The following is a 57671-nucleotide window of genomic DNA, read 5'->3' as shown; positions in this document are numbered from 1 at the left end:
CAGCGCGCGCAATCACGGAGCATAGCCATGACAACCCACGTCATCAGTTTTTTCGCCGACGATGCCGCTCGCGCGTCGTTCGAGAATCATCGCCGCTATTGCGCGCGCCATTCCTACGCGCACGACTATGTCGACGCCAGCGCGGTCAACTGGCCGCATCTGCGCACGCTGCTGAAATACCAGGTGCTGTTGCGAACGCTGCGCGACCGCGCCGATGGCGATCTCGTGCTGCTGCTGACCGAAGATTGCCTGCTCCTGCGCGACGTACCCTGCGAGACGCTCATGCTCGACGAGACGCGCGACTGGATCGTCCAGTGGGACGGAGCCGGCGAGTCGCGCTATGTCATGGCGGCTTTCCAACTGTGGCGCAACACGCCGGCCGCGCGCGAGCGCGTGCAGCGCATTTGCAGCGGCACGAAGTTCGGCGGCGCGCTCGCCAGCGAATCGGACCTGCTGCAAGCGCTCGAGCCGCTCGAGTTCAACGCGATGATCGAAGGCTATTTTCCTGTCGTGCTCGCCGCCGTGCACGTGGACCCGGTGTGGGCGCAATGGCCCGCGTTCGCGCTCGCGCTCGCCGATATTCCGGCGGCCCCGAAGAATCACCCGGTTTTCGCGGATCTGCGCGATCTGTTCGCGGAGCACGTCAACGAATGCCAAGCGAGAGGGCGGCCCTATGTCACGCTGCCGTCACCGGGTGACGACACGGCCGCGCCGGATTACGAAGCGTCGAACCGGATTTCGCCCATCGCGCTCGCCATGCTCTACACGCCGAACATCCGCGAGTACGGTGAAGTCGCCGCGCGCAATTTGCGACGCTATTGCGATCGGCACGGCTACGCGCTCCATCTGTATCGCGACGTGCCATCCGAAGCGGGTAAGGGCGCGAGCGGCAACTGGCTGAAACCGTGGGTGCTGCGCCGTCATCTGGCAGACCACGAATGGGTCTTCTGGATCGATGCGGACGTGCTCGTCGTCGATCAGGGGCGGCCGCTCGAACCGCTGCTCGAGGATCGTCAGCGCGTGATCGCAAGCGACATCAGCTGGCAGTTCAACTCGGGCATCATGGGCTTTCGCAACACGCAGGAGAACTTCGACCTTCTCGCGGAAATCGAGCAGACGATCGGAGGCGTCGCGGACAAGTCGTCCACCTACGCGAGCGGCGGCGATCAGGACGTGTTCATCAAGGTGCTGCAGCGCCACGGCATGGCCGACGATCGCGATCTGCTCGACTGCACGACGCTCAACACGCCGTACCAGCTTCAGACGCGCGACAGCTTCATGGTGCATTACATGCACATGTGGCCTTCGCTGCGCGCGCTCGTCATGCACCATGGCGACGCCGCGAGCCAGATGCGAGGCGCACGCCGCCCCTGATCCGCGTGCTCCGGCGCACGGCTCGCCACACTTCTTGACTTTCTAATCCATTACGCGCGAGCATGAGTTCTTCGCGCGTTTGCCGCGCGGCCATCGTTTTGTACGTAGTCCATACATACACTTGTCATCGATGGTGACGCGTCCGTTCACACCTCGGCAGCACATTCGTCTCTGCACGGCGAGCGATGGCGTACGCATTGCCTCGGCGACATGCGGATCGGGGCCGCCCGTCATCAAGGTGGCGAACTGGCTCAGTCATCTGGATCTGGATTTCACGAGCCCGGTCTGGAGTCATCTGATGATCGAGCTGTGCAGCCGGCACACGCTGATCCGCTACGATCAGCGCGGCTGCGGCCTCTCCGACCGCGAAGTCGCGGATATTTCGTTCGACGCCTGGCTGCGCGATCTCGAAACGGTAGTCGACGCCAGCGGCCTCGAACGCTTCCCGCTGCTCGGCATCTCGCAGGGCGCATCGATCGCCATTGCCTACGCGGTCGCCCATCCGGAGCGCGTCACGCATCTCGTCCTGCACGGCGGCTATGCGCGCGGACGGCTCAAGCGCTCCTGCGATCCCGCGCTGCGCGAGGAGGCCGAAATGCTCGTGAAGCTCGCGGAGCTCGGCTGGGGCCAGCATAATCCGGCGTTCCGGCAGTTTTTCACGACGCAGTTCATTCCCGGCGGCACGCCCGCGCAGCATCACTGGTTCAACGAGCTGGAACGCCTGACGACCACGCCGGGCAACGCCGCGCGCATCATGCGCGTGTTTAACGAAATCGACGTAGTGGAGCTGCTGCCGCGCGTGCAATGCCCGACGCTGGTGCTGCACGCGAGCGGCGACGCGCGCGTGCCTTTCGACGAAAGTCGCCTGCTCGCCGGACAGATTCCCGGCGCGCGCTTCGTGCCGCTCGAAAGCGAAAACCATCTCGTGCTCGAAACCGACGCCGCGTGGCAGCGCTGGCGCGAGGAAGTGCATGCGTTCCTGCCATCGGCGGCCGTGATCGATCCCGCGTTTTCCGCACTGACGCCGCGCGAGCGCGATATCGTCGAACTACTCGCGGGCGGACGCGACAACGCGCAGATCGCTGCGCGCCTCGCGCTGAGCGAAAAGACCGTGCGCAATCACATCACCAGCATCTTTGCGAAGCTCGAAGTCGAGAGCCGCGCGCAGGCCATTGTGCTCGCGCGCCGCGCGGGCTTCGACGCACCGGCTGCTTAACACAGGCACCAGCCGTCACCGGGACAAGAGTCCCCCTGCTTTGCCGCCAAAACGCCGCGTCCCGGGGCCGATCCGGGACATGCGCCTCATGTGCGCCGGTGCGCGGATCGCGAGAATGGCTCGCAGAACGGTGAAGCGACGCAAGACCCTGTGCTGATCTGTTCGATACGAGAGCGCCATCCTTAAGGCGCTTATTTCATAGCAGTCGTCGATACAGAGTCATCCGGAGTCCGTATATGAATGCCGTTCAAGCCGAAACCCGCCAGTCGGGCACGCAACAACGCTACGCGAAGTGCATCGAAGTGTCGCGCCGCATCCGCTGGGACATCGACCGCGACGTACTGCGCGGCCGCCAGTTCGATCCCGCGCACAAGTTCATGCCCGACGGCCTGAGCGAAGCGCATCGCCTGCCGTTTCTCGATGCGCGCGAACGCCGCCTGATGTCGCAGGTTCAAGGCCGTACCTACGCCAACATGTTCGGCATGATCGAGCGCTTCATCGGCGCGAAGATGCTGGAAGTCGGCCGCGATCACGCGCTCGGCGATCAGATCGCGCTCGAGGCGATCGTCCGCTTCACCGACGAGGAGCTGAAGCATCAGGAGTTGTTTCGCCGCGTCGAGGCGCTCGCGGCCGAGGCGCTGCCGCCCGGCTACCGCTTCGTTCCACAGGCGGATGAAGTCGCGGCGTTCGTGCTCGGCAAGTCGACGTGGTCGATTCTCGCGCTGACGTGCTGCATCGAGATCGTCACTCAGGTGCATTACCGGCAGAGCATGGAAAGCGATGCCAGCCTGTCGCCGCTCTTCAAGGACATCTTCCTGTTTCACTGGAAGGAGGAGTCGCAGCACGCGATTCTCGACGAGCTCGAATGGCTGCGCGAGGACGCGCGTATCGACGACGCGGCGCGCGACGCGGCGATCGGCGACCTGATCGATCTGGTCGCGGCCATCGACGGCATGATGCAGGCGCAGGCCGCCGCCGACGCGCATTACTTCGTCTCGCTGCTCGACCGTGCGCTGTCTATCGACGAGGAGGCGCGCGTACACGCGGGTCTGCTCGATGCGTATCGCTGGCAGTACATCGTGTCGGGAGTCGATGAGCCGCGTTTCATCGATGTCCTGACGAGCATGATCAGCGAGGCGCAAGGTGAACATATCGGTGCGGCGCTGGCGCCGTTGCGTCGCCGCGCGCTGGCGAGCGCCGCGGATACGCTCGTCTGACGATTTGTTTTCGTTCCCCAACGAAGGCCGGACGCTTTGCGCCGGCCTTCTTCATTGTCGAAAGGAAAATGTAATAAATACGCTTTGCTGCTCTGCAAAACGCTGAATTGCCATGGAAATCTAGTTGTTACCGGTGTACTGAAGCCGATTTTTTTCGGGCAACATACGTATCATCAGCTAATAGCATCGATAAAACTTTTCGAACGAGCAGGCATCGACCGAGACAATCGGCCAATCGCCAATGATCGAATCCGGAGTTGCCGCTCGCGCAGTTTGCCGTCCCGAACCAAAAAACCAGACTGGACCACCATGCTTGCCGAACCGTTGCCGCAAACGTCCGACATCGAGAAATTCGCCGAAGATCACGAGCGCTTCGCGCGGCTCATTCCCTCCGAGATTGCCCTTTGCCTGCGCCATCTCGTGCAGCGCCGCGACATGCTGACGGTGACGAGCGCGCGAGGCCAGATCGTCACGCAGTTGCTGGAAGTCGATGTCCGGGAGAAGCGCATTGTGTTCGACTGGGGCGGCGTCGAGTCGGACAATCGCGCGCTGCTCGAAGCGCGGCAACTGTATTTCAAGGGCGCGCCCGATGGCGTGCGTGTGGAGTTCACGACCGCCGCCGCGCATGCGGTGACCTACGAAGGGCGGCAGGCTTTAGAAGTCGGGCTTCCGGAGAAGCTTTACCAGTTCCAGCGCCGCGAGTATTTCCGCGTGCCGACGCCGATCCTCGAACCGTTTTACGCGAAGGGCGCGTTCGCCGATGGCGAAGCGTTCCGCTACGAAGTACACGACCTGTCGCTCGGCGGCATTGCGCTGCGCATGGACTCGCCGCGTCTCGCGGAAACGGAGATCGGCACGGTGTTCAACGATGTCGTCCTGCATCTCGGCGCGGGCGTGAGCTTGCCCGTCGATCTGGAACTCGTCTCGCCGCGCACCGTGCAAACGCCGCGCGGCGACGTGCGTTATGTGGTCGGTTTTCGTTTCCTGCAACTGTCGGGCGCGGCGGAGAACGTGCTTCAGCGGCTCATCACGCGCATGGAAGCGAAGCGGCGCAGCCTCTCGGCGTAACGCGACTCGGACCCTGGCATGCGTGGAGTAGAATGCGTGCCTCCTTCCACTGCACGGCGACGCATGTTTCGCAAGGCCTGGCGCGGAGAAGAACGCTTCTGGAAAGTCTGGTGGCTGCTGGGTGTGCCGATCCACGTCGCATGGTGGATCGTCTATCTCGACCTCTGGACGAGCGGCGTTGCTCCCGAAACTTTCCTGTTGATGACCGTCTGGTTCTGGCCCGGCATGCTGGGCGTATTCGCCCTTTGCTCGGTGGTCTATCTGCTGTGGTGCACCATCGCGTGGCGCTGCTCGGGCAACGTCGAGCATCGCGTCTGGACGCTCGTCGCGCGGGTGCTGATCGGCGTGGGGCTGGGTTCGTTCGTCACCGAATGCGCGCTGATTCTCACGACGCCGTTTGCCTGATTCCTGAGCAGATCACGCGCACGCGCGTCCACTTGGCGTGCACAATGTCCGGGCTTGCTGAAAGGGTGCAATGCGGCCAACGACGAACGGACAACGACGCGCATGCTCAACGAATTCGCCAAGACGGTGCTCCTGATCGTCGCCGGTTTGTTCCCGATCATCAATCCGCCGGCGACGGCGCTCGTCGTCCTGAGCATGCTGCCGCATATCAGCGACGCCGAGCGCGCGGAGCTCGCGCGACGCATCTCCCTCAACAGTTTCGCGATTCTGCTGGCTTCACTTTCCATCGGTGCATACGTGCTGACGTTCTTCGGCATCTCCATTCCGGTGCTGCGCGTGGCGGGCGGCCTGGTCGTCGCGATGGCGGGATGGGCGCTGCTTCAGGCGCCCGACGCTGACGACGGCGCGGAATCCGTGCCCAAGCCGCGCAGCGGCGCATCGCTGAGAGCCAAGGCGTTCTATCCGCTCACCTTGCCGATCACCGTCGGGCCGGGCGCGATCAGCGTGGCGATCGCACTCGGTACGGGCTCGCCGCGTCACGGGTTGCAACCGGTGCATATCGCAGGCGTGAGCGTCGGCCTGGTGATTCTGTGCGTAAGCATTTATCTGTGCGTGCGCTTCGCCGGACATTTCGAACGTCTGCTCGGCACCAGCGGCACGCAGATCGCAATGCGCTTGTTCGCGTTCGTGATTTTTTGCATCGGCGTGCAGATTCTGTGGCTCGGGGTTTCTGATTTGATCGGCTCGGTGCCGCTCAACATCAAATAGTTATATTCCCCGGAAAAACCCCAAGCGACTCTCCCCGATGACAGCGCTACCATCTTACGCTCGAATGGTAACGCTACCATCAAGGAGACGCTGCTTGACCTCGAATCGCAAGAAGCCGGAAGAACTGCGCAGCCATCGCTGGTATGGCGTGAACGACCTGCGCTCGTTCGGGCATCGCTCGCGCACGGCGCAGATGGGCTATCACTCGTCCGATTACATGGGCAAGCCGGTCATCGCCGTGATCAATACGTGGAGCGAGATCAACTCGTGCCACACGCATTTCAAGCAGCGCGTCGAGGAAGTGAAGCGCGGCATCTGGCAGGCGGGCGGCTTTCCCGTGGAAATGCCCGTGATGACGCTCGCCGAGCCGTTTCAGAAGCCGACGACCATGCTCTATCGCAACTTCCTCGCGATGGAAGTCGAGGAAGTGCTGCGCTCGTATCCGTTCGACGGTTGCGTGCTGATGGGCGGCTGCGACAAGACCACGCCCGGCCTGCTGATGGGCGCGATCAGCATGAATCTGCCGTCGATCTATTTGCCCGCCGGTCCGATGCTGCGCGGCGACTGGAACGGCCGCACGCTCGGCAGCGGCTCGGACACCTGGAAATACTGGGCGGAACTGCGCGCGGGCAAGATCACCGAGGACGAGTGGAAGGGCGTGGAAAGCGGCATCGCGCGCTCGCCGGGACATTGCATGACGATGGGCACCGCGTCGACGATGACGAGCGCCGCCGAAGCGCTCGGCCTGACGCTGCCGGGCTTCGCGTCGATTCCGGCGGTGGACTCGCGGCATGCGCAGTACGCATCGCTGACGGGGCAGCGCATCGTCGAGATGGTGTGGACGGACCTCAAGCCGTCCGACATTCTCACGCCGAAATCCTTCGATAACGCCGTGACCACCGTGCTCGCGCTGTCCGGCTCGACCAACGCGATCGTGCATCTGGTCGCGGTGGCGCGGCGCGCCGGCGTGCCGCTGACGACCGCGCGCTTCGACGAGCTCGCGCGCGTGACGCCGGTGATCGGCAACATTCGCCCGGCCGGCAAGTATCTGATGGAGGACTTCTTTTACGCGGGCGGCCTGCGCGCGCTGCTCGCGGAGCTCGGCGATCTGATCGACGGAACTCAACTAACCGTCAATGGCGCGACGCTCGGCGAGAACATCGCGGGCGCCGAGATTTTCAACGACGACGTGATCCGCCGCCGCGACAATCCGCTGGTGCCGAACGACGGCCTCGCCGTGCTGACCGGCAATCTCGCGCCCGACGGCGCCGTGATCAAGCCCGCCGCGATGGAAGCGCATCTGCTGAAGCATCGCGGACCGGCAGTCGTGTTCAGGGATTACGCCGACATGGCCGCGCGCATCGACGACGAAGCGCTCGAGGTCACCGCCGATTCGGTGATCGTGCTGCAGCACGCGGGTCCGGTGGGCGCGCCGGGCATGCCGGAGTGGGGCCAGTTGCCGATTCCGCAAAAGCTCCTGAAGCAGGGCGTGCGCGACATGGTGCGCATCTCGGATGCGCGCATGAGCGGCACGAGCTATGGCGCGTGCGTGCTGCACGTGGCGCCGGAATCGTTCGTCGGCGGGCCGCTGGCGCTGGTGAAGGATGGCGACATCGTCGAACTGGACGTGCCCGCGCGGCGTCTGCATCTCGAAGTCGGCGACGAAGAGCTCGCCGCGCGACGCGCCGCCTGGACGCCACCGAAGCGTCCGTTCGAGCGCGGCTTTGGCGTCATGCATCAACTGCACGTGACACAGGCGAACAAGGGCTGCGATTTCGATTTCCTCGAAGAGAAAACCGCGACCGGCGGCGAGCCGGAAATTCACTGAGAAGCGCAACATCATGACGACCCAAGACATCGCCATTTCCGACGAAACCATCGAACTGCTGCGCCACGTCAGCACCGCGACGCTCACGACGCAACTCTTCAAGCGCGGCCTGCGCAACGTGTTCCTGCAGGGCGTCGCGCCGCTGGTGAAGCCCGTGAAGGGCGCGCCGAACATGGTCGGACCGGCGTTCACGCTGCGCAATATTCCGGCGCGCGAGGATCTCGATCACGTCGGCGTGTTTCAGGACCCGGATCATCCGCAGCGCAAGGCCGTCGAGACCGCGCCGCCGGGCAGCGTGCTGGTGCAGGATTGCCGCGGTGACCGCAGCGTCGCCTCGACCGGCTCGATTCTCACGACGCGTCTGAAGATGCGCGGCGTCGCGGGCATGGTGTCGGATGGCTGCGTGCGCGATTCCGGCACCATCGGCGATATCGGCCTGCCGCTGTTCTGCGCGGGCGCGAGCGCGCCGCTCAATCTCGCGAAGCATCATGCGGTCGACATGAACGTGCCGATCGCGTGCGGCGGCGTGGCGGTGTATCCGGGCGATATCGTCGTCGGCGATGTCGATGGCGTCGTGATCGTGCCGCGCTACATGGCCGAGGAAGTCGCGCGCGATGCGACCGAGCAGGAGATCATGGAGGAGTTTCTGTCGGCGCGCGTGGAGGGCGGCGCGGTGCTGCGCGGCACGTATCCGCCGAACGAGGAGACGCTGACCGCGTACAAGGAGTGGCGCAAGCAGCGCGGCTGATTTTTCATCGTTGATGAAAAAGCCGCGCGCACGACGCGGCGCAAGGAGATGCTTTGAACACTCTGTCGCAGACCCATACGCCAAGCAATGTCGATGAACAGCGTCTCATCAATCGCCTGGCGTGGCGGTTGATGCCGCTCGTCGGGCTGCTGTATCTGGTGGCGTATATCGACCGGTCGAATATCGGCTTCGCGAAGCTGCAGATGCTCGGCAGTCTGGGCATATCGGAAGTCGCGTATGGATTGGGCGCATCGCTGTTTTTCATCGGCTATCTGATCTTCGAGATTCCGAGCAACGTGATGCTGCACAAGTACGGCGCACCGCGCTGGATTGCGCGGATCATGCTGACGTGGGGCGTCGTGACGATTCTGCTTGCGTTCACGAAGAACGCGACGATGTTCTACGTGCTGCGCTTTTTACTGGGCGCGTCGGAGGCGGGGCTTTATCCGGGAGTGATCTATTACCTGACGCTGTGGTTTCCGCAGCGGCATCGCGTGCGCATGCTGGGGTATTTCACGCTGGGCAGCAGCATCGGCAATATGGTCGGCGCGCCGATCTGCGGCTATCTGCTCGACAAGAACTGGTTCGATTTTCAGGGCTGGCAACTCGTTTTCATCGTGACGGGTGTGCCGTCGGTGTTGCTGACGTTCGTCGTTTTGCTGTGGCTGCCGGCGGCGCCTTCGAAAGCCACGTTTCTCTCAGATGACGAGAAGCGCTGGCTCGACGATACGCTGGAGATCGAGCGCCGTGACGCGCAGAAGGTCGAGAAGAGCGGGTCGCATGTCATGCGGGTGCTGACGGAGCCGCGCGTGATCGGCATGGCGTTGTACTACATGATGCTGTCGATGTCGGTATATGGCGTGAGCTATTGGCTGCCGACGCTCGTGAAGGGCTTCGGCGTGACGAACACGGTCAACGGCTTGCTGAACATCGTGCCGTGGCTGGCGGCTACGCTTGTGCTCGCCTGGTTGCCGGGAAAGCTGCGGCGAGGGAATCGGACGATGGGCGCCATGCTGGCGGCGGCTTTGATCGGCGTCGTGTTCTTTCTTGGCAGCGTGTTTTTGCCGACCAATACATTGCGGTTCATCGCATTGTGTCTGGGTGCGCCCTGCATGTATCTGTTGTTGCCTTGCTTCTGGACCATTCCGCCGAAGTTTCTTACGGGTGCGCGGGCGGCGGCGGGGATTGCCGCCATCAATTCGCTGGGGAATATCGGCGGATTCATCGCGCAGAATCTCGTGCCCTGGGTGAGGCAGGCTAGTGGGTCGGTTAAGGCTCCCATGCTGATTCCTGCTGCATGCTTGTTGATTTTTGCTTTTGTGACGGTGGTTTTGATGCGGAAGGCTTCGAGGGATGTTTGATCGGGATTTCATGGAAGCCGAATAAGATGCGCCTCAAACCCACGACTCCTCCGGCGCCCCCCAAACGCCGCCCCCGTACGGCGGCGAAAACCGTGCGCATAACCGACGTCGCCATCTCGGCGGGCGTCTCGCCAATAACCGTATCCCGCGTGATCAACGCCCCCGAGACGGTGGCGCCCGAAACCCGGGCTCGCGTTCGCCAGGCCGTCGCGCAACTCGGCTACGTGCCGAATCGCCTGGCCGGCGGCTTGTCATCGGCGAAATCCCGCCTGATCGCGGCGATCGTCCCCACCGTCGCGCACTCGCTCTTCTCCGAGACCGTGCAAGTGTTCAGCGACACGATGTCCCGCGCCGGCTATCAAGTGCTGCTCGGCCTGTCCGGCTACAGCGACGAAGACGAAGACCAGCTACTCGACGCGATCCTGAGCCGCCGCCCCGAAGGCGTGTTCCTCACCGGCGTGGCGCATACGCCGACACTCCGGGAACGCCTGCGCAAGATCGGCATTCCGATCGTCGAAACCTGGGACATGAGCGACGATCCCATCGACATGCTCGTCGGCTTCTCGCATTACCGGATCGGCGTGGCCGTGGCCGAACGCTTTCTTGCGCGCGGCTCGCGCCGTCCCGCGCTCGTCTCCGCCGACGACCAGCGCGCGCTCGCACGACGCCGCGGCTTCATCGATACCCTCACGCAGCGCGGCATCGCCGACGTCGCCGAATTGCTGATGCCGCCGCCCAGTTCCGTCGCGCTCGGCAAGCAAGGGCTGCAGCGCATTCTCGAAACCCGCCCGGGCGTCGACGCCATCTTCTGCAGCTCCGACCTGCTCGCGCTCGGCGTCGTGTCCGAGGCGCGGCGGCTCGCCATCGATGTTCCCGGGCGCATCGCGGTATGCGGTTTCGGCGCGCTCGAATTCACCGCCGACACGACGCCCGCGCTGACGACCGTGCGCGTCGACGGCAAACGCATCGGCGCGACGGCGGCGCGCTGTCTCATCGACCGGTTCGGCGGGAACACGGAGAAAACGCTCGTCGACGTCGGCTTCGATCTGGTCGAACGCGAAACGCTTTGAAAAACGCCCTCAGGGCAGCAGATTCCACTTGATGATCGCGCGCACGTCGCGCTCGTAGCCGAGCACGCTCATGGCCGCGGTGTCCATCGCCAGATGCGCGCCCAGCGCGGGCGAGCCGGTCGCCCATTGCGCGCCGAACACGCGCGAGAAATGCGCGTGCGAAAACAGTGCGATGTGCGTCGCGTTCGTCGCGAGCAGCCTGTCGATGAGCGCCTGCGCCCGCGCGCCGACATCGGCCATGTTTTCGCCCTCGGGAATCGGCGAAGTCCATACCGACCAGTCCGGCACGTCCTCGCGAATTTCCGGCGTCGTGCGGCCTTCGTAGATGCCGTAGTTCCACTCGTGCAGTTCCGGTTCGACCTTCGCGCGCGCGCCCAGCCCGGCGAGACGGCAGGTTTCGATCGCGCGGCTTCGCGGACTCGTCAGAACCAGATCGAACGGCTGGGAAGCCAGCACCGGTGCGAGCGCGGTCGCCTGCCTGCGGCCTTCGTCGGTGAGCGGAATGTCCGTCGTGCCGGTGTGCTGGCCCGACTTGCTCCATTCGGTTTCGCCATGCCGGATCAGCCAGATATGGACGCCGCCTTTCATGTTCATGTCGTTCACCCGGTGTCTGATGAAAATCGCTCGCGCCGACGCGCATCGGCATTCTGCGCCGATTGGCCAAAGCGCGTCCTATTCGAGCTCGCCCGTCGCGAACGCCTTCAGCAGATGATGCGCGATGGCGAACGGCTTCGGCGCCGACAGCCCGTCCGCGTGCGTGCCGTCGAGCATGCCGGCGACTTCCGCGCGCGAGAACCAGCGCGCGTCCTCCAGTTCTTTCTCGTCGACGACGATCTCGGTCGTGGCCGCGCGCGCAAAGCAGCCGATCATCAGCGACGACGGAAACGGCCAGGGCTGCGACGCGAAATAGCGCACGTCCGTGCAACGGATGCCCGCTTCTTCCAGCACTTCGCGACACACGGCATGCTCGAACGTTTCGCCCGGCTCGATGAAACCCGCGAGCGCCGAATACATGCCCGGCAGGAATTGCGGCTGACGGCCGAGCAGGCAGCGCTCGCCGTCGGTGACCAGCATGATGACCACCGGATCGACGCGCGGAAAATGCTGCGCCTTGCAGTTCGGGCAGATGCGCCGCCAGCCCGCGCCCGCGGCGTCGGTCGGATGGCCGCAGTTGGCGCAGAAACGGTGCCGGCGGTGCCAGTCGAGCATCGAGCGCGCCTCGCCCAGCGCGCTCACCAGCGGCGGCGGCACGAGGCCTTGCATCGCGATCGGGCGCAGCTCGATGGCTTCGATCGCCGCGGCGGACGTGGCGGAATCGGCCGAATCGCCTTCGAGCGTGCTTCTTACGGCTTCATCGAACGAGAGCGCGAAAAGCGCGCGCGCATCGGCGTCCCGGCCGAGAAACACCGACTGCAAGGGCGCGCCGAGCCGCGCCGCCTCGCGCGCGTCGAACAGCGGATCGTGGCCTGTGGCGCGCTTGAACAGCGGCACGTTGTTCACGAACAGGAGAAAGCGCGTCGCGGCATCGTCGCGCAGGCCGGCGATGAAACCTTCGTCGTCGCGCTTCTCCGACAAGCGGTCGAGCGGATCGAGCGTAAAACCTATGGCATGAGGCGGCGTGGGCATAGTATTTTTCGTGTAGGGCGGCGCACGCGAATGACGCGTGCGGCGGCGTGACGGGAAGATGCAAGGCCAGTCGGGAATCGTAGCGAACTTGGCGCGTCCTTGCAGGGCGAGGCCTGGAGACATCGATGATCACACTGTATTCGTACCCGCCGCTGTTCGGCCTCGAAGACAACAATCCGTTCGGGCTCAAGGTGTTCGCGTTCCTGAGGCTGGCGGGCCTTGGGTTCGAGCATCGGCACGTGCTGGATACGAGCGCGGCGCCGCGCGGCCAGTTGCCGTATCTCGTCGACGGCGACGAAACCATCGGCGACAGCGACGCGATCATCGCGCATCTGACGCGCAAATACGCGCTCACGCTCGATCAGGCGCTCACCGCTTGGCAGCGCGATCTCGATCTGCTGATCCGCCGCACGCTCGACGATCTCTACTGGGTCATGTCGTATTCGCGCTGGCGCGACGACCGCTACTGGCCGCAATTCCGCGACGCGCTGCTGGCCGCGCTTCCGGATGTCGGCGCGGACGTGCTCGAAGGCGCGCGCAAGTACAACTTCGAACGCTATCGCTATCAGGGCATCGGACGATACGAGCCGGACGCGGCCTATGCGCGTGGCATCGCGAATCTTCAGGCGATCGCGAATCTGCTGGGCGATGGCCCGTTCATGTTCGGCGCGGCGCCCGCGAGCATCGACGCCGCCGTGTATGGCTTCGTCGCCAATATCTATTTTTACGACATCGATACGCCGCTCAGGCGTTTCGTCGCGGCACAGGTTAATCTCGTGCAGCATTGCGCCGCGTTGCGCGAGCGCATGGGACAGAGCGCGTCGCCGTGATCACCCGGGCGCGGTTTCCACATTCTTTCGCGCCCGGCTTATGCCCGACGCGCCGCGCGTATCCCCACGGTCATCGCATCCGGGTCGACGGGGGCCTTGAGAATCATAGAATAGGCAGCGCGGGCGCATCCGGAGCGCGCCTTCAAATCTGGCATCTCCTGGACAGCCAGACCATGGGATGCAGGCACCGCTATGTAAAGCCTTCGCGGAGCGTCATCGCGCCCGTGCCGCAAGTCGCGCAATCATCCGCTCAGCCATCGGGCGATCGATGACTTCAAATGAGCGGCTCGTGCGTTCATAGGCGTACATGTCACCGGTTGCGATGTCGAACCACCAACCGCTCAATACGAGCGCCCCGGCATTGACCTGCTGGCGGACAATGGGGTAGGTCATCAGATGCTCGATCTGCACGAGCACATTGAGCTGCGACAGTTGATCATGAGGTTTGAATCTGCCGTCGAGTGGTCCTTCGTGTTCGAGCCGAAACGCCGCGTTGCTGGCGTGGTACAGCCATTTGTCGAGGTTCGGCGTCTTCAGCTTGGCGCTGCGCGTATGCACGGCTTTCATTGCGCCGCATTCGGAATGTCCGCAAACGACAATATTCGCCACTTTCAACACGAGCACCGCGTATTCGATCGCGCTTGCCTCGGAGAGATCGCCGGTGGAGATCCCCTCCGCCGTCGAAGGTGGTATCAGATTGCCGACGTTACGCATGATGAATAAATCGCCCGGATGGGTCGAGGCAAGCAAATCCGGCACAACACGGCTGTCCGAGCACGTGATGAAGAGCGCATCAGGTGCCTGTGCGAGCGCCAGTTTGCTGAACTGCTCCGCGTATTGCGGCAGCATCTTCTCCCGGAATTCGACGATGCCCATGATGAGCTTGCGCATGGCTTGCCTCCGAATGCGTTCGTTATGTGTTGTCTGCTTCGACGAAGCTGAACGCCTCGCGTAGCACGAGGTTTCCGGGTTGTAGAACTACTTTCCTCTACGATATTCCTCTCTGAAAACCGCCACGTAGGCAGAGATCATTGAAATGAACACGCCAAAGAACACGTAGCCTGTCAACGCTTCCGTGGCCGCGACCATTCGGCCGTCGAGCGTGGGCCGGTAATCTCCATATCCGAGGGTCGTGAATGTGACGATACTGAAATACAGGCAGCTCTCCCGGTCGTGGACGACGGTCGATGACACATCGAGGATGCCCAGCTTCATGTAGATATCGCTATACGTCCACACAGCGATGCACAACAAGACGCCCAACGCAGTGAGCTGCACGAGCAGGAACATTCGGCGAGCCGTCACCACGAGCAATGCGGCAAGGGCGAACATTGTCACTGCATCGACGATTGCGTCGGAGCGCGGCGACAAGATGGAGTAAGACAAATGGACCAGGTAATAACCTGCGACTAGAGGTACGAATACCGTTGCGAGGCCGCGCATCGCCCCTCGAAGGTCACTTTCTGAGAATCGGAAATTCACGGCACCTCCTGACGCTCAAGCCCAAGGTGCCGACGGGAGCAACCCCTCAAGAAAGCCGCTGTGTCCGGCGATTTGAAAGGAAGCTCGACGTTCGGCGTGACATCTTTAGAGCGTGCGGCCAGCAGCGATCCTCGTATGTGTCCTTCCAGACATTCCGCAACGGGGTGGTCGCGTCGGCGAACTGGCCATTCAGACGCGACCCGGCTTGGTTCCGTGTTCCCAAATACGGCGTGCGCACGGCCTGAAGCAGGGCGAGGCGACTGATTCCAACAGGGTCTGCGGGGATGCGCGGCCCGGCTTCCTTGAATTCGCCACAGCGGTCGCATACTGTGAGCAGAGCAGAGCCTGGTTTTATCGCATTGTCGTTTCAGACATGGTTCGCCCGGAGAGCAGCATCCAGCACATCCCGGATCATCCGTGACGAGGTGGCTAACCGCCAAAGCGAGGAGGCGATAATGAATCGTCCGAAAGGTGTTGTATTGCTGGTTGCGATTGCGATCGCAACAAATGCGTGGGCACAGGCTGCGGCACCGGCCGATCAAGGAGCCGCTCAGCCAGCCCATAGCGACGAGATTGTAAAGATGCGAATGGAAGTCGCGGCGGCCAACAAGAAGTATGACCAGAAAGTCGCGGCGGCCAGGAAAGTATTCGATCACAAAAAAGCGGAAGCCGCCAAAGAGCGCGATGCGGCGATCGCAGCAGCACATCACGGTGCAAGTGCGCAATGACCACTTGACGCCGAAAGCGATCTGCAAGTGGATGCTTCCAGAACTGGGACGGCCCGGCTAGCGTGTGCCACCGGGCTGCGGAACAAGCGCGGTATGGCCAGCGTTGGCGGTGCTAGACATGCGTGAGCGTTTCAGCAGGCTTATCATTGCATTCGCGTTATGCGCAGGCGGGTGCGCGGTCCCTCAATCGCCGCCGGACAGCGCCACACACGCCGCGGCTTCGACACCAGCGCCGCCGGCAAGCGCTGCTCAAACCGTAGCTCAGCCGCCAGCGGCAACCGGTGCGCAATCGTTCGCGATGGATCCGGCTTCGCTGGACAGGCTCGTCGGTCCGATCGCACTGTATCCGGATGATCTCGTCTCGATCATTCTTCCGGCATCGACTTATCCGGTCGAAGTCGTGCAGGCCGACCGCTTTCTCGATCGCAGAAAGACGGAGAAGGATTTGCCGGTCAACGAAGCGTGGCAGGACCCGATCAAGGCGCTGCTGAACTACCCCGAAGTCTTGAAGAAGATGAGCTCCGATCTCGACTGGACAGTCGCGCTCGGCGAAGCGGTGGTTTCGGATCAAAGCGCTGTCCTGCAGGCCGTCCAGCGTTTCCGGCGACAGACGCAGTCGGCGGGCAATCTGAAGACGGACGACAAGCAGACCGTCGTTGTCGAGAAGGAAGTCATCAAGATCGTGCCGTCGAATCCGGAAGTCATTTACGTGCCGCAGTACAACCCGACGACGGTCGTCGTCGCCAGCCCGACGCCGGTCTATACGTACTGGCCGGCGCCTTATCCGGTCTACTACTATCCGTACGCACCGGGCGCGGCCTTCGCCACGGGCCTCATCTGGGGCGCGGCGATCACGGCGGCGTGGAATGGCGGGCACTATGTGTCGCACTACGAGGGCGGCAACAACACGATCAACATCAACCGCGAAGGCAACGTCAACCGCGCCGAGGTCAAGAACGAGCTGAGCAACCGCGCGGCGAACCGATCGGCGAACGGAACATCCGCCTCTCAGCGCTCGACGCAATGGCGCTCGGAAAAGAAGCCGGGCCAAGTGTCGGGGGCCAGCACGCGCGCGGCATCGCAACGCGTCGGCGATGCGCCGTCACGCGCCAGCGCCGGCAATCTCGGCGCGGGCGGCGCACGCGCACCGTCCGCCGCGCAGACGCCGCGCGGGCAGGGCGCGGGCGACTTTCAGGGACGCGGCGGCGACGCGTTCAGCGGCTACGGGTCGGCTCAGGGCGCGCGGGCGGACAGCGCGCGCGGCGCGGCGAGCCGGCAGTCGACGCCGGGCGGCCAAGGCGGGCGCAATTTCCAGGGTGGCGGCTTTTCGGGCGGCGGGCGCGGTGGATTCGGCGGAGGCGGCCGCGTAGGCCGTCGATAGGAGACGTGTCATGAACATATCGTCTCGTTGGCTGATTGCAGGCTTGATCATCGCGATGCTCGTCGTTTCGCCGCGCGTTTTCGCCGTCAATCAGCAGCAGACCTTCGCCACGCCGGACGAGGCCGTCAGCGCGCTGGAACGGGCGCTCAAGTCAAACGACGACGACGCGCTCATCGCGATCTTCGGCAAGGCGCACAAGGATCTCGTCGTGACGCCGGACGAAGCCGAGAACCGCGAGTTGCGCGCCAATGCGCTTGCCGAGTTCAAGGCGTATCACATGCTGGAGGAAACATCGCCGGACCGGCGCGTCCTGCGTATCGGCGACGAAGCGTGGCCCATGCCGATTCCGCTCGTGCGTGAGCAGGGCGCGTGGCGTTTCGCGACGGAAGAGGGTGAGCAGGAAGTGCTGGACAGGCGCATCGGCGCGAACGAACGCGAGGCCATCAAGGTGATGCGCGCGTATATCGATGCACAACGCGAATACGCGACGCGCGATCGCATGAGCGATGGCGTGCTGCAGTACGCCCGCAAGCTCGGCAGCACCACGGGCAAGCGCGACGGGCTCTATTGGCCGGCGGACGAATCGAAGGGCGAAGAGCCGAGCCCGTTCGGTCCGCTGATCGCGGCGAGCGCGAATTACTTCAAGGATCGGAACCCGGGCGACCCTTATCACGGATATTGCTTTCGCATTCTCACGCGACAGGGAAAGCACGCGCCGGGCGGCGCTTTCAACTACATCATCAACGGGCGGATGCTGGCGGGTTTCGCGCTGGCTGCCTACCCTGCACAGTATGGCGCCAGCGGGGTGATGACTTTCATTGTCAACAACAACGGCGTCGTGTATCAAAAGAATCGGGGAGCATCGGCAAAGCCGCTGACCGAGTTCGATCCTGACGCATCCTGGACCCGCTTGCAGGAGCCTTGATCGTCGAACTTGGTGGCGATCCCTCAAAGAAGAATGGGTACGCTGATCAAAAGAAACACGGCGATGAAGACGACGCCGAAGATCGCCCCCAGCCTCCAGTAATCCGCGGCCGGCAGATAGCCACTGCCGAAATAGACCGGGCTCGGCCCGGTGCCATAGGGCGTGAGAATGCCCATGAGGCCGAGCGTCAGAGCCAGCATCAGCGCGAACGCCTCCATCGGCATGCCGGGAATGGTCGAGCCCACCGTCAGCATGACCGGGAGCATCGCCGTCGTATGGGCGGTGACGCTCGCGAACATGTAGTGCGTGAAAAAGAAGATCAGTATCAGGACCACCGCCGCCATGATCGGCGTGACACCGCTCATGTGCGCCGCCATCATGGACGCGAACCATTTCACGAAGCCGGTTCTGCTCAACCCGTCGGCCAACGCCACCAGCGTCGCGAACCACGTGAACGTGTTCCACGCCTGCTTGTTTGCGAGCATGTCGTCCCATGTCACGACCCTGGTGACCAGCATGAGCGCGATCACCATGAGTGCCGCAGTCGTGGGATTGACGAACTTCTCGCCGAAGATCCACAGTCCGAGCGCAACGAGCACCAGTACGCCAAGCGTCAGCTCGCGCCGCGAGAGCGGCCCCATCTCTTTCAACTGCTGCGCGGCCCACGCGGGCACTTCGCTGCCCTGCTTGACTTCGGGCGGATAGATCACGTAGGTGAGCAGCGGCACCGCTAGCAGCAGGATGATGCCCGCCGGCGCGATCGCCAGGAACCATCGCGTCCAGCCCAGATCGACGTGAACGGTCTTTCTGATGAGTTCGGCAGCCAGCAGGTTGGGGGCGAGCGCGGTCAGAAACATCGAGCTCGTCACACAGGTCGTGGCGATGGCCGTCCACATGATGTAGGAGCCAACCCGGCGCGCCGAGGGATCGTTCGGCTTCGAGTCATATAGAGGCGGCAGATTGCGGATCACGGGGAAGATGGTCCCGCCGCTGCGCGCCGTGTTGGAGGGCGTAAATGGCGCGAGCAGCGTGTCCGCGACCATCACCGCATAGCCGAGTGTGAGTGTCTTGCGGCCCATCGCCCTCACGAGCATGAGCGCGATGCGGCGGCCGAGGCCTGTCTTCTCGTAACCGAGCGCGAACATGAAGGCGCCGAAGATCAGCCACACCGTGCCGTTCGAGAACCCGGAGAGCGCCCAGCTCAGGCTTGCAGTCGCCACATTGAAACCCGGTTTCGCGAGCTGCTCCGGGCTGAAGAATACCCACTCGCAGAATACCGACACGAGCGTCACGGCAATAAGACCGATGGCCGCGCCCGGAATGGGCTCGAGCATCAGACCGACGATCACGCCCGCAAAGATCGCGAAGTAATACCAGGCGTGCTGGGCCAGTCCCTCGGGGGCGGGAATGATCGCGATGACGACCACCACGATGAGAGGTGCAAGGGCCTTCCAGAACGTCTTCATGCGTCCTCCGCTTGGAAATAATCACCCGTGTGCTAAGGTTTATATGTCGATTTTTCCGAGTTCGCCAGTGCGGGGGCAGTGCCGCACAAGAACCGAGTGCGAGACGATGGTTTGCCTGAGCATTGAAGGGCGCGAGGTCGAAGCCCCCGCGAACTGCTCGATCCTGCAGGCCATCGTGCATGCGGGGCAGACGCTCGTCGAGGGCGTCGGCTGCATGGGCCAGGGCGTATGCGGCTCATGCCGCGTGATGGTCCGGCGAAGCGGCCAGCAAGAAGTGACGACCGCGCTCGCCTGCGAGACCCTGATCGAAGAAGACATGCAGGTGGCTTTCCTCGACTATTTCGCCATTGCGTCACGCCATGTGTATCGCATGGAAGATTTCGGCGACAGCTGGCAGACGCTGCGCGCAATCTCCGAAGTGTTTCCGGAGGCATCTCATTGCCGTCACTGCAGCGGTTGCGATCGCGCGTGTCCGAAGCATCTCGACGTCCAGCGCGGCGTGAATCTCGCCGTGGAGGGCAAGCTGGCCGCATCCGGCCAGGTGTTCGACGAATGCGTCATGTGCAATCTCTGCACGCTCGCCTGTCCAGAGCATATTCAACCCAATCATCTCGGCCTATTCGTGCGTCGGATGATATCGGCGCTGTCGTTGCGGCCGGCCGACCTCATGCTGCGCTTGCGGCAGATCGAGAGCGGGGCGATGAAGATCGATTTCGACGCGCCGGGCGCGCAGCCGCCGCGCTGACAGGACCGATCGATCATGGCCGCCGGCATACCTTACGAAGACGCACGCAAGCGCTATCGTCCCGGTGCGACGCCGGCGGCACGCAAGGACGACACGTCCATCGATGCGCTTCTCAAGGCCTATCACCCAGACCATGGCGTCCATGCACGGGTGCAACTGAGCGTCGGGGTGAATCGCGGAGAGCCGTGTCAGCCGGATCTCGCCGGCTATCTTCAAGCCAATGCGCTGATCGACGATGTCGACCTCGCCGGCGCGCAGCTCACATCCACCGATGTGCTGGTAGTGGGCGGCGGCGGTGGTGGATGTGCAGCCGCGCTCACCGCTGCGAAACAGGGCGCACGCGTGATTCTCGCGACCAAGCTGCGTCTTGGCGACAGCAATACGGTCATGGCCGAAGGCGGAATCCAGGCGGCCATCGGCGAAGACGACAGTCCCCAATTGCACTTCGAGGACACGTTGCGCGCCGGGCACTTCTGCGGCGAGCGCGAACTCGTTGCGCAGATGGTGATGGACGGCCCCGATGTGATTCGTTGGCTGATCAGGCTGGGCATGACGTTCGACCAGGAAGAGGATCGGCCTATCGGCGGTAACCTGCTGCGCAAGAAACCCGGCGGCGCGTCGGCGGCGCGCATTCTTTCCTATCGCGATTACACCGGGCTGGAGATGATGCGCGTGCTGCGCGAGGCGGTGGAGCTCGATCCGGGCATCGAGGTGTGGAACCGCTGCCCCGTGGTCGAGCTGCTGTCCGACGAGCGCGGGCGTTGCGCCGGAGCGGTGATCTACAACCTTGAATGGCGCACCTTCTCGCTGGTGCGCGCACATGCCGTGATTCTCGCCACCGGCGGCGCGGGACGGCTGCATCTCAACGCCTTTCCGACGTCCAATCACTTCGGCGCCACCGCCGACGGCCTCGTGCTGGCCTATCGCCTGGGCGCGCATCTGCGCGAGCTCGACTCGTTCCAGTATCACCCCACCGGCATCGCGTATCCGCGACATCTCGCGGGCGGGCTCATCTCGGAAGCAGCGCGGTCCGCGGGCGCGAAGCTCATCAACGGCGAAGGTGAGCGCTTCGTCGATGAGCTCCAGCCGCGCGACGTCGTGGCTTCGGCGATCCTGCGCGAATGCGAGGAAGGGCGCGGAATAGTACGCGACGGTCAGGTCGGCGTGTTCCTCGATACGCCGACGCTCGAACGGGAGAACCCCGGCATTCTGGAAAAGCGTCTGGTGACGCTGCGTCATCTTGCGCACAAGTGCGGTCACAATGCAGCCGAGGAGCCGTTCCTCGTCTATCCCACGTTGCATTACCAGAACGGCGGCGTCGCCATCGACAAGGACGGTGCGACGAGCGTGCCCGGCCTCTATTGCGTCGGCGAGGTCACGGGCGGCATACACGGGCGCAACCGGCTGATGGGCAACGCGCTGCTCGACATCCTGAGCATGGGGCGCCGCGCCGGGGCCAGGTCGGCGCAATTGCCCGGACGCTTCGAGGCGAGCCGCGCCGGAATCGGTCACGTCCACGCGTGGCAGCGCGAGCTGACCCTGGCCGGATTGCCCTTGCATGTGAAAGCACCGCAGCTCTTTCCCGGCTACGCCCACTTCGATCTGCGAGCCGACGCCGGCCTGCGCACGAATGCGCGCGGGGGCGTGCCCGAAGGCATCCGGTGATGCGATCCACGGAGCGCGAAGATGGACAAGCTGAATCAGGTTCTTCTGAGGGCCGATTTCCGCGTCGGCGCAGACCTCGATGCATGGCTCGCGCGTGAGGGCGGCGCGGGGCTCGCCAGGGCTTTGGAGAATCCCGAAGCGATCATTGCGGAGATCGCGGAAGCGGACTTGCGCGGGATGGGCGGCGCCGGGTTTGCGACGCATCGCAAATGGACGCCGGTCGCCGCCGCGCCCTTCGGCGACAAATACATCATCTGCAACGGCAACGAAGACGAGCCCGGCACCTTCAAGGATCGCTTTCTTCTGGAGCACACGCCGCATCAGGTGATCGAGGGCGCGCTCATCGCCGCGCTGGCGACGCGCGCGAACCACGTCGTTCTGTACGTCAACCCGCATCAGCAACTGGCTCTCGCGGCGACTCGCCAGGCGGTGCAGCAATGGCAGGCACACACACTCTTTGCCGCGATCGAGCAAACAGTCGGCGGCACTGTCTCGCTTGGCGTCGTACCGAGTTCGGGTCTTTACATCGGCGGAGAGGAAACCGCCGTGATCGCGAGCGTGCAGGGCGGCTTTCCGTTTCCGCGCCGCAAGCCGCCATTCCCGGCTGAAGAGGGCGTGCATGGCGCGCCGACCGTCGTGAACAACGCCGAAACGCTTGCTCACGTGCCGGGGATTCTGCGCCACGGTGCGCAATGGTATCGGGATCTCGGCGTTGGAGACGCGGCCGGAACCAAGCTCTACTCGCTCTCGGGCGATGTCCTGCATCCGGGTCTCTACGAACTGCCGATGGGCACGAGTCTCGAATCGCTCGTCTTCGAGCATGGCGGCGGCATGTTGCAGGGCAAGCAGTTCAAGGCGGTCTTCACGGGCGGTCCCTCGAATACCTTGCTGACGAAGCGCGATCTCGACGTCCCGCTGGACTTCGACTCGGTGCGGCAGCGCCATTCGCGTCTCGGGACAGGCGCGATGATCGTCGTGTCGGAAGGCAGCAGCATCGTGCGCAAGGTCGCCGAGTACGTGAGTTTCTTCGCTCAGGGTTCATGCGGCCAGTGTCCGCCGTGCAAGGGCGGCACCTTTCAGTTGATGCAGCTTCTCAACCGGATCGATACGGGCCGCGGCGTGCGCGCCGACATGGACGCCCTGGAGAATCTGTGCCGCATTCTGCCTGGCAGCGGACGCTGCGGTCTCATCGACGGTGCGGTGACGGTGGTGGAGAGCTCCGTCAACCAGTTCCGCGACGAGTACGAGGCGCTGTTGATGACATAGACCCAATTTTCCATCGGCCGCGCGATACACGGACCGGTTTCCGGGGGCAGACAACATGCCGTACTTGCAACTCGATGTGAACGGCCACGACTCGGCGGAGCAGAAAAAGCGGCTCGCCGCGAAGATGGGCGAGACCTACGCCAGCATGATGTCTGTCGATATCAGGAGAATCAGCGTGGCCATACGGGAGCTCGGCGCCGGCGGCGTATGGCGCATCGCAGAGCCCGACGGGGAGCCGTTGCCCGTGTCCGTGATGATGCTTGACATCAGGAAAGGACGGCCGCCTGAATTGCGCATGGCGTTGGCGAAAGCGCTTTGTGCGCTTTGCGTCGAGATTCTCGGTCTGCGAGAAGATCGGCTCAATGTCGAGTTCACCCAGCACTCGGGAGACGAGATGTATCACCCGTCGCTCGGAGGCTTCAGCCCCGAATGGCAGCCAGGCGAGCGGTAAGTAATCGGAAGCAGGTAGTCGACGCGATTTCGGCGCGTGCCCCGGATTGCAGACAGATTGGTGTCAATGTCCAGAATGCGCTTGATTGCGAATTGAATGCAGCGCGACGGCTGCACGTCGGACTTCAAGGGGTGCGGAAAGCGACCTTTTTAGCGGCGAATCGAAAAACCGTTGCCTATGATTAGCATGAACAGTCAACGCGCGCATGGTTGCTCCGATGGCCCACCATGCGCTCGCGCGACTGCATGGCTGAAGCCGGCTGCGCGGCGGTCAACGATTATTTCGCCGCTGAGCGGAAATGAGGGGGAGTGGTCATGACGATATGGATTGCACGACTGCTGAGCACCGTCCTCGTCTTCGCCTTTTTGGCGGGCTGTAAGAAACAACAGAGTCAGGAACCGCCTGACAAGGGAGCCTCGGCGGCGACGCCGGCATCCGTTGCTTCTCCGGCGGTGCCCGCGGCATTGCCGCCGCTCCCCGCATCGGCCGCGGCGCCCGAGTCAGCGTCGGCCGCCCAGCCGCAGGCTCCGGCCCAGGTCCCGCAATATCCGCCCGAGGAACTCGAAGCGCTGGTCGCGCCGATCGCGCTCTATCCCGATTCGCTGCTGTCGCAGGTGCTGATGGCATCGACCTATCCGCTCGAAGTCGTGCACGCGGCGCGCTGGGTCAAGGAGCACCGTGACGTGAAAGGCGATGCCGCTGTAAAGGCAGTGCAGGACCAGCCGTGGGATGTAAGCGTCAAGTCTCTGGTCGCGTTTCCGCAAGTGCTCCAGCCGATGAACGACAAACTCGACTGGACGCAAAGACTTGGAGACGCGTTCCTCGCCCAGCCGAAGGACGTGCTCGCGGCGGTTCAGCGGCTGAGGGTCCGCGCGCAACAGGCAGGAAACCTGAACTCGAATCCGCAGCAGAAGGTGATCGTCGAAGCGCCTCCCGCTGGTGGCCAGGGCAACCAGCCGGCTCAGGGCGGACAAGCGGTTCAGGCGCCTCAGACCATCGTGCGCATCGAACCGGCCGACCCGCAGGTCATCTATGTTCCGTCCTACAACCCGACTGTCGTCTATGGCGGCTGGAGCGCGCCGGCTTATCCACCGACCTACTGGCCACCATATCCGGCGTACTACCCCGGAGCCGCCCTCGCGAGCGGATTTGCGTGGGGTCTGGGGATCGCTGCGGCTGGAGCGATCTTCGGCGGGTGTAACTGGAACAGTGGCGACGTGAACATCAACGTCAACAAGGCCACCAACATCGACCGCAACTTCAATCGCGCCAACGTGAAAGGTGGGACGTGGCAGCACGACGCGCGGCATCGGCAGGGCGTGGCCTACCGCGATAACGCGACGCGCGACAAGTATTCGCGCGGAGTGCAGGGCGCCGATGCGCGGCGCGAATATCGTGGCCGCACCGGCGGCGCGGGCGAGCGTGCCAACGCGGCCAATCGGGCGGCGGCGGGCAACCCGTCGGCAGCCAACCGCGCGGCGCGCGCGAACAACGCGAATGTAGGCAACCGGGCCGGAGCTGGCAATCGCGCCGCTACGGCCGACCGGGGGGCGGCGGCGGGCAATCGCGCTCAGACGGCGAATCGGAGTGGTGAAGCCGGCAATCGCGCGCAAGCGCCGAATCGAAATGCCGAAGCCGGGAATCGCGCTCAGACGGCGAATCGGAATGCGGAAGCCGGCAATCGCGCACAGACGGCGAATCGCGCACAAGCGGCCAATCGTGGCGCTGGACCGAGCGCCCAACCCGCCTACGGAGGCGGCGGCTATTCGGGCGGCGGCCGTGATACCGCGTTCCAGGGTGTCGGCGGCGGGGGCGCGGCGCAGCGCGACTTCAGCCGTGGGCAGGCGAGCGTCCAGTCATCGAACTTCGGCCGCGCGGGCGGTGGCGGCGGTGGCGCTCGAGGTGGTGGCGGGGGTGCTCGTGGCGGCGGCCGGCGCTAAGGAGAACGACGATGAACCGATTTTCCCGTGTCGATGTTGCGCTGGCGAGTTTCCGGGCTGTGATGACTATCGTGCTCGCGCTCGTGCTTGGCCTCGCACCGCTTTCGGCCATGAGCGCCCAGTCCTTCTTTCAGTCGCCCGAAGCAGCGATGGACGCCTTCGGCGCGGCCGTCGCCAATAATGACGAGACCGAGCTGAAGGTCTTGCTCGGCGACGACTTCCGCGCGCTGATCCCGCCGGTCGGCGCGGAACTCCGCGACAAGTTCCTGGGCGAGTGGCAAGCGTCGCACACGATCCGTTCGACCGGCGGCGACCATGCCGAGATCACGGTGGGCAAGGACGGATGGACGCTTCCGATTCCGCTCTCGAAGACGGCGCAAGGCTGGCACTTCGACATGCACGCGGGGGCCGAGGAAATGCGTTTGCGCCGTATCGGGCGCAACGAGCTTGCCGTGATTCAGACGATGCTCGCGATCTACGATGCCCAGCGCGACTATGCCTCGACCTATCACGATGGCAGCAAGGTCTACGTCTATGCGGAAAGGTTCGCAAGCAGGCCGGGCAAGCATGACGGACTCTATTGGCCGAGTGGACCCGATGAGGTTCAAAGCCCGCTTGGCGCTGCGTTCAAGACCGCGGGTGCAAGCAATGCGACGGAGGCGGGCTATTACGGCTATCACTACAAGCTGCTGCGCGCTCAAGGACGCCATGCACCGGGCGGCGCATACGGTTATACGGTCAACGGGCGCCTTTTCGGCGGCTTCGCGGTGGTCGCGTGGCCAGCCCACTATGGCGATACGGGCATCAAGACTTTCATGGTGAGCCACGATGGTCAGGTCTACGAGCGTGACCTGGGCCCGGACAGCGCGAAGGAGGCGCAGGCGATGACCACGTTCGATCCAGGACCGGGGTGGGAAAAGGTCTCGCCTTGACTGCCAGCCTTCGCAATCGCCTTTGCCGCGCGCGGGGGGCCATACGTCGATACGGACTCGACGTGCCGCACAGGAAATTTCACCTGCGTCAGTCGGCTGTCATTTTCCTGGCGTCGGCGGGGTTGCAGGAGTAATGCGCGGACTGTTTGAAGTATCCCGTTAAGAGCCCTACGTTGCTACAAACGAAGCGATGTCCCCGCGTCTTGAGTAGCACTTTCGCGCCTCGCAGAGCAGCGGAAACTTCGATGCGTTAAGCAAAAACTTCCTTCCAAGTGTTTTTTCGACCCGGTCTTCTGATGCGCGCGATTCAGCGCTACGCCCCGAAGAGTTGCACGACGATATTCGCGGTGTATCATCCGTCGAATCACCACGCCGACCGACCATGCCCGAAGATCTTACACATCGGATCGAGGCGCGAGAGGGCGCCACCGGCTTCCTCTTCGTTGCCGCGTATGCGGCGATTTCGCTGACGGCGATAGCCCTCGTCGGTCCTTATGGCTGGGACGACGGAGCCATCTCGGTCGCCTATGCGCGTTCACTGGGGCAGCACGGGATATTCGCGTTGACACCAGCTTCGGCGTCGGCCGAAGGAACGTCGAGTTTGCTCTTGACTGCGATCCTGGCCCTGGCGCAGTGGGTACTGCATTCAGGCTTTCTGGATGCGATCAGGGCGGCGCAGATACTTTCCTTCGTTGCGCTTAGCGCTACCCTGGTGCTCGTGTGGCGCGCACTTCAACCGTCCCTGCCGAGCCCGACGCATCGCGTCATTGTGGTGTCCTTGCTCGGTCTGCTGCCAACCTTCCAGGCCGAGATTGTCAATGGCATGGAAATGACGCTTTTTGCGTTGCTGCTTTTTGCGTTCGTGCTCTTCTGGCGCACGCGATCGACGCTCGCGTATGCGCTATTGCCGCTATTGCTGCTGACGCGCTTCGAGGCGGTGTTCTACGTGGGCTTCGCGCTTGGCTGGATGATCGTGTGGCACCGGCAGGACAGGCCGCATGCCATTCGCATGTTCGTCTGGCTCATGTTTTGTTTGGTTTTACTGACGATCTGGAGATATTGGGTCTTCGGCGCGCTATTGCCGAATACGATTCTGGCCAAGCTTCAGATTCCCTACAGTAGAAAGGGCTGGGCCGGCGTGGTGGAAAAGCTCCGCGGGCTGAAGGATTTCCTCTTCGTGAACGCTGCGTTGCTGGCTGGCATGTACCTGAGCCGGAAGGGCGATCAGGCGCGCCGTCTGGATCCGATGCCTGTACTTCTGATAGCCGCCTTTGGCGTATTCGCGCTCATATCGGGAAAAAACTGGGGCTATGTCGGGCGCATGTTCATTGCGGTGCTGCCCGTTTTCGTCCTTTCACTCGCAGAACGCTTTGCGAATATGCGTCGGCCGCGTGTATTTCAGGGGCTTTTGCTGTGCCTTTCTGCAAGCTTCCTGTTCAACGTCGCGGTGCTGCGCGAAAACGTCGACACGGTCATCGTCGGTGCGGCGATGCGCGGCGCGCTCCCCGCTGCACTGGATGCCACGGGCGCCACGGCCCGAAAAAGAGTGTGGCCCGATTTCCCCGGAGACTGGCGGGGTATCACGCCTCAGAACTACGCGATGACAGGTGCTTCGGTTGATCGCCTGCGCGAGCGTCTGGGGCAACCGACGCTCAAGTTCATGACGCCGGACGTCGGCGGTACCGCATTGTGCTGCGAACGTCTGGACATCCTGGACTCGGGACTGTTGACCAACCCGACGCTGGCGCGTCGCGGGTATGCAGGGTTCGCGGACTATCTGAGGAAGGAACGCCCGGAGGTCATCGAGACGCATGACTTCTGGAGCAGCGACAGCGGCATATACTCGGTCGCGGAGTTCAAGACGGACTACCTGCCCGCAGTGTACGACGGGACGCTTTTTTGGTTGCGTCATGACGTCCTGGAGCGTTTGGTGGCTCGTGGCCTGGCGGCCGAGCCTGTTCGCCCGGAGAGGCTGCTCGATATCCGTTATCTGAAAGACGGTCCGGACGTTTCGTACCTGATGCGATTTCCCGCCGTAACCGTGCTCGGTCGATGAGGAAAGTCGGTCGTGAAGGGATCTGTCGCGCCGGTTGACGTCGCGTGAGGTAGAGTTTCCAGAGTTTGCGCGTCGATCTTTCGATCTTCAACCGGCATTCACTTGATGAAAACTACCCAACTGAATCGGGCGGCCGCCGTAACGTGCGCCGCCTGCGTGGCGCTTTTGCTGGCCGGATGTGCTTCCCCTTCGATGGATTCGCAGCATTCGTCGCACGATTCGCAAGTGCAAGGGGCGGCCAAGACGTCGCTCGATGCCGCTATCGCCGGACCGCAGCGCAGCGATAAGGCGCGTGCGCGCGACGTTTATCGCCATCCTGGAGAGACGTTGCAGTTTTTCGACGTCGGCCCGTCGCAAGCGGTGCTGGAGATCGCGCCGGGTGGCGGATGGTACACGGACATACTCGCGCCCTACCTGCACGACGCGGGACTTCTCTGCGAGGCGCAGTATCTGAGCACGTCCGCCGATCTCGCCGCCGAGGACAACGAGACCGACGCCGCTTATCGGCGCAAGCTTGCAGACGCGCCGGCGACTTATGGAAAGGTTGTCGTCGGCACGTTGCACGCGGGCCGGTTCATCGGCTTTGACGCAAACAACCGCTTCGACCGCGTATTGACGTTTCGGAATATCCATAACTGGATCAAGGACGGACAAATCGATGCGAACCTGCGTGCGTTCTACGGCGCGCTGAAGCCCGGGGGCGAACTTGGCGTCGAGGAGCATCGAGCGCGGCCGGGGACGACTCTGCAGCAAATGATCGATTCAGGCTATGTGACCGAGGCGTTCGTCATCGAGCATGCGCAAGCGGCCGGCTTCAGGTTCGTCGGCCGCAGCGAGATCAATGCAAATCCGAAGGATACGACGGACCATCCACACGGCGTGTGGTCGCTCCCGCCGACATACGAGGGCGGCGACGTCGATCGGTCACGTTATGCCGCAATCGGAGAATCGGATCGCATGACGCTCAAGTTCCTCAAGCCCTAGAGGCCATGCATTCTCCGGGCTGCGTGAGTGCCAACGCACTTCACTGCGCGAGCCGGTCATCGGCCGGTTTGTCGCTGATCCGCCCCAGCGCGGCATTTATTTCCAGAAGGGCCGACCCTAATCCCGCGGCAAGTACGTCGTCTCTAAGGCGATGAAGTCGAGCGCGGGTCTTGATGACGTCGATGCCCCGCGCCGCGTCGGCAACGAGCCGCGCGCGTCGAACGAGAAGAGATGCCCATGGCAGGGGCTCGGCCTGCATGAACGCTTCGAGCGCCCGGGCATGATGGAGTACGTCATCCCATTCGGCGCATTCGATGGTGGCCTCCATCGCATGGATGTGAAAGCGTAGAACCGACTGAGCGAGGCAAGGCTGCGTAAGCAGTGCCGCGCCTCGGCTCAAGGCCTCGGCCCGTGCCTGAGCGTTCGGTGCAGCGCGGGCCAGCATCGCGAATATCGCGGCGCCGGCGTATCCAAGGCCGGTATCTTGTGCGATCTGTAATGCCGCATGGATCTGGCGCGCGGCATCCTCACGAGAGCCCGCTCTCAGGTGAACCTCGGCCAGCGCCAGAAGGAACGTCGATTCGAAGCGGCGGGCGCCGACCTGCCGGGCCAACGACAGACCTTCGAGACAAACCGGCTCGGCTTCATCGAATCGTCCGGCGTCGACGAGAATCGTCGCAACGCTTGAAAATGCAAACACTTGCGCAGGCACGAGCCCCGTGCGCCGCGCGTCGACCACGGCCCGCTGCACCTCCTTCACGGCTTCGTCAAGCCTGGCCGAGTACTGCAGGCAATATCCGACCATGCATCGGTTTGGAATCTCCATGGCGATCCATTGCCGCGCTTCACACAGCCCGACGCAGCGTTCGAAAGACTGCAGCGACTCGATCAAATGCCCCTGTTCGAGTTGCGCATCTCCGAGGCCGCTTAACGCCCGGACTTCACACTCAGGGCTACCAGCCCGCCGTGCAAAGCTGAGCGCATGACGGTGCTCCATCGCGCAGGCGGGCACGTCGCCGCGCGCGAAGTAGATGCCGCCTCGTAGATAGTGGATTTTGGATCGCTCGAGGTCCAGACTCAGCGCTTCGGCAAGCGATCCCGCATGCGCGAGCGCATTGAGCGCTTCTTCGATGTCGCCGGTCACGCGATATCCGGCGGCGATTTCCAATAGAGCGCGGCAGCGTTGCTCGTCTGTTGCCGCGAGATCGAGTGCCGAACGGCCCACGGCTAACGAATCGGGCAATCGGCCGGACTCGCGCAGCAATTCGCCGTGGAGAAGTGCCAGCTCGCAAGACACCGATGGGTCGCGAGCAAGGGCCGCGCCGCGTTGAGCGAGGGCGACCGCCGCTTCAGGATGAAAATGCTGCATGCCGTCTCTGGCGGCCAGCAAATAGGCATACGCGGCGTCTGGGTCTCCTGCTCGATCCAGGTGTTCCGCACGCAGGACCGGGTCCGCATCACCGATGCGTAGCGCCACCTGCCGGTGCAGCGAGCGCTTCCTGCTGTTGAGCATCGTGCCATAAATGGTTTCATGCACCAGCGCGTGTGTGAACTCGAGTTCGCCGCCATCGGCCCGAATCAGCTCGGACTGCAAGAGCGCTTGGCTATGATCCGTCGCATCGCCCGTGATCGCGCGCAAATCGGCCGACAAGAAGTGCCTTCCGATGACGGACGCGGCTTGGAGAGCCATCCGCTGGCCGGATGTGAGCCGGTCCATTTGCTCGAGAACAAGGCTCTGGACCGTGGGTGGAACGGCTTTCATGTCGTTTCCGCGCGATGCGCGCAGCAAGTGTTCCAGAAACAGCGGATTCCCCTCGGCGCGCTTCGCGCACTGCTGCAAAACATCGTTCCCTTGCGAAGATCGGTCGCGTGCCAGCATGCACGATTCTTCGTAGCTCAATGGACCCAGTTCGATCTGCAATGAAGGGCAGCTCCGAAGCGACTTGCACCAGGCGTCGTTCGACGGTCTGCCTTCGCTGCGCGAGGTCATGGCAAGCACGATCGGCGAACGCGCGGCGGTTTGCGCGATAGCGATCAGTTGTCGAAGTAGTGACACCGGCGCCCAATGGATGTCTTCGATGGTGATCAGCACCGGGTTCCTGCCAGCGGCTCGCTCGAACGTCCTTGCTAATGCCTCATCGGAGCGCTCGCTTCGAGCGTTGCCAGTCATCGATTCCAGGAGCGCCTTGTCGCCTTTCGGAAGATCCAGTTCCAGCAAAGCGGCGATGAACAGCGCGTCCTCTTTCAGCACCATCTCGCGGTCGACGGCGCTCTTGAGCGCCGCTCTGAGGGTCGTTTCATCATCGGACAATGAAACGGCCAGTAGAGATGCGAGCGTTGCCGGCACGGCAGCTCTTCGGCGTGAGGCCCCGAAGTCGAATACCTGTCCGTACGGCACCGCAAATCCGCTTGATCGGGCGCGCTGCCGGACCTCGGCCATCAATCTCGACTTGCCGATTCCGGCGCGGCCGCGTATCAGTACTACCGCGCCGCTTCCCACAAGCCGGGCACGCTCCAGTACGCCGGATATCTGTTCCAACTCCGTCTGTCGGCCTACGAAGGACGAGTGCGAGATTAAAACGCTGCGCAGACTTAGCACGCGCCACGCTGTGATTGGAACCGGGAAGCCCTTGAGGGAATGTTCTCCGCAATCCTCGGCGTCCACGAGTGTCGAGACCGAGCGATACAGTCCTTCCGAGATCAAGGTGTCGCCCGGCTTGGCCTGCACCTGGAGACGAGCAGCGAGGTTGACGATCTCGCCGGTGACGGAGCATTTTGACTGGCCGCCGCTACCCATCCTGGTCACCACGACTTCGCCTCGGGCAATGCCTATGTGAAGTCTGAGTGGCCGACCCTCGCAATCCGCCATGCCCGACGCCTTTTCATGCATCTCGATTGAGGTGCGAACGGCCCGCTCGGGGTCGTTTCCGTGGGCGACGGGCGCGCCGAAAACCGCCATCACGGCGTCGCCCATCCGGTTCAGCACCTGGCCGCCGTGGCGCGCTACGACCGATTCCATCGCCGCGTAGAAGCGGCCGAGCATTGCCTGTACTTCTTCTGCATCACTTCTTGCGCACAGCGTCGTGAAGTCGGAGATATCCGCGAACAACGCCGTTGCTTCGCGGCGCTCCTCGGCCAATTCGACGTCGGCACCGGACGCCATCCCGCATGCGGCGCAGATGGAATCTGAAGGACTGAGCGGAGCTCCGCACGCGCGGCACGCGAGGTGCAAGGGTGATCCACATTCCTCGCAAAACTTCGCAGATTGCGCACATTCGTGCGCACAGTGCAGACACTTCATGAGACGCTCCGCATCAACCGCACGAACATCGGCCGCTCGAGCGAGTGCCGGCGTGGCAATTGGCTTGAGCACCGCTACGAGAAGTTAGCAGTCGCATGCTCGTCGGGCCTGAAATGGCAACATTGCGCGCGGTCGGAGGCGAGGTCAACACGATCGGCATGCGAATGTCTTTGGCCGACGCGTAGCCGTTGTTCATTAGGCAACTACTGGAGTTGCGCGGACGGTGCGCGGCTCTGCTTACCCGACGAAGATGCGTGGCGGCTGCCACGCTGCGCTGTGGATCGGACAATCAGCTTGAGACGGGCGAGAGTGCCGAGGCTGCCTGACCATGGAGCCACCGCCGTAGCGTCTCGACCGCTTCAGGATGAAGCAGCTTGCGCGGCGTGACAATGTAAAAGCCGGTCCCTGCCGACATTTCTCCATCGCCCACGCGTTTTAGACGGCCCGCGGCGATATCCCGCGAAACGAAGGCCGGATGCGCGAGCGCGAAGCCTTGTCCTTCCATCGTGGCATCGCCGACGAGCGCCGGCTGATTGAAACGGATATTCTTTCGATGCGACGCGCTTGCGGCCCGGCCACGCGTGCCAGAAATTGCGGCCACATCGAGCGCGTCGTGAAGCAGCGCGACCTTGTCGGGAAACCGTGGGATGAGCCATTTGGCGGCAAAGGTTGCCGTCACACTGATCGCGATCTTCAGCGGCTGGGGGCGGCGCGGCCATCGATGCGCCTGCGCAACGCTACATTCCGACGGACGAGGCAGGTGGGTCGCTCGACGGCTACGAGCACTTCAGCGTGGTGACGGTATCGGTTCAGACGATCGACTGGCTCGCTCTGTCGCGGCGCGGACATGAGTTCGCGGTGTTTCGCAGAGAAGATGGGCTGAGGCACGCCCAATGGGTCGCGCCCTGATCGCGTTCAGAGTCTTCTCGCAATGATCGTCTGCAAGACACAATATGTCATGAAGGCCGCTGGACGAAAATCCTTACTCAGTGCGACGGAGGGCTAATGAAGATTATTTTGATCGGGGCCAACGGAACGATCGGCGCGGCGATCGAAGCCCGCTTCAGCGGACGACACGAGTTAATACGTGCAAATCGCACTGCCGGAGACGTGCGAGTCGATATTGCGGACCCGCATTCAATCAGGCAGCTCTATCGAACGGTCGGAACGTTCGACGCGTTGATTTGCGCAGCCGGTCAGGTCCAGTACGAAGCGTTCGAGAAGCTCACGATCGAGCATCACGCCATCGGCATCCGGAGCAAACTGATGGGTCAGGTTGCCCTCGTGACCGAAGGTCTTCAGTTCGTGAATGACGCAGGCAGCTTCACTCTCACGAGTGGGCTGACCAACGAAGATCCCATTCGTCAGGGCGCGTCATCGGCTTTGGTGAACGGCGCGCTGGAAGGGTACGTTCGTGGAGCGGCGATCGAGATGCCGCGCGGCATACGAATAAACGTAGTGAGCCCGACCCTGATCGAAGAATCGGTTCCCGTATTCGGCCCGTATTTCCCGGGCGTCAAACCTGTGCCAGCATCCGAGGTGGCGCTCGCATATGTGAAAAGTGTCGAGGGAGCGCAGACTGGACGGGTTTTGAGAGTGGGGTGGTCGCGAGAGCAGTGACGCTTCCCGCTGCGGCGGCGATACCGGGGCTTTGGCAGCAACCGAGAGCCCCGGAGAACCGTCCGAACGTACGGCTACAGGAATTGTTCTTTGAGCGAACTGACGGCCAGGTTCTCTTTTAAAGACGGATTTGTTCTATCGTGAGGATGTGCGGGTCCCGTTAAATGGAGGTTGAGCTAAAGCCGGAACGATTCGACAAAAGCCGGCTAGAAAAAACCGCTGACGACGCGACGACTGAGAGGTGCGTGCACGATGAGGTCCGTAGACTATGTATGTGCGTCGAGCAGCAGGAAAATCGATGGCACGCTCGACGACAAGACCGCGTGGTTCGAATTCCGTCAGGTTGCTTATCTATTCGGCATGAATGCACAACAGGCAACCAAGTTCCTCCGGCAAGCGGACACGACCGGCGACATTGACGCGACCAAAGACGTCAGGTCGTCCGACCACGGCGTATGCCTGTTGAGTCACAGGGCAGTCGTCGCGGTTGGATACCAAGTCAACTACGGTCGAGCAACCGCCTTCCGTCGCTGGTGCGCCTCGGGTCTGAGTGTCCAGTTCTGTTGATGCCCGCACAAGAGCGGTTCGCTGAAGGCCTGGGGCAGGAATCCGAGTGAATAGAGTGAGACACTCGTGCAATGCGTCGATCCGGTGGAGTAACGCCGGCGCGAGTATTCTGCCCGGCGTATTCCCATCCGATCAGCCGTTGTGCTGTTACGGCGCGGCCCGTGCTACTACTGCCGCTCCTTCAATTCGGTGAGAGATCATCGATCACTGAACCGGCCAACTCGCGCGGCGGCTGAGTCCGCGCCGATCGGCTGTGGTTAGAAGGCATATTCCGCGTCATAGCTACAGCCGCGCTCTGGCAGAGCGTGGACGCTTGCCAGGCGCCGATTCGACCATTGCCGCGACAAGCAAACATTGGTTTCCCTGCCTGCCATTGAAGAGACGGACTCCGCGCCCCGCGGCCGATGCCGACGTTCCGAAGCATGGAAAAGGCGCGGAGCCGCCCGCTCGGGGGCTTATCCGGCTCGCTTCTGAAGACCCCAGCCTATCAACGCGAGAACCGCGGAAGATCCGAGAGTCAGGACCACTTCCAGACTATGGTCCGGGGCCTTCACCATGACAACGAACGCGCCCACGATCAAAAGGATCGCGATCATCGAGAGATACGGGTGGCCCCACATTCGCACCTTGAGAGAACCCTCGCGCACCAGGCGAGCCCTGAGGCGAAGCTGGCTGACTGCGATGATGAAGTAGACCAGCAGCGCGATGGCTCCCGTCGTGGCCAGAAGCGTGTCGAACACATACTTGGGCGCAATGTAGTTCGCGGCACATCCGGCAAAGGCGACCAACGTAGAGGCCAGTACCGCATTGGCAGGCACGCCCGATCGGGTGGTCGACGTCATCATCGACGGAGCCTGACCGCGTGTGCCCAGTGAAAACAGCATGCGCGATGCCGTGTAGAGCGCGCTGTTGAGGCAGCTTGCGACGGCCACGAGGATGAGCGAGTCGATGATCAGCTTCGCATGCGGCACATGAAAGACCTCGAGCACAGCCTGATAGGAACCGACGCTGATCAGGGCGGGATCGTTCCAGGGGACGACTGAGATGATGATCGCAATCGAGCCGATGTAGAACAGCGAGATTCGCCAGACTACCGACGTAATGGCATGAGCGATTTCCTTGGCGGGGTTCGCGGACTCCGCGGCGGCTATCGTGACCACCTCCGTGCCGAGAAAGGTGAACATGGTCGTAAGCAAGGCGCCGACGACCGGTGCGAATCCGCGAGGCAGAAACCCGTCGTGTCCCATAATGGTCGCGAGCGGATGAAGTTGCACGTTCGGCAAACCGCCGGCGAGGGCGACGACTCCGAGAATCACGAAGGCGGTAATTGCCACCACCTTGACGAGCGCGAACCAAAATTCGAGCTCGCCGTAGTTCTTCACGCTGAAGAGGTTGGTGGCCGTAAGAAGCACGGTCACCAGCACGCAGTACTGCCAGACTGCGAGCTGAGGGAACCAGCTATTCAGAATGCTGGCGGCCGCGGTCGCTTCAAGCGGAACCAGCAGAACCCAGAACCACCAGTACATCCATCCGATGGTGAAGCCGGCCCAAGGTCCGATGGCCTTCGAGGCATAGGTCGAGAAGGACCCCGAATCCGGCATGGCGCACGCCATCTCGCCCAGCATGCGCATCACGAGGACGACGAGAACGCTCGCGAAAACATAGGCCAGAATGGCCCCCGGCCCTGCCTCTGCGATCGCATGGCCGGAGCCTACGAACAGTCCGGCGCCGATACTGCCACCGATGGACAGCATGACAACATGTCGTTGTCGAAGGCCGTGTCCTAGGTTCGTTCCACGTTCAGAACTATCGATAGAACCGCTGGATTCATGCGGTTTTGCTGCTACCCTCGCTGAATTGGTGCGCGCACCGCTTCCGGGTGTAGGTGTCATAGCCCTGTCTCCATTGTTGCTTCGATTTCTTTAGCCGTCTTTCGCGGTTCCCTCTCGATCGATGCGCACATGACGACGCAGAGTCGTTCTTCTTCTATATGGCGGTCTCAGTTGGAACGCACAGCGTGACGGCCCTCGACGCGTGAATCGAGCGTATCGACGACAGAACACGGTCACAAGCGAATTTATCGACTGGTGCAGTCCAGCGCGGAATAAATTTCTTGTGTGTTCCATAGCCGTTGCCGAAGCCTTCCGCAACCGCGAACCTCTCGGGCGCTGGCGGGCTTGTTCAGCCACATTGGCGAAAACATCCTAGTCCGGACGCGCCGCGCAGCGTCATCATCTAGAAATTCCTGCGTCATCGCGACGCTTACTTGTACTTACGCGCCCAACAGCGTGCCTCCCTCGCGACGTCGACTCGGTGAGGCGTAGTGGTTTTGAATAATGGGTCGGCGACGCGAGCTTATCGGTTTGGGCTTCACTACTTGATGAGGGCAGGGCTGAATGAGCAGTTTCAACGCTCGGCGTCGTGCGATGCTTCCTCCTCTGGAAACACTGACATGTTTCGAGTCGGTAGCACGACTCGGCAGCTTTACTAGGGCGGCGCACGAGCTATGCATCACGCAAAGCGCAGCGAGCAAGCAGGTTCGAACGCTCGAAAGCTTGCTTGGATGCTCACTATTCGAGCGACATACCCGTGCACTCCGACTCAGCGAGTCGGGCCAGCGTCTTTTCGATGATCTGCAACCTCTGCTGTCCAGAGTACAACATACGATTTCCCGGGTCCGGGACGATAACCGAAAAAGCTCGATCTCGGTGATCTGCACGCACGCCGTTGCACATTACTGGCTCTTGCCGCGGTTAGGAGTCTTCGCCCGCGAATACCCGCAGATTTCGGTCGACGTGAGTTCCACGAACTCCATCAATGAAAAGCGTTGCACTGATTTTGCGTTCGGCATCTTGTACGGAGACGGCAATTGGAAATCGCTCGAAACGGCGCAGTTGTTCCCCGAGATCGTTTATCCCGTCTACAGCCCTGTTCGCTATACCGCGACCGTTCCCGAAAGCGTCGAGGAGCTTGCGGGAGCTCCGCTCATTCATCTCGATTCCACCGATTGGGACTGTCTTGACTGGAGAGACTGGTTCGCGCAGTTTTCCTATGATTTCATGCCAGCGCCATTTCTCACCTTCAATCAGACCGGGATGGTGTACGAGGCGGCCCGACTCGGGCTTGGGATTGGGCTTGGCTGGGAGTTCATCGTGAAGCCGGCTATTCGAACGGGCGAGCTGAGAGCAATTCAAGAGATGGCGTTGGTCACCGGGCGGCATGACCATCTCGTTCATCCGCGCGGCAAGTCGCTTACCAGAGACGAGTCGACATTTCGCGACTGGCTAGTCAGCAGTGTGTGAACGCGCAGAGCGCGCGCGTCTGGAAGCAGCAGTGCGGACCTGCGCTCAGAGCGTCATTTCCATCTCGTGCCATGCCATGCCGCCATGATCGGAGCTCGATGGCCTCACATAACGATAGCCGAGCTTTACATACAGCGCGACATGACGTTCCTTGCACATGAGATGAATCGTTTCCTTTTTCATCGCAGCCATTCGCGAGACGAAGGTCCGCATCATCAGCGACGCGTAGCCCCGCCCTTGATACGCCGGGTCTATCACCACCGACATGATCACGACGTTCGGCGCGGCGGGATCGTGGCCGATGAGTTCCTTGAACGCCTCATCGGACATGACCACGTCATACGCGCATCCGCCGTTGATAAAGCCGACGATCCGATCATCCAGCTCCATGACGAGAAAGCCTTGAGGATACTGTCGGATTCGCGTGGCGATCTTTTCGCGGGTTGCGGCCTCATCGCCTTCGTATGCGGAGATTTCGATTTCAAAGCAGCGGTCGGCGTCCGAAGGCACCGCCGGACGGAAGGTCGGCGTATTCATCTGCGTGGTTCAGGAAGGTAAAGAGCGAAATAATAAAGCCGGTGCTAAATTGCATGAACTGCAATTTCTTCAGCCAGTGCTGCACATCATGCATGCTCTCCTCAGACGAGTCGATCTGAACCTCCTCCTCGTCTTCGACGCTCTCTTTCGGCATCGAAGCGTGGTCGCGGCCGCGGATGAGCTCGCCTTGAGTTCATCCGCCTGTAGTCATGCACTTTCGCGCCTGCGCGATGCGCTTCAGGATGAACTCTTCGTGCGCCACGGCAACGGCATGCAGCCGACTGCGCGCGCGGCGCAACTGGCGCCGGGAATCCAGGAAGCGTTGCGCGCGCTGTCCGCAACGTTGGAAGATGTGGGCTCGTTCGATCCTTCGACAAGCCATCAGCTCTTCACGTTCGCCGCGACCGATTTCACGGCATTCGCGTTGTTGCCATCGCTTATTGCCGCGATGGAGCGTTGCGCGCCTCACGTATGCGTTCGAGTGGTGTATTCCACGCATCGCGAATCGATCGATGAACTCGCGTCCGGGCGGGTTCAATTCGTTCTCGGCTTTTCCGATGAAGGCGAGGGTGTGCAAGCTGGACTGGAGTCGCTCGATTGTTTTGCGGATGACTATGTCGTCGGGTTCAGGCAAGGACATCCGAGAATCGGAAAGAGACTCTCGTTGAAACAGTACCTCGCTGAGCGCCATGTCGTGGTGACGCCGTGGAACACGGAAGGAAGTGTCATCGATGCGGCGTTACTCAGGCTCGGACTCGAGCGGGACGTTTCCGTGCAATTGCCGAGCGTAATGGCCGCGCCATTCATCGTCGCGAACTCGAATCATCTGATCACATTGCCTCGGCGCGTGGTGCAACAGCTCGCGGCTGCTATTCCGCTTGCCTTCCGTCCTGTGCCGTTCGATGTCCCGCGTTACGTACTCAAAGCATATTTCCATCGACGGCACTCGGCGTCACCCGCACAACGCTGGATGCGTCAGCAGATGCTTTTGGCGTTGCGAGTGGTGTCGGACGAGAATGGGGCAAGGCAGTCGTGAGAGCCGCCGCGCATACGATCTCGACAGGTGCGCGAATGGACGAAGTTCAGACTCCACGGTAACTAAGAAGAATCGTAGGTAAGCATTCTGCGCCCGAATTGTCCGATACTCGCGCTTGGCAGTAATGCGCTCGAGGGATGGATTCTTAACTCGCGTGTCAATCAAAGTTAAAAATTCAGAAACGGCATCTGCCGAGTCTTCGGATCTGTGACCTCGAACCAGGAGGGATTCGGCCGTGCATCGGAAACGGTCGTGAAGCTTATCTGAAATTTATTTATACGAGGCGAAGCGTGTTTAATGCATATGAAATAGATGAGGCGATGGGTCGCAAGATAAGTGCAAAAGACCGAGATCTAGATGATCCTTTCAAAATATCCAGCCCATACCGCAACTTGCTGTGTTTTCCGACTGCTGAGTTGGCATCGGACGTCGACGGGTGTCCTGATGTCGCGCATGCCGCAGTTCTCGGATACAACTGAGCCAGCGTAATGCACAAAGCTAAATAGCGCCGGGAGACCATGTCGGGACAACGAATGTCGTCGTCAGGCAGGCTGCGCAAAGCGACATCCCTCCAGAGAAAGAAAGCCCCGGATACTCTCGGCGGCGACGTGGAAAATCAGACTCCAGGGTAAATGGCCGGAATTGCGGGTAAGCAGGAAGGCGGACGTTGCTCAATACTTGAATCGACTTTAAAAATCTGCTCGCGAGTGTCTTGGCGCAAGGCACCCTCGAACGGATAACCCTGATTAAACCAGCCGGAAAAGAGGAAAACATTCATGAATCAGCTCGTTCATAAAGCGCAAAAGCTGCTCGCCGAACTCGATGGCTTTCGGGTCGAAATCAGCGAGGCAGACTCGCGTGCCGACATTATTCTCGACCGCCCGCCGTTCAATATCGTGTCGATGCTGCAGCGCGAACAACTTCGCGTGGTGTTTGAAGCGCTGGATGACGATCCCAAAGTGCGTGTGATTGTCGTGCGCGCCACAGGGGAACACTTTTCGAGCGGCGGCGACATCAAGGGATTCATCGAGTCGTCACCGGAGCATGTGTCGAAGCTCGCCTGGAACGTCGCTTCTCCGGCGCGTTGCAGCAAACCCGTGATTGCCGCGAATCGCGGCTACTGCTTCGGGGTGGGATTCGAGCTGTCGCTTGCCTGTGATTTCCGCATCGCCACGCAGACAACCCTTTATGCGCTTCCTGAACAGAAGCTCGGGCAAATCCCCGGCTCGGGCGGCTCGGTGCGTTTGCAGAAGATGGTCGGCATCGGTCGGACCAAGGATATCGTCATGCGCTCGCGCCGCATTCCTGGCGCGCAGGCGTACGATTGGGGTATCGCGACGGAGTGCGTCGCCGATTGCGACCTCGAGACCGCTACTGACGCGCTCGTTCGCGAGCTGATCGCGTTTTCTCCGCTCGCTCAGCGCACCGCGAAAAAGCTGCTGAATGATACAGAGGACGCTCCGCTTTCGATTGCGATCGAACTGGAAGGGCACAGCTACAGCCGGCTTCGCAGCTCGGAAGACTTCCGCGAGGGCGTCGAGGCATTCCATGAAAAGCGCAAGGCAACCTTTACGGGTAACTGAGGAGTGGGGCCCGCAGACGCAAATCTGGAATGTGCAGATAAAAAGCGAAACCGGTAAGCTCGTCTGCGTTGCCCCGGCTGACGATTTCTATCCAGCCACGCGAAAGCTTACGACAACATCCAGGCTCGAAGCCGTCCATCGAGTGAGATGTGTTTTGTGAGAGGCCGCAGGAGTGTCGAGCGCGATAAAAATCTATCAGGGCAGGTTCGGGCGGGTCGCACTGCTGGATATGGATGCGCCCCTCGTTCATCATGCTCATCACCACTGCCATCTGCTCATCAAGGCGGCGGGGCCTGACACGTTCTTCGCCGTGCATGACGAAATGCAGCCGCTGAGCGGGGAGACAGCCGTACTCGTCAATCCCTGGGAACCGCACGCGTACAAGCACAACGGGAACTCGGAGCAGCATACGGTCATCCTGGCAATGTACATCGAACCAGACTGGCTCGCGCATATCCAGCATCCGTTGGGCGGCAGCGGCCATCCGCAGTTTTTCCCGCAGCCCTGCGTCCGGACCTCGGCGCATGCGCGCAAACTATCGGAGGAACTGGCGCTGGAAATGTGGTGGTCCGACAGCATCGCATCCGGGCGGCTCGAGGGGCTTCTATGCGAGGTGATGATCGCGGTCATTGACCCGGACCGAAGCTGGGCCGATTTATCCCGGCAAATGGAGTTCGCCAGCCGCCGCCCGAGCGATCCGCGCATTCGCAAGGCGATCGCCTGGCTTCGCGACAACACGGGAGGCGAGCCTGATATGAACCGGCTCGCGGAACACTGTGGCTTGTCACGCGCGCATTTCTTCGCCCTGTTTCATCGCTGCACCGGGGTCACGCCAAACGTGTACCTCAACGTATTGCGCATGGAGCGTGCGATCAGCGATCTGGCGTCCGGAAAGACATCATTGACCGACATCTCATACGATCTCGGATTCTCAGCGCCAGCGCATTTCACGAGATTTTTTCGACAACATCTCGGCATCACGCCGAGCGAATATCGCCGCGTAGTCGAACTCTACGACGATCACGGCGAGGTTCTGATATAGGCGCCGATTCCTGCCTCGAAAGCGCGACCGCGCTTTCTGAAATGACGGCCGCCTGCCCGAAGGACCCCTTCCCGCAGCAACACTCGATGCACGCGATGCCCGTGTTCGCCGCGTGCTGCCGAAGCTCCCGGACGATCGTCGAAAAGCATCAGACTCCAGGGTAAATCGCCCGATCGCCGGGTAAAACGATTCGGGATGTCCGGCTTTACATTGAAGTCAACGGAGCATGCTGACCTGCCTCGAAGCCAACGGCAAGCAATGCATCAGCATACATGTGCGGACAGATTCATCCATGCGGGAGACACGCGTGAGCGAAACCGGAAACGAGCTCCTGGTCGAACAGGAAGCTCCCCCAGTATCAACAGTCGATCCATCGAACGCCGGACGGCGAGCACATCGCCATGTCGGCCGGCCGATGGAGCGCCTCGAGGATGCAGCCATCCTGACCGGACGCGGTCGTTACGGCGACGATATCGCCGTGAAGCCCGGCACCCTGCATGCGGCCGTTCTCAGGTCTCCTTATCCCCACGCCGAGATAAGGAGCATCGATGTTGCGGGCGCGCTCGCCCAGAAAGGCGTGCATGCCGTTCTGACCGGCGATGATGTACGCGCGTGGTCTCAGCCTTTCGTCGTGGGTGTCAAGTCGCCGATGGAGCATTGGGCGCTCGCGATCGACCGCGTGCGTTACAGCGGCGAACCCGTGGCAGTGGTCGTCGCGGAATCGCGGGCGCTGGCCGAGGACGGGCTCGAACACATCAAGGTCGAATACACATCGTTGCCGCCCGTCACGTCGATCGAGGCGGCGATCGCCGACGATGCGCCCATCCTGCATCCGAAGGTCGGCACGAACGTGGTGAGCGACAGGCGTTTTCGCTATGGCGATCCCGAAACGGCATTCGAGAAGGCGCCTCATCGGGTGGCGCTCGAAGCACATTACCCGCGCAATACCTGCACGCCGATCGAATGCGCCGTGGTGATCGCGGAATGTCTGGCAGGCAACGAAGGTTATGAAGTCACTTCGAACTTCATGGGGCCATTCTCGCTGCACGCAGTCATGGCGATGGCGCTCAAGCTCCCCGCCAACCGGTTGCGGCACAAGGCGCCGCGCGACTCGGGCGGCAGCTTCGGGGTCAAGCAGGCGGTCTTTCCCTATGTGGTCCTGATGTGCCTCGCGTCCCGCAAGGCAGGTGCGCCCGTCAAGTGGGTCGAGGACCGGCTCGAACATCTGAGCGCCGCCACGTCGGCGACGGCCCGGCTGACCAGACTCGAGGCCGCCGTCGAGAGCGATGGGCGTATCACGGCCCTGTCCTACGACCAGATAGAGGATTGCGGCGGCTATCTCCGAGCGCCGGAGCCGGCGACTGTCTATCGGATGCACGGCTGTCTCACGGGCGCCTATGCGATTCCCAACTTGCTCGTGCGTAACCGCGTGGCGCTGACAACGAAGACGCCTACCGGTCTCGTGCGCGGTTTCGGCGGCCCGCAGGTCTACTTCGCGCTAGAGCGGCTCGTGCAGCGCATTTCGGTCGAGCTGAAGCTCGATATTGTGGATGTCTACCGACGCAACTTCATCCACGGGGACGCGTTTCCGTATCGCACGCCATCGGGTGCGCTATACGACTCGGGCAACTATCAGGAAGCCCTGAGACGCGCGCTGTCGCAGGGCGGCTATGACGAACTGGTCGCAAGACGCGAAGCTGCGCGCACAGAGGGCCGTCTTTATGGCATCGGATTCGCCGCGATCATCGAGCCTTCAGTCTCGAACATGGGCTATATCTCGACGGTGCTTCCCGTGGAGGCGCGGCGCAAGGCCGGTCCGAAGAGTGGCGCGATCGCCAGCGCGACCGTGGGCGTCGACCTGATGGGCGGCGTGGTCGTCACCGTGGCGTCGACGCCCGCCGGACAGGGGCACATGACCGTGTGCGCGCAGGTCGTCGCCGACGTGCTCGGACTCGACCCGCGCGACATCGTCGTCAACGTCGAATTCGATACGCACAAGGACGCGTGGTCGGTGGCGTCGGGAAATTACTCCAGCCGCTTCGCGGGGGCCGTGGCGGGAACGGTTCATCTGGCGGCCATGCGCGTGAGAGACAAGCTCTCGCGCATTCTCGCGAAGCAGTTCGGCTGCGCGCCGGAACAAATCACGTTTGAAGGCGGCCGCATCGTGCCCATGGGCGACGAAGAGAGGGCGTTGCCGTTCAATCGGGCCGCGAGCAACGCACCGCACTGGGCGCCCGCGCTTCTGCCCGAAGGAGAGGAACCCGGACTACGCGAAACCGTGTTCTGGACGCCTCCGAACATGGAGCCGCCCGACGAGCACGACCGGATCAACACATCGGCCTGCTACGGCTTTGCATTCGACATGTGCGGCGTGGAGATCGACCGCATGACCGGCCGCATCCGTATCGACCGCTATGTGACCACGCACGATGCCGGCACATTGCTGAATCCGGCGCTCGCGGACGGTCAGATTCGCGGCGCGTTTGCACAGGGGCTCGGCGCGTCTCTGCTGGAGGAGTTCAGGTATGGCGCGGACGGCAGCTTCCAGTCCGGCACGCTCGCGGATTACCTGCTGCCCACGACCTGCGAGGTTCCGGATCCGCTGATCCTGCATCTCGAAACGCCTTCGCCATTTACGCCGCTCGGGGCGAAGGGACTCGGCGAGGGCAACAACATGAGCACGCCGCCGTGCATCGGTAACGCAGTCGCCGATGCATTGGGCGTCGCGGATGTGCGGCTGCCGCTCACGCCCGCGAAGGTGCTCGCGTTCATCGGGATCGACGATCCCGAACCGTCGCGGCCCGAGTATCGCGAGGCTGCTCCAAAGAAAAAGCCGGCCGGCGGAGGCAAGGCGCTCACGGCGCAAGGCACGGTCGAGTTCGACGCAACGCCGGAGGCTGTCTTCGCGGTTCTCATGGACCCGGCTGCGCTCGCCAAGGTGGTGCCCGGCTGCAATGCGCTCGAAGCGACAGGGACGAACCAGTATCGCGCGGATGTCACGGTCGGCGTTGGCATGATCAAGGCGCGATTCGAGGCCAGGATCGGCCTCTCCGATATCGAAGCGCCGCGCAGGCTTCGGCTCGCGGGCGCGGGAATCTCGCCGCTCGGCACAGCGAAGGGCGAGGGACTCGTCGAACTCACGCCCACTGCGAAAGGCACGTTGCTGACGTACGACTACGAGGCACAGGTCTCCGGCAAGGTGGCGGCCGTCGGCGGCCGGATGCTGGAAGGCGCCGCCAAGGTCGTGCTGAATCAGCTCTTCGAGTCGCTTGGCCGGCAGGCCGCGGGCAAGCCCGCCGGCGGTCGCGGCGGATCATGGTTGCATCAGCTGCTAGCCCGGTTCCGGAGGAAGACATGAAGCCATCGCAATTCAGCTATCTGCGCGCGGAAAGCACGCAGCATGCGCTCGACGCACTGCATCACGGCGGCGCGGATGCCCGCATCATGGCCGGCGGCCAGTCGTTGATGGCGGTCCTGAACATGCGGCTTTCGCAGCCGCGCTGGATCGTCGACATATCACGCACCGATGAGCTGAACGTCGTGGAAGTCGATACGAACGACGGTTACCTCGTCGTCAAGGCCGCGGCGACGCAAGGCAGCGTGGAGTGGCGCAAGACGCTCGAACAGGAAGTGCCGCTGCTGCGCCACACGTTTCCCTACATCTCGCATTTCCAGATCAGAAACCGGGGCACGGTGTGCGGGTCGGTCGCGCATGCGGACCCGAGCGCCGAACTGCCGCTCGTTCTCGCGACGCTCGGCGGCGACGTGATCCTGCGCTCGAAAAAGAAGAAGCGGCGTCTGCCCGCCGACGCGTTCTTCCAGGGGATGCTGATGACCGCCCGCGAACCGCACGAGCTTGTCGAGGCCGTGCGCTTCCCGCTCAGGAAACCGGGCGAGCGTTTCGCGTTCACGGAGTTCTCCGCGAGGCACGGGGACTTCGCGCTGGTGGCGTGCGCGGCGGTCGTCACCGACGACTCGATTCGCATTGGCGTGGGCGGCGTGGCCGATCGGCCCGTCGTCGAGCAACTTCCCAGGCTGACCGGCGACGATCTGCGCGCGGCACTCAACGATTTTGCGTGGAAGCTGGGCGCTCAGGATGACGCGCATGTGAGCGCCAGTCAGCGCAGGCACCTCGTTCGGCATCTCGGATGGAAAGTGATACAGGAGGCAATGTGAGACAAGCAAAGGACGGTAATCTCCTGCAAGACGCTTATGAAGCAGGAGCGCTGTGCAGCATTACGGTGAATCTGAACGGCGTGTCGCGAAGCGGCGCATGCGAACCGCGCGAGCTGCTTTCCGATTTCATCCGCCACGAACTGGGGGCAACCGGAACGCATGTGGGCTGCGAGCACGGCGTATGCGGTGCGTGCACGGTGCATGTCGACGGCGTGGCAAGCCGTTCCTGCCTGATGCTCGCCGTGCAGGCGGACGGGCGGCGCATCGATACGGTCGAGGGGCTGTCCGTCGGCAATACGCTGAGCGATCTGCAAGTGGCCTTCCAGCGGCACCACGCGCTTCAGTGCGGCTTCTGCACCGCGGGCATCCTGATGTCATGCGCCGATTATCTGCAACGCGTGGCGAATCCGAGCGAGGAACAAGTGCGGGAAATGTTGTCGGGGCACATCTGCCGGTGCACCGGCTATACGCCCATTGTGAAGGCCGTGCTCGAAGTGGCCGCACGGCGACGCAACAACGAAAACGCAATGGAGGTGAGCCATGCTTGATCTGGGCCGGACGTTTCTGCAGTCGGTCGAACGCAATCCGAATGCGCTTGCAATCGTCGACGGCGACGTGGAACTGACGTATTCACAGTGGTATGCGCGAATCGGCCGCGTCGCCGCAGGCTTGCGCAGCCTCGGACTCGAACGCGGCGACAGGTTGATCGTCGTGCTTCAGAACCGCTGGGAAATGGCGACGCTGCATTGGGCCTGTCAGTTCGCCGGCATTGTGATCGTGCCTGTCAACTGGCGCGCCAAACCGGAAGAGCTCGACCACACGATCATCGATGCGGGCGCCAGGGTCGTGATCTACGAACCCGCTTCGGCCGACGCCGTCATCACGAGCGAAGCGGCCCGGACGACGACGCGCATCGGTCTCGACGACGTCGAAGGCGCGACTCGCAGCTTCGAGCAACTGATGGCGACTCAAGAGCAGGGAGCCGCCGCGCTCGCGCCGCAACCTGCCGCATCGGCCGACGATTACTCCGTGATGCTCTATACCTCGGGCACGACAGGATTGGCCAAGGGTGTTCCGCGCAGGCATCGTCACGAGCGCGCCGCAGCTCTTGCGCATGTCGCGCAGAACCTCTACCGGCGGGGCGAACGCACGCTCGGCGTGATGCCGCTCTATCACACGATGGGCGTGCGCTCATTGCTCGCGATGGCGCTGATCGACGGTGTTTTCGTGTGCGTGCGCCGCTGGAACGCTTCATTCGCGCTGCATTCCATCGCGAAGTACGGGATCACCTGTTTGTATCTGGTTCCGACGCTGTATCACGATCTGCTCGCGGCTCCCGAGTTCGCGCGAACGGAAATCGGCTCGATCACGAAGCTCGGCTTTGCCGGCGCCCCCATGAACGATGGCCTGCTCAAGCGTTGCTCGGCTGCATTCAGGCCCGAACTGTTCGTGAATCACTATGGCTCTTCCGAGGTGTACACCTTCAGTGTCGATCAGGACGCTACGAAGAAGCCGGGGAGTGCGGGACGCGCAGGCATCAACACGCGTTTGCGGATCGTCACTCTCGACGCATCGAGTTCAGGAGCGCTCGCGCGCACGGGTGAAGAAGGGCAAATCATCGCCGAACTGGCGGGAGACGAAGCTTTCGAAGGCTACTGGAAACGTCCCGATGCGAACGCGAGGGCGATCAGGGAAGGCTGGTACTTCACGGGCGACACGGGCTATCTGGACGCGGACGGCGATCTCTATGTGACGGGCCGCGTCGATGACATGATCATCAGCGGAGGCGAGAACATTTCTCCTGTCGATATCGAATCGATTCTCTCGCTGCATCCCGCGGTGGATGAGGTGGCGGTCGTCGGGCTGAAGGACGAGCGTTGGGGCCAGAGGGTGGTGGCTTTCATCAAACGCTCATGCGCGGTCGAAGCGACGGCGCTCGACGAGTTCTGTCGCACATCGGATCTGGTCAATTTCAAACGGCCGCGCGAGTACATCTTCGTGAATGCGATACCGAAGTCTCCGGTGGGCAAGATTCTGAGACGCAAGCTATCGAGTGGCGAATACGCGCCCGAGAACAGCGCGGATGGTGTGGAGGAAACGGACAAGAACGCCTGACGCGCATCCGGGAATCAGAAAACGAAAACGTTTCATATGATTCGCATAACGAAACAGATATGACATTGGATGGAGATCCCCATGGAAGAAGTGTTGCGAAATGACCGCGTGGTCAGGAGTGCGGGCAGCAAGCAGGTTCTCGCCGCCGTCGGCGCCTCCTGTCTGGGTTGGGCATTGGACCTGTTCGACCTGTTCGTCGTGCTGTTCGTTGCGCCCGTGATCGGAAAGCTCTTCTTTCCTTCGACGGACTCGATGCTTTCACTCGCGGCGGTATATGCGTCCTTCGCCGTCACTCTGTTGATGCGGCCGCTCGGCTCCGCGATCTTCGGATCGCTGGCCGACCGGCACGGGCGCAAGCGATCGATGATCATCTCTGTCGTGGGCGTCGGCTTCTCGACCGCGGCGTTCGGTTTGCTGCCGACCGTTCAGCAGGCGGGCGTCATTGCGCCGGTCCTGTTTCTGGTGCTGCGTCTGGTTCAGGGCGTTTTTGTCGGCGGTGTGGTCGCGTCGACGCATACCATCGGTACCGAAACGGTGAGCCCGAAATATCGGGGAGCTGTCTCAGGATTCGTCGGTGGCGGCGGCGCGGGACTTGGCGCGCTGCTGGCCTCGCTGGTCTATCTGGCCGTGTCGGCGGCGTTCCCCGGCGCGCAATTCGAAGTATGGGGATGGCGATGCATGTTCTTTGCCGGAATCGTCAGCTCGATCCTCGGTGTGTTCGTGTTCAACAGCCTCGAAGAGTCTCCGGTGTGGGCTGCGCTTGCCAGCGAAAAGCGCAAGTCCGCTCCGGTCGCCGGACACGATGAACAAAAGGCCGTCAGGTCGCCGCTCAGAACGCTGTTTTCGAAGCAGTATCGCGGCATTCTCATGGTGAACCTGTTGCTCACGATCGGGGGCGGAAGCGGCTATTACCTGACATCGGGCTTCCTGCCCACCTTCCTCAAGGTCGTGAATCACGCGCCCAACACCCTAGCCGGCCTCATTCTCATGATATCGAGCGTGGCCGTGATCGTCGCGTCGACGGCAGCGGGTCATCTGAGCACGCTCATCGGACGCAGGCGTAGTTTTATGTGGCTCGGCGTGGCACGACTCATCGGCTTCCCGCTGCTCTTCATCGCGTTGGCGCGCACGGACAGCGTCGTCATGATTGGCGCATGCGCGGTGCTATTGAGTGCCTTGGGAAGCGCGAGTTACGCGCCGATCCTCATCTTCCTCAACGAACGTTTTCCGACCGCAATCCGCGCATCGGGCACGGGTCTCTCGTGGAACATAGGTTTCGCGATTGGCGGCATGATGCCTACGCTGGTTTCCATTGTCTCGCGCACACCCGCCGATCTGCCGATCGTGCTGGCCGTGTGTCTGGCCGCCGTGAGCGTGCTGTATCTGGTCGGCGCGTTCGTCATTCCGGAGACCCGAGGTAGCCTTGCGGACGAAAACTGATCGGTCCCGCGGAGCGAGGGGTGCAGGTGCGCTGTGTGCGTGCATCTGCATCGGCCCTCACCGATCACTCCAGGCTTGGAGCCTGAGCGGCGCCCGGCAGGAGCGCGTCAAAGCGCTGTTGCATGTCAAGGTCCGTGGCTGCGCTCCACATTGCCGATATCAGCGGCGGCATAGCCGGCGCACGACGCGCGATAAAGCCAATCTCACGCGTCAACTCAGGTTCGAGCGGAACGACACGCACGTGGTCCGTATGAGCGTCAAGCACGCTGAGCAAGCTATGGGGCAGAATGCTGTGCAGGCCGGCATGCTGCACGTTGGAGTGCAAGGCAAGTAGCGAGTCCGTCTCCAGCACGACGCTTGGTTGAACGCCTGCACGACGAAAGGCCGCGTTGATCACCTGGCGATTCTGCATCGCCGTGCTCAGCAAGCAGAAAGGCAAATTTCCGAGTTCCGACCATCGTGCCGCCCGAAGCCGTGAGCCGGTATGCCTGCTCGCGCCCGCCGGCGACAGCAGAAAATAGCGCTCGCGATAAAGCGGCAGCACTTCAAAGCCCGCTTGCACGCGTTCGTCAAGGTAGGTGAAGCCAATATCGATCTCGTAGTCATCGAGTTGCCGGAGGATGGCGTCCGAACTCAACGATCGCACCGTGTAGTGGATTGCGTCGTGGTTCGCGCGGCAAGCGCCCAGCAAGAGGCTGATGATGGGCATCGTCGTAGGAATCACGCCAAAGCGCAGCGTGCCCGTCAGTCGTACTTGAGAGGCGGAAGCATCCTGGCGCATGTGTTCAAGGGCAGCCAATGTCTGACGCGCCCAACCGAGCACACGCTCGCCCTCTTCCGTGAAGCCAAGAAAGCGGCGGCCACGCTTCACGATCACGAGGCCGAGCTCGGATTCGAGACTTCGAATCGCCGAAGACAAGGCGGGCTGCGAGACGTGGCACAACTCTGCCGCTTTTGCGAAGTGCTGCTCCGTTGCGAGCGTCACGAGGTACTGCAGTTGTCGGATGAACATGCGTCGCGCGCCGGCTATTGGACGGTCAGATGAGCAGGTCTTCGTAGAAGGCGCCAAACGGACGGGTCGGGTGCGCTATCTGGATCTCGAGAATCCACAGGCCGACATCCGGACACGCATCGAAATCGCCTAGGCCGCCAGCCTTGTACACGGCATGTGGAAAGTCGCTCACCCGATGGCCCTTGATGTCCAGATTCAAGCGCCAGCCCAATTCGTTCGCGCGGTACTCTGCGTAGTCGTATAACGCTATCCCGCTGGTTCCTGTCTTGCGCCAGTACGCCTCGACCTCATCGAACAAACGCTGTGCAGTCACGGCGCATTCAATCATTTCCGCATCGTCGCCGACGACGAAGGTCGCGCCCGCATCACCTTCATGGCCGTTCCAAACGATCCCCAGGTCAATGAAGAAGATATCGTTCGCGGCCAGGCGTGGGTCTCCCTCTGAACGCTCCTTGAACGTCTTGAGGGTGTTTGTACCGAAACGGACAAGTGACGGATGCCAGATCCGCTCCATGCCGAGTCTGGTCATGACAAGCTTGCACTCAGCGGTCGCTTCAGATTCGAGCATCCCCGGTCGCACGAGCGAGCTCAGTTGGTTGACGACATCCCACGTCCTGTCCCGCGCGAACTTCATCGAATCCAATACGAAATTCTGACCAACGCGCTGTTGTTGGTTGACGCTCATTCCGACTCTCACGTTATATACGACGCAATATACCGGTAATTCAATCTGGCGTGCAAATTCGTATATTCCGATCGCCCCTGCCTAGCACTAGCTGCGCGCGACTCAATCCACCAGGCGCTCCGTCATAAGCGAGACTTATCAAACGATTCGGCGAAACAATTGGATCACGATCGACCTTCTCGTCAACACTCTCTCCATCGATACGTCGCATGCAGCGCGATCGAAGAGCCGGCGGCGGCAACGGCCCCGGGACATCCGACTATCAGAGTGGAGACAAATATCGTGGCAAAAATTGTTTGTGTGCTTTACGACGATCCGGTCAACGGCATGCCGAAGCAGTATGCGCGAGACAGCCTTCCTGAAATCACGCGCTATCCGGACGGACAAACGACTCCTACACCCAAGGCAATCGACTTTACGCCTGGTCACCTGTTGGGTTGTGTATCCGGCGAACTGGGGCTTCGGAAGTATCTCGAGTCGAAGGACCATCAACTGGTGGTGACTTCCAGCAAGGATGGCGCTGACAGCGTGCTGGACCGCGAACTGCACGATGCTGAAATCGTCATTTCCCAGCCGTTCTGGCCTGCCTACATGACGGCCGAGCGCATCGCAAAAGCGCCCAAACTCAAGATGATCGTCACGGCCGGAATCGGTTCGGATCATACGGATTTGCAGGCCGCAATGGACCGTGGCATCACCGTGACGGAAGTGACGTATTGCAATAGCAATAGCGTCGCCGAACATGTCGTGATGACAACCCTGGCGCTCGTCCGAAACTACATTCCATCACACAACATCGCCAACGAAGGTGGCTGGAATATTGCCGATTGCGTTGAGCGCTCTTATGACGTCGAGGGCATGCACGTCGGCACGGTCGCCGCCGGACGGATCGGTCTGCGCGTGTTGCGCCTGCTCAAGCCGTTCGACATGAAATTGCATTACCTGGATCGTCATCGTCTGCCCGAGTCGGTGGAGAGGGAACTCAATCTCACCTATCACACGAGTCTGGAGAGCCTGACGCGCGTATGTGACGTGGTGACGTTGAACTGCCCGCTGCATCCCGAGACCGAGCACATGATCAATGCGGCCACGTTGAAGAATTTCAAGCGCGGCGCCTATCTGATCAACACTGCTCGCGGCAAGTTATGCGATCGCGACGCGATCGTCGACGCGCTCAAGAGCGGCCAACTGGCGGGTTACGGCGGTGATGTCTGGTTCCCTCAGCCTGCACCGGCCGATCATCCGTGGCGCACCATGCCGCATCAGGGAATGACACCGCACATTTCCGGCACGAGTCTTTCTGCACAGGCCCGTTACGCCGCAGGAACGCGCGAGATCCTCGAATGTTACTTCGAGGGTCGCCCGATTCGCGATGAATACCTGATTGTTCAGGGCGGCAAGCTCGCAGGCGTCGGCGCACACTCGTACAGCGCGGGTAATGCGACCAAGGGTTCAGAAGAAGCGGCCCGCTACAAGCGAGCCTGACCTACATGACGACCCCGTCTGCCGCTTCCGCTGGCGCCAACGGGGCCCCCACGAGACGCACCCATGCCCGCAGTATCTTGCTCGCTGGCCTGGGTGCCTTCGTCGGTTTGGCTTTCGTCGGCATGCTGGCACAAGAGACCTCGGAACCCTGGATACTCGGTTCGTTTGGGGCCACCTGTGTTCTGTTGTTTGGCTTTCCCTCCAGCCCGTTCTCACAGCCGCGAAACATCATTGGCGGTCACGTACTGACCTCATTGACGGGCTTGCTCTGTTTGCAGTTGTTTGGTCCGGGTTACGTGCCGATGGCAGTCGCTGCAGCGTCCGCGTTGATGCTGATGATGCTGACGAGAACGGTGCATCCACCGGCGGGCAGCAATCCGGTCATCATTTTCGCGGCGCAGCCGGGCTGGTCATTTCTGGCGTTGCCGACGATGTTCGGTGCGGTGACGCTGGTGTTGATCGGCTGGGTCTATTGGGCGGTCGTCAAACGCGGCTCGTGGCCACACCAAGGACGATGAGTGGCTTTAGCTGTGAACTGTGCTTACCCCGGAAGCCACGCGAAGGCGTGCCTTCCGGGGTTTGATTCTAGCGATGAACGACTGATTAGGAATACACGAGACTTTTAGAGTGGCAGAAATGTGTTTGCGGCAGGAAGCCTTCTGGATGAGGCCTTCCTCGTGACGAACGCTGGCGGCTCGGCCAAAACCGACATTGAACACGATTGCGTTTGACATCCGCAGCCTGTCGCATTGCCGACGTAGGTGTTTCGCGCAACAGGAAGGCAACTGCCTCCATACTCCCGCCCCTTTCTGCCAGTCGCTCACGTGCTCCTTTAACGGCAGCTTGCAACGTGCAACGCCCACTTAGGGATCTGCCTTCAGATGGTTGGATGTCGATATCGCTGCACTTCCCCATAGCGATGTTTAAGGGTGACCGGTTCGTTGCAGCAGTCTTTCGCACAGAGGCAAATTTCGACAGGCAAAAAAGCGGCCGATTTGGCTCGGTCCTACCGCTTTTCTTCACAGTGGTCGGCCGTTGTGCGGAGTCAGGCCCGCTGAAGAAAGCGACGGAGTCCTCGCAAGTTGTTGAGTTTTTCAAGCGTCATTAGCTTGTCGATCAGCTCAGTGCTATTTGCTTTGCCCAGGACGGGCTCCATGAGGTCCGTCGCCTTCCGCACCACCTCGCCGCGGTCCATCGGGTTGTCGGCCGTACCGCGAACATGTGCAACGTGATCCGTGAGCATGGTTCCATCGTTCAGCGTGATTTCGACGATCCCGTGCCTGGCCGGTTCAAGTGCCTCCAGCTCATCGCTGGAAACAAGCTCGACCTTCGCGCGGACCCGTAAGATCTCGGGATCGCCCATGCGGGCCTTATCGTGCGCGGCCTTGAACGAGACTGTCTTGTCGAGAAGCATCACAGACACCATGTGCTGCAAGCAGATATCCGGGATTTCACGGTTGTCTACGATCCGCGCCTCGGTGTGCGCAAGCCGTACGACGATAGACCGCACGTTCTCGGGGGCTACTTCATACTTCTTGAAGATATTGTCCATTGCATCCAGTGGCGCCTGGATGGGCGAACCGACCGACCACTTCTTTATATTTGTTCTTGCAATCTCGTAGCGCTTGCCAAGATCTTTGATCAGTTCGTCCGGATTGGCGTTGGGCGCATAAGCGAGGAAGTAGTTGTCTGTGCCCGAAAAGATGTCGTCGAGTCCTGTAAAGCCAGAATCGACCAGAAGCGCCGCCATCACGCCGTTCTTCGCCGGCATTCCGGCGAACACGAAGGCTTTCTCCATGTGCTGGGTGTCGCGCGTCCAAGCCCCGATGCCGGCGGATTGCTGAGCCGTGTAATCGAGCAGCCATTGCATTTTGTGCGCGTCAAGCCCGGCAATGCAGCCCGCAGCGGCAGCCGACCCGAAAACTTCGGCGATGGCATGTGTGCTCTTGTGACTATTGTTGCGGAAGTCCAGCGCACGGAAACTGATCGTCACGCGCGGCCCGACGTCGTAGCCTAGCGTGACGGCACGCACAAATCTGTTGCCATCAACACCGAATTTCTCGGCCATAGCAAATGCCGCCGGCACGATGGCACAGCCCGGATGGGATTGCGAGAACTCATTCGAGTCATCCGTCTCATCCGACTGAGCAAGCATGGCGTTTACAAATGCCGCCTCGACCGGGCCGGCGGTAAGTGTCGAAGCAATAATGGTCGCCACTCCCCCTCTTTCACCGCCGGTGCGGGCGTATTGCAATGCTGCGCTTCCAGGGGGCAAGAGCGAACCGGAAATCATGGCTGCAAAAGTGTCGACAATGTGATGCTTGGATTTTTCGAGCACGTCGTCGGGAAGTGGACGGCTCCCCGCTTCGGCCAGATAAGCGCCAAGTTGAAGCATAACGGAGGAGGGTGCATCGGCGGCTCGGCTACCCTTGCCGATGGCGGCGCCAGCGAGGGCAATCAACGCTCGTGCCAATAGCTTCCGTCGCCCTGTCGAGAAATTGCTATACGCGGCCATCTAAACACTCCGCAATGATTTTGACAGCGGCATCGAGGAGCGCTGCACGGTTCTCTGCGTCGCGCGCTTCCGCTTGCGATCACTATCAGGATCGCGTACCGGTGTGCAGCAGCCACCGTAGCCGACGGCCGCTTCGGTTCCTATGCCTTCATTCGCCGCCGTGTTAAATCTCGATGGGCCGTGCCAATTGGTGAACACTGATCGCCAATGAGCGTCCTGCAGTTGGCACGGCGAGATACCCCCAATTCAACTTGGAAGCGAATGGCGACTATTTCAACTTCCAGTTCACCTTGTGCTCTACTTCGACCGCAAAAGTTCCGGGTGCCGGCGGCCGAAGAGGATGACCGGAAAACGTACCGGTGCCACTAATGCCTTTGTATTTCCCGGTGCCACCGGTAAATGTCTGAGTGTCCGTCGCGACCGTCAGATAAATCATATCCCCGTCAGTATCGGTTTCAGTGCAAGAACCTGTTTCCGAATACTGGCCACCACGAGCTCCTTCAAAGAAAAGGCAATGAACCGAAAGTTTGTCGAATGGCTTTTGACCGTTGTCACTGCGAGTAATTCCGAAGCCCTCAATCACGGCACCTGAATTCTTCTCGCCCATGTCCATGGTCGATAAGACATGATTCAGGTAATACGCTACATATGTCGCGCTACCCTGCTGCGGCATAACGTTATTTTGAGCCCATGACACGCTACTAAAAGGTGAGAGCGATGCGCCGAATATCATCGCTGCAAGAGCTGCATTCATTTTCAGACTCCGCTTCGCATTTACTGCACACGTTGCGCGAACTTCCATTCGTAATTCTTGCCAACTGAAGAACAATAAGAATCCTCCTCACGTAAAGACGAGCGCAACAAACAGGAATGTCGTTGAGCATCGTTGGCGGTGACGGGATATTGAAAACTCAACCGCCTCGTCAACAACCGACACCCTCGGGCATCCCTTTCAATGAGAATGTATTCCAGTGAGTTGACAAATGCCTGTCCCGACAGCTTTCACTACTCTTCAACAAGGAACTTGCGCACGCGCGTGCCTTGGAAGAGGCATTGCAGTTTGGCTCAGAAGGCAACGATTTCCTCTGTCGTGAAGAAGGAGTCTCGTTGCAAACCCGCGCACCGACGTCGGGGGGCGGACGCCAAAGGCGTGACGAAACCTACGCTTGATGGTTCGTTGCCGAGCCAACAGAAGCAAAGAGGCAATCGATGGTCAGAGAATAGTCTCATCAACCCTATATTGGAGGGCCGGGGATCGGGGACAACCCGTCATGTGTCATCGCATGATCGTCCTGATACAACCCTGGCTCTGGGAGGAGCCTAGTGATACTGAACGCGCCACGGACGCTTGAAAATACGATGTTGCGAGATTCGTACCGGGAGTGATATTCAATTGCGACAATATCAAAGCCAGACTTGAAACCGTCTACGAAGGTGCTGCTGCCTTATTAGTTGAGTAGTCGTTTTTAATTAACAAAATGGCTCAATGGACGGCCTGTCAGTTATACGGGGGATCAAGCTGATGCGCCAGTTGATTAGCCCAGGATTATTCGTTCGTCATGCTAAAATAACGAAAGTCGTGAACGAAAAAATTGGTTCATGTCTTCGAGCTGTAGCAGGGGGCCACTCTGGCTCGAAAATTAGAGGGCGGTTTCAAGGTTGAAGCGCAACGGCGGATTTAATGTTTAGAGCCCATGAGGTTGAGCTGCGGAAGCGAGTGTGG

Annotated in this window: 48 protein-coding genes and 1 pseudogene; 34 read left to right on the top strand and 15 right to left on the bottom strand. The window is 61.7% G+C overall.

Annotated features, from left to right (window positions below; translation table 11 throughout):
- Positions 1-27: 27 nt before the first annotated feature.
- The 10 genes from AWB79_RS26380 (at position 28) to AWB79_RS26335 (ending at position 11055) form a co-directional block, all read left to right on the top strand.
- Positions 28-1374, top strand: coding sequence for a glycosyltransferase family protein (locus AWB79_RS26380; protein WP_061170393.1), 1347 nt, complete (start codon positions 28-30; stop codon positions 1372-1374).
- Positions 1375-1504: 130 nt separating this feature from the next.
- Positions 1505-2590, top strand: coding sequence for an alpha/beta fold hydrolase (locus AWB79_RS26375; RefSeq protein WP_096031615.1), 1086 nt, complete (start codon positions 1505-1507; stop codon positions 2588-2590).
- 236 nt (positions 2591-2826) lie between these two features.
- On the top strand, positions 2827-3807 hold the full coding sequence (locus tag AWB79_RS26370; protein WP_061170391.1) for a hypothetical protein: 981 nt from the start codon (positions 2827-2829) through the stop codon (positions 3805-3807).
- 309 nt (positions 3808-4116) lie between these two features.
- The gene (locus AWB79_RS26365; RefSeq protein ID WP_061170390.1) at positions 4117-4875 is read left to right on the top strand and encodes a flagellar brake protein; all 759 of its coding nucleotides are present in this window, start codon (positions 4117-4119) and stop codon (positions 4873-4875) included.
- A gap of 63 nt (positions 4876-4938) precedes the next feature.
- On the top strand, positions 4939-5280 hold the full coding sequence (locus tag AWB79_RS26360) for a hypothetical protein (protein WP_061170389.1): 342 nt from the start codon (positions 4939-4941) through the stop codon (positions 5278-5280).
- Between the two features lie 102 nt (positions 5281-5382).
- Entirely contained in the window at positions 5383-6048 is a 666-nt protein-coding gene (locus AWB79_RS26355; protein WP_061170388.1) for a MarC family protein, read from the top strand.
- Between the two features lie 94 nt (positions 6049-6142).
- Positions 6143-7876: an L-arabinonate dehydratase gene (araD, locus tag AWB79_RS26350; protein WP_232471025.1), complete on the top strand. Its 1734-nt coding sequence runs from the start codon at positions 6143-6145 to the stop codon at positions 7874-7876.
- 13 nt (positions 7877-7889) lie between these two features.
- On the top strand, positions 7890-8624 hold the full coding sequence (locus tag AWB79_RS26345) for a ribonuclease activity regulator RraA (RefSeq protein ID WP_061170386.1): 735 nt from the start codon (positions 7890-7892) through the stop codon (positions 8622-8624).
- Between the two features lie 131 nt (positions 8625-8755).
- Positions 8756-9985 (top strand): MFS transporter, encoded by a 1230-nt coding sequence (locus AWB79_RS26340; protein ID WP_198399105.1) that lies wholly within the window; start codon positions 8756-8758, stop codon positions 9983-9985.
- Between the two features lie 26 nt (positions 9986-10011).
- Positions 10012-11055, top strand: coding sequence for a LacI family DNA-binding transcriptional regulator (locus AWB79_RS26335; RefSeq protein WP_061170384.1), 1044 nt, complete (start codon positions 10012-10014; stop codon positions 11053-11055).
- A 9-nt stretch (positions 11056-11064) separates the two neighbouring features.
- Here the strand turns inward: AWB79_RS26335 and AWB79_RS26330 are convergent, their stop codons facing one another.
- Together AWB79_RS26330 and nudC are read right to left on the bottom strand one after the other, a co-directional pair.
- Positions 11065-11649, bottom strand: a complete 585-nt coding sequence (locus AWB79_RS26330; protein WP_061170383.1) for a histidine phosphatase family protein — start codon at positions 11647-11649, stop codon at positions 11065-11067.
- 78 nt (positions 11650-11727) lie between these two features.
- Complete coding sequence (gene nudC, locus AWB79_RS26325) at positions 11728-12681, bottom strand: NAD(+) diphosphatase (RefSeq protein WP_061170382.1); 954 nt, start codon at positions 12679-12681, stop codon at positions 11728-11730.
- A gap of 125 nt (positions 12682-12806) precedes the next feature.
- On the opposite strand from nudC, the gene AWB79_RS26320 reads away from it, so the two are divergent.
- The gene (locus AWB79_RS26320; protein ID WP_061170381.1) at positions 12807-13511 is read left to right on the top strand and encodes a glutathione S-transferase family protein; all 705 of its coding nucleotides are present in this window, start codon (positions 12807-12809) and stop codon (positions 13509-13511) included.
- A gap of 213 nt (positions 13512-13724) precedes the next feature.
- Here AWB79_RS26320 and AWB79_RS26315 read toward each other — a convergent pair whose 3' ends face one another.
- A complete protein-coding gene (locus tag AWB79_RS26315) occupies positions 13725-14402 on the bottom strand; it encodes a carbonic anhydrase (protein ID WP_061170380.1) in 678 nt (225 codons plus the stop codon).
- A gap of 87 nt (positions 14403-14489) precedes the next feature.
- Complete coding sequence (locus AWB79_RS26310; protein ID WP_157695852.1) at positions 14490-14993, bottom strand: potassium channel family protein; 504 nt, start codon at positions 14991-14993, stop codon at positions 14490-14492.
- A 455-nt stretch (positions 14994-15448) separates the two neighbouring features.
- On the opposite strand from AWB79_RS26310, the gene AWB79_RS26305 reads away from it, so the two are divergent.
- The 3 genes from AWB79_RS26305 (at position 15449) to AWB79_RS26295 (ending at position 18027) form a co-directional block, all read left to right on the top strand.
- Positions 15449-15721, top strand: coding sequence for a hypothetical protein (locus AWB79_RS26305; protein ID WP_061170472.1), 273 nt, complete (start codon positions 15449-15451; stop codon positions 15719-15721).
- Positions 15722-16019: 298 nt separating this feature from the next.
- A complete protein-coding gene (locus AWB79_RS26300; RefSeq protein WP_061170378.1) occupies positions 16020-17102 on the top strand; it encodes a DUF3300 domain-containing protein in 1083 nt (360 codons plus the stop codon).
- 10 nt (positions 17103-17112) lie between these two features.
- The gene (locus AWB79_RS26295) at positions 17113-18027 is read left to right on the top strand and encodes a DUF2950 domain-containing protein (RefSeq protein ID WP_061170377.1); all 915 of its coding nucleotides are present in this window, start codon (positions 17113-17115) and stop codon (positions 18025-18027) included.
- A 23-nt stretch (positions 18028-18050) separates the two neighbouring features.
- On the opposite strand, the gene AWB79_RS26290 is transcribed toward AWB79_RS26295, so the two are convergent.
- Entirely contained in the window at positions 18051-19493 is a 1443-nt protein-coding gene (locus AWB79_RS26290) for an anion permease (RefSeq protein WP_061170376.1), read from the bottom strand.
- Positions 19494-19599: 106 nt separating this feature from the next.
- On the opposite strand from AWB79_RS26290, the gene AWB79_RS26285 reads away from it, so the two are divergent.
- From AWB79_RS26285 to AWB79_RS26250, 8 genes are all read left to right on the top strand, one after another.
- A complete protein-coding gene (locus AWB79_RS26285) occupies positions 19600-20238 on the top strand; it encodes a 4Fe-4S dicluster domain-containing protein (RefSeq protein ID WP_061170375.1) in 639 nt (212 codons plus the stop codon).
- A 15-nt stretch (positions 20239-20253) separates the two neighbouring features.
- Complete coding sequence (locus AWB79_RS26280) at positions 20254-21903, top strand: FAD-binding protein (RefSeq protein ID WP_061170374.1); 1650 nt, start codon at positions 20254-20256, stop codon at positions 21901-21903.
- Between the two features lie 21 nt (positions 21904-21924).
- Positions 21925-23169, top strand: a complete 1245-nt coding sequence (locus AWB79_RS26275) for a complex I 51 kDa subunit family protein (RefSeq protein ID WP_061170373.1) — start codon at positions 21925-21927, stop codon at positions 23167-23169.
- Between the two features lie 55 nt (positions 23170-23224).
- Positions 23225-23620, top strand: coding sequence for a tautomerase family protein (locus AWB79_RS26270; RefSeq protein ID WP_061170372.1), 396 nt, complete (start codon positions 23225-23227; stop codon positions 23618-23620).
- A 314-nt stretch (positions 23621-23934) separates the two neighbouring features.
- Positions 23935-25560: a DUF3300 domain-containing protein gene (locus AWB79_RS26265; protein ID WP_082862473.1), complete on the top strand. Its 1626-nt coding sequence runs from the start codon at positions 23935-23937 to the stop codon at positions 25558-25560.
- Positions 25561-25571: 11 nt separating this feature from the next.
- Complete coding sequence (locus tag AWB79_RS26260) at positions 25572-26492, top strand: DUF2950 domain-containing protein (RefSeq protein WP_061170371.1); 921 nt, start codon at positions 25572-25574, stop codon at positions 26490-26492.
- A 382-nt stretch (positions 26493-26874) separates the two neighbouring features.
- Entirely contained in the window at positions 26875-28548 is a 1674-nt protein-coding gene (locus AWB79_RS26255; RefSeq protein WP_061170370.1) for a hypothetical protein, read from the top strand.
- A 105-nt stretch (positions 28549-28653) separates the two neighbouring features.
- Entirely contained in the window at positions 28654-29532 is an 879-nt protein-coding gene (locus AWB79_RS26250; protein WP_061170369.1) for a class I SAM-dependent methyltransferase, read from the top strand.
- 40 nt (positions 29533-29572) lie between these two features.
- Here AWB79_RS26250 and AWB79_RS26245 read toward each other — a convergent pair whose 3' ends face one another.
- The 3 genes and pseudogenes from AWB79_RS26245 to AWB79_RS26240 form a co-directional block, all read right to left on the bottom strand.
- Positions 29573-32695 carry an adenylate/guanylate cyclase domain-containing protein gene (locus AWB79_RS26245; protein WP_061170368.1) on the bottom strand — a complete coding sequence of 1041 codons (3123 nt, stop codon included), beginning with the start codon at positions 32693-32695 and terminating at the stop codon, positions 29573-29575.
- Positions 32696-32707: 12 nt separating this feature from the next.
- A pseudogene (locus AWB79_RS41075) lies at positions 32708-32833 on the bottom strand (double zinc ribbon domain-containing protein); the annotation flags it as partial.
- Positions 32834-33122: 289 nt separating this feature from the next.
- Positions 33123-33512 (bottom strand): LysR substrate-binding domain-containing protein, encoded by a 390-nt coding sequence (locus AWB79_RS26240; RefSeq protein ID WP_061170367.1) that lies wholly within the window; start codon positions 33510-33512, stop codon positions 33123-33125.
- Between the two features lie 326 nt (positions 33513-33838).
- Here AWB79_RS26240 and AWB79_RS26235 point away from each other — a divergent pair, with 326 nt between their 5' ends.
- On the top strand, positions 33839-34453 hold the full coding sequence (locus tag AWB79_RS26235; RefSeq protein WP_061170366.1) for a short chain dehydrogenase: 615 nt from the start codon (positions 33839-33841) through the stop codon (positions 34451-34453).
- A gap of 1022 nt (positions 34454-35475) precedes the next feature.
- Here the strand turns inward: AWB79_RS26235 and AWB79_RS26225 are convergent.
- Positions 35476-36774 (bottom strand): amino acid permease, encoded by a 1299-nt coding sequence (locus tag AWB79_RS26225; protein ID WP_061170364.1) that lies wholly within the window; start codon positions 36772-36774, stop codon positions 35476-35478.
- 642 nt (positions 36775-37416) lie between these two features.
- On the opposite strand from AWB79_RS26225, the gene AWB79_RS26220 reads away from it, so the two are divergent.
- Entirely contained in the window at positions 37417-38322 is a 906-nt protein-coding gene (locus AWB79_RS26220; protein WP_063963552.1) for a LysR substrate-binding domain-containing protein, read from the top strand.
- Between the two features lie 45 nt (positions 38323-38367).
- Here the strand turns inward: AWB79_RS26220 and AWB79_RS26215 are convergent, their stop codons facing one another.
- Complete coding sequence (locus AWB79_RS26215) at positions 38368-38859, bottom strand: GNAT family N-acetyltransferase (protein ID WP_061170362.1); 492 nt, start codon at positions 38857-38859, stop codon at positions 38368-38370.
- Between the two features lie 88 nt (positions 38860-38947).
- Here AWB79_RS26215 and AWB79_RS26210 point away from each other — a divergent pair, with 88 nt between their 5' ends.
- Complete coding sequence (locus AWB79_RS26210; RefSeq protein ID WP_096031618.1) at positions 38948-39895, top strand: LysR family transcriptional regulator; 948 nt, start codon at positions 38948-38950, stop codon at positions 39893-39895.
- 616 nt (positions 39896-40511) lie between these two features.
- On the opposite strand, the gene AWB79_RS39695 is transcribed toward AWB79_RS26210, so the two are convergent.
- On the bottom strand, positions 40512-40673 hold the full coding sequence (locus tag AWB79_RS39695) for a hypothetical protein (RefSeq protein ID WP_157695851.1): 162 nt from the start codon (positions 40671-40673) through the stop codon (positions 40512-40514).
- On the opposite strand from AWB79_RS39695, the gene AWB79_RS26205 reads away from it, so the two are divergent.
- The 7 genes from AWB79_RS26205 to AWB79_RS26175 all read left to right on the top strand — a co-directional run bounded on the left by AWB79_RS26205 (position 40672) and on the right by AWB79_RS26175 (position 50251).
- Positions 40672-41478, top strand: a complete 807-nt coding sequence (locus AWB79_RS26205) for an enoyl-CoA hydratase/isomerase family protein (RefSeq protein WP_061170360.1) — start codon at positions 40672-40674, stop codon at positions 41476-41478. The genes AWB79_RS39695 and AWB79_RS26205 overlap by 2 nt on opposite strands.
- 172 nt (positions 41479-41650) lie before the next feature.
- Positions 41651-42520 (top strand): helix-turn-helix transcriptional regulator, encoded by an 870-nt coding sequence (locus tag AWB79_RS26200; RefSeq protein ID WP_061170359.1) that lies wholly within the window; start codon positions 41651-41653, stop codon positions 42518-42520.
- Positions 42521-42935: 415 nt separating this feature from the next.
- Positions 42936-45878, top strand: coding sequence for a xanthine dehydrogenase family protein molybdopterin-binding subunit (locus tag AWB79_RS26195; protein WP_232471024.1), 2943 nt, complete (start codon positions 42936-42938; stop codon positions 45876-45878).
- Complete coding sequence (locus AWB79_RS26190; RefSeq protein WP_061170358.1) at positions 45875-46696, top strand: FAD binding domain-containing protein; 822 nt, start codon at positions 45875-45877, stop codon at positions 46694-46696. Before AWB79_RS26195 ends, AWB79_RS26190 begins: the two co-directional genes overlap by 4 nt.
- 23 nt (positions 46697-46719) lie before the next feature.
- The gene (locus AWB79_RS26185; protein WP_061170470.1) at positions 46720-47244 is read left to right on the top strand and encodes a (2Fe-2S)-binding protein; all 525 of its coding nucleotides are present in this window, start codon (positions 46720-46722) and stop codon (positions 47242-47244) included.
- Positions 47237-48811: an AMP-binding protein gene (locus AWB79_RS26180; protein WP_061170357.1), complete on the top strand. Its 1575-nt coding sequence runs from the start codon at positions 47237-47239 to the stop codon at positions 48809-48811. Before AWB79_RS26185 ends, AWB79_RS26180 begins: the two co-directional genes overlap by 8 nt.
- An 81-nt stretch (positions 48812-48892) precedes the next feature.
- A complete protein-coding gene (locus tag AWB79_RS26175) occupies positions 48893-50251 on the top strand; it encodes an MFS transporter (protein ID WP_061170468.1) in 1359 nt (452 codons plus the stop codon).
- 64 nt (positions 50252-50315) lie between these two features.
- On the opposite strand, the gene AWB79_RS26170 is transcribed toward AWB79_RS26175, so the two are convergent.
- Positions 50316-51263 (bottom strand): LysR family transcriptional regulator, encoded by a 948-nt coding sequence (locus AWB79_RS26170; protein ID WP_061170356.1) that lies wholly within the window; start codon positions 51261-51263, stop codon positions 50316-50318.
- Positions 51264-51288: 25 nt separating this feature from the next.
- Positions 51289-51948: a M24 family metallopeptidase gene (locus AWB79_RS26165; RefSeq protein WP_061170355.1), complete on the bottom strand. Its 660-nt coding sequence runs from the start codon at positions 51946-51948 to the stop codon at positions 51289-51291.
- Positions 51949-52230: 282 nt separating this feature from the next.
- On the opposite strand from AWB79_RS26165, the gene AWB79_RS26160 reads away from it, so the two are divergent.
- Positions 52231-53433 carry an NAD-dependent formate dehydrogenase gene (locus tag AWB79_RS26160; protein WP_061170354.1) on the top strand — a complete coding sequence of 401 codons (1203 nt, stop codon included), beginning with the start codon at positions 52231-52233 and terminating at the stop codon, positions 53431-53433.
- Positions 53434-53438: 5 nt separating this feature from the next.
- A complete protein-coding gene (locus AWB79_RS26155) occupies positions 53439-53951 on the top strand; it encodes an HPP family protein (RefSeq protein ID WP_061170353.1) in 513 nt (170 codons plus the stop codon).
- Between the two features lie 527 nt (positions 53952-54478).
- Here the strand turns inward: AWB79_RS26155 and AWB79_RS26150 are convergent.
- Both AWB79_RS26150 and AWB79_RS26145 read right to left on the bottom strand, forming a co-directional pair.
- A complete protein-coding gene (locus AWB79_RS26150) occupies positions 54479-55948 on the bottom strand; it encodes an MmgE/PrpD family protein (protein ID WP_061170352.1) in 1470 nt (489 codons plus the stop codon).
- 268 nt (positions 55949-56216) lie between these two features.
- Positions 56217-56702 carry a hypothetical protein gene (locus AWB79_RS26145; RefSeq protein WP_157695850.1) on the bottom strand — a complete coding sequence of 162 codons (486 nt, stop codon included), beginning with the start codon at positions 56700-56702 and terminating at the stop codon, positions 56217-56219.
- Positions 56703-57671: the final 969 nt, after the last annotated feature.

Source organism: Caballeronia hypogeia, from assembly GCF_001544875.2.
Lineage (GTDB): Bacteria > Pseudomonadota > Gammaproteobacteria > Burkholderiales > Burkholderiaceae > Caballeronia > Caballeronia hypogeia.
The sequence above is the reverse complement of the archived record's forward strand: the minus strand, read 5'-3'. Positions and strand labels throughout refer to the sequence as shown.

Bases quoted from the DNA above. Each gene is read 5' to 3' on its own strand.
- AWB79_RS26380 (WP_061170393.1), top strand. From the start codon at position 28: ATGACAACCCACGTCATCAGTTTTTTCGCCGACGATGCCGCTCGCGCG.
- AWB79_RS26375 (WP_096031615.1), top strand. From the start codon at position 1,505: ATGGTGACGCGTCCGTTCACACCTCGGCAGCACATTCGTCTCTGCACG.
- AWB79_RS26370 (WP_061170391.1), top strand. From the start codon at position 2,827: ATGAATGCCGTTCAAGCCGAAACCCGCCAGTCGGGCACGCAACAACGC.
- AWB79_RS26365 (WP_061170390.1), top strand. From the start codon at position 4,117: ATGCTTGCCGAACCGTTGCCGCAAACGTCCGACATCGAGAAATTCGCC.
- AWB79_RS26360 (WP_061170389.1), top strand. From the start codon at position 4,939: ATGTTTCGCAAGGCCTGGCGCGGAGAAGAACGCTTCTGGAAAGTCTGG.
- AWB79_RS26355 (WP_061170388.1), top strand. From the start codon at position 5,383: ATGCTCAACGAATTCGCCAAGACGGTGCTCCTGATCGTCGCCGGTTTG.
- AWB79_RS26345 (WP_061170386.1), top strand. From the start codon at position 7,890: ATGACGACCCAAGACATCGCCATTTCCGACGAAACCATCGAACTGCTG.
- AWB79_RS26340 (WP_198399105.1), top strand. From the start codon at position 8,756: ATGCCGCTCGTCGGGCTGCTGTATCTGGTGGCGTATATCGACCGGTCG.
- AWB79_RS26335 (WP_061170384.1), top strand. From the start codon at position 10,012: ATGCGCCTCAAACCCACGACTCCTCCGGCGCCCCCCAAACGCCGCCCC.
- AWB79_RS26330 (WP_061170383.1), bottom strand. From the start codon at position 11,649: ATGAACATGAAAGGCGGCGTCCATATCTGGCTGATCCGGCATGGCGAA.
- nudC (WP_061170382.1), bottom strand. From the start codon at position 12,681: ATGCCCACGCCGCCTCATGCCATAGGTTTTACGCTCGATCCGCTCGAC.
- AWB79_RS26320 (WP_061170381.1), top strand. From the start codon at position 12,807: ATGATCACACTGTATTCGTACCCGCCGCTGTTCGGCCTCGAAGACAAC.
- AWB79_RS26315 (WP_061170380.1), bottom strand. From the start codon at position 14,402: ATGCGCAAGCTCATCATGGGCATCGTCGAATTCCGGGAGAAGATGCTG.
- AWB79_RS26305 (WP_061170472.1), top strand. From the start codon at position 15,449: ATGAATCGTCCGAAAGGTGTTGTATTGCTGGTTGCGATTGCGATCGCA.
- AWB79_RS26300 (WP_061170378.1), top strand. From the start codon at position 16,020: ATGGATCCGGCTTCGCTGGACAGGCTCGTCGGTCCGATCGCACTGTAT.
- AWB79_RS26295 (WP_061170377.1), top strand. From the start codon at position 17,113: ATGAACATATCGTCTCGTTGGCTGATTGCAGGCTTGATCATCGCGATG.
- AWB79_RS26290 (WP_061170376.1), bottom strand. From the start codon at position 19,493: ATGAAGACGTTCTGGAAGGCCCTTGCACCTCTCATCGTGGTGGTCGTC.
- AWB79_RS26285 (WP_061170375.1), top strand. From the start codon at position 19,600: ATGGTTTGCCTGAGCATTGAAGGGCGCGAGGTCGAAGCCCCCGCGAAC.
- AWB79_RS26280 (WP_061170374.1), top strand. From the start codon at position 20,254: ATGGCCGCCGGCATACCTTACGAAGACGCACGCAAGCGCTATCGTCCC.
- AWB79_RS26275 (WP_061170373.1), top strand. From the start codon at position 21,925: ATGGACAAGCTGAATCAGGTTCTTCTGAGGGCCGATTTCCGCGTCGGC.
- AWB79_RS26270 (WP_061170372.1), top strand. From the start codon at position 23,225: ATGCCGTACTTGCAACTCGATGTGAACGGCCACGACTCGGCGGAGCAG.
- AWB79_RS26265 (WP_082862473.1), top strand. From the start codon at position 23,935: ATGACGATATGGATTGCACGACTGCTGAGCACCGTCCTCGTCTTCGCC.
- AWB79_RS26260 (WP_061170371.1), top strand. From the start codon at position 25,572: ATGAACCGATTTTCCCGTGTCGATGTTGCGCTGGCGAGTTTCCGGGCT.
- AWB79_RS26255 (WP_061170370.1), top strand. From the start codon at position 26,875: ATGCCCGAAGATCTTACACATCGGATCGAGGCGCGAGAGGGCGCCACC.
- AWB79_RS26250 (WP_061170369.1), top strand. From the start codon at position 28,654: ATGAAAACTACCCAACTGAATCGGGCGGCCGCCGTAACGTGCGCCGCC.
- AWB79_RS26245 (WP_061170368.1), bottom strand. From the start codon at position 32,695: ATGGCGTCCGGTGCCGACGTCGAATTGGCCGAGGAGCGCCGCGAAGCA.
- AWB79_RS26235 (WP_061170366.1), top strand. From the start codon at position 33,839: ATGAAGATTATTTTGATCGGGGCCAACGGAACGATCGGCGCGGCGATC.
- AWB79_RS26225 (WP_061170364.1), bottom strand. From the start codon at position 36,774: ATGCTGTCCATCGGTGGCAGTATCGGCGCCGGACTGTTCGTAGGCTCC.
- AWB79_RS26220 (WP_063963552.1), top strand. From the start codon at position 37,417: ATGAGCAGTTTCAACGCTCGGCGTCGTGCGATGCTTCCTCCTCTGGAA.
- AWB79_RS26215 (WP_061170362.1), bottom strand. From the start codon at position 38,859: ATGAATACGCCGACCTTCCGTCCGGCGGTGCCTTCGGACGCCGACCGC.
- AWB79_RS26210 (WP_096031618.1), top strand. From the start codon at position 38,948: ATGCATGCTCTCCTCAGACGAGTCGATCTGAACCTCCTCCTCGTCTTC.
- AWB79_RS26205 (WP_061170360.1), top strand. From the start codon at position 40,672: ATGAATCAGCTCGTTCATAAAGCGCAAAAGCTGCTCGCCGAACTCGAT.
- AWB79_RS39695 (WP_157695851.1), bottom strand. From the start codon at position 40,673: ATGAATGTTTTCCTCTTTTCCGGCTGGTTTAATCAGGGTTATCCGTTC.
- AWB79_RS26195 (WP_232471024.1), top strand. From the start codon at position 42,936: ATGGAGCGCCTCGAGGATGCAGCCATCCTGACCGGACGCGGTCGTTAC.
- AWB79_RS26190 (WP_061170358.1), top strand. From the start codon at position 45,875: ATGAAGCCATCGCAATTCAGCTATCTGCGCGCGGAAAGCACGCAGCAT.
- AWB79_RS26180 (WP_061170357.1), top strand. From the start codon at position 47,237: ATGCTTGATCTGGGCCGGACGTTTCTGCAGTCGGTCGAACGCAATCCG.
- AWB79_RS26175 (WP_061170468.1), top strand. From the start codon at position 48,893: ATGGAAGAAGTGTTGCGAAATGACCGCGTGGTCAGGAGTGCGGGCAGC.
- AWB79_RS26170 (WP_061170356.1), bottom strand. From the start codon at position 51,263: ATGTTCATCCGACAACTGCAGTACCTCGTGACGCTCGCAACGGAGCAG.
- AWB79_RS26165 (WP_061170355.1), bottom strand. From the start codon at position 51,948: ATGAGCGTCAACCAACAACAGCGCGTTGGTCAGAATTTCGTATTGGAT.
- AWB79_RS26155 (WP_061170353.1), top strand. From the start codon at position 53,439: ATGACGACCCCGTCTGCCGCTTCCGCTGGCGCCAACGGGGCCCCCACG.
- AWB79_RS26150 (WP_061170352.1), bottom strand. From the start codon at position 55,948: ATGGCCGCGTATAGCAATTTCTCGACAGGGCGACGGAAGCTATTGGCA.
- AWB79_RS26145 (WP_157695850.1), bottom strand. From the start codon at position 56,702: ATGAATGCAGCTCTTGCAGCGATGATATTCGGCGCATCGCTCTCACCT.